The 57,671-nt window shown below is 45.7% G+C and carries 52 protein-coding genes and 1 tRNA gene (1 of these 53 running past the window's edge); 22 read left to right on the forward strand and 31 right to left on the reverse strand.

The features are described 5' to 3' along the window. Window positions 1-311 precede the first annotated feature (311 nt). Window positions 312-638: a hypothetical protein gene (locus QH73_RS05610; protein WP_052290039.1), complete on the forward strand. Its 327-nt coding sequence runs from the start codon at window positions 312-314 to the stop codon at window positions 636-638. Between the two features lie 88 nt (window positions 639-726). Here the strand turns inward: QH73_RS05610 and QH73_RS05615 are convergent, their stop codons facing one another. Then, a complete protein-coding gene (locus tag QH73_RS05615; RefSeq protein WP_039715551.1) occupies window positions 727-1,614 on the reverse strand; it encodes a metal ABC transporter permease in 888 nt (295 codons plus the stop codon). 47 nt (window positions 1,615-1,661) lie between these two features. Continuing rightward, entirely contained in the window at window positions 1,662-2,381 is a 720-nt protein-coding gene (locus QH73_RS05620; RefSeq protein ID WP_039715552.1) for a metal ABC transporter ATP-binding protein, read from the reverse strand. Window positions 2,382-2,433: 52 nt separating this feature from the next. Here QH73_RS05620 and QH73_RS05625 point away from each other — a divergent pair, with 52 nt between their 5' ends. Together QH73_RS05625 and QH73_RS05630 are read left to right on the forward strand one after the other, a co-directional pair. Further along, on the forward strand, window positions 2,434-3,396 hold the full coding sequence (locus tag QH73_RS05625; RefSeq protein WP_039715553.1) for a metal ABC transporter solute-binding protein, Zn/Mn family: 963 nt from the start codon (window positions 2,434-2,436) through the stop codon (window positions 3,394-3,396). A 249-nt stretch (window positions 3,397-3,645) separates the two neighbouring features. After that, window positions 3,646-4,245, forward strand: coding sequence for a hypothetical protein (locus tag QH73_RS05630; protein WP_132866675.1), 600 nt, complete (start codon window positions 3,646-3,648; stop codon window positions 4,243-4,245). A gap of 28 nt (window positions 4,246-4,273) precedes the next feature. On the opposite strand, the gene QH73_RS05635 is transcribed toward QH73_RS05630, so the two are convergent. The 3 genes from QH73_RS05635 to QH73_RS05645 all read right to left on the reverse strand — a co-directional run bounded on the left by QH73_RS05635 (window position 4,274) and on the right by QH73_RS05645 (window position 7,162). After that, window positions 4,274-4,873: an MBL fold metallo-hydrolase gene (locus QH73_RS05635; protein WP_039715554.1), complete on the reverse strand. Its 600-nt coding sequence runs from the start codon at window positions 4,871-4,873 to the stop codon at window positions 4,274-4,276. Between the two features lie 55 nt (window positions 4,874-4,928). Further along, window positions 4,929-6,446, reverse strand: a complete 1,518-nt coding sequence (locus QH73_RS05640; protein WP_039715555.1) for an alpha/beta fold hydrolase — start codon at window positions 6,444-6,446, stop codon at window positions 4,929-4,931. Window positions 6,447-6,568: 122 nt separating this feature from the next. After that, window positions 6,569-7,162: a Uma2 family endonuclease gene (locus QH73_RS05645; protein ID WP_039715556.1), complete on the reverse strand. Its 594-nt coding sequence runs from the start codon at window positions 7,160-7,162 to the stop codon at window positions 6,569-6,571. A 200-nt stretch (window positions 7,163-7,362) separates the two neighbouring features. Between QH73_RS05645 and petJ the strand changes: the two genes are divergently transcribed. Both petJ and QH73_RS05655 read left to right on the forward strand, forming a co-directional pair. Further along, entirely contained in the window at window positions 7,363-7,728 is a 366-nt protein-coding gene (petJ, locus tag QH73_RS05650; protein WP_039717446.1) for a cytochrome c6 PetJ, read from the forward strand. 222 nt (window positions 7,729-7,950) lie between these two features. Further along, complete coding sequence (locus QH73_RS05655; protein WP_039715557.1) at window positions 7,951-9,552, forward strand: Hsp70 family protein; 1,602 nt, start codon at window positions 7,951-7,953, stop codon at window positions 9,550-9,552. Window positions 9,553-9,582: 30 nt separating this feature from the next. Here the strand turns inward: QH73_RS05655 and QH73_RS05660 are convergent, their stop codons facing one another. The 6 genes from QH73_RS05660 to pdhA all read right to left on the reverse strand — a co-directional run bounded on the left by QH73_RS05660 (window position 9,583) and on the right by pdhA (window position 16,311). Beyond that, window positions 9,583-11,037 (reverse strand): hypothetical protein, encoded by a 1,455-nt coding sequence (locus QH73_RS05660; protein ID WP_039715558.1) that lies wholly within the window; start codon window positions 11,035-11,037, stop codon window positions 9,583-9,585. A gap of 1,008 nt (window positions 11,038-12,045) precedes the next feature. Continuing rightward, the gene (gene prmC / locus QH73_RS05665; protein WP_039715559.1) at window positions 12,046-12,939 is read right to left on the reverse strand and encodes a peptide chain release factor N(5)-glutamine methyltransferase; all 894 of its coding nucleotides are present in this window, start codon (window positions 12,937-12,939) and stop codon (window positions 12,046-12,048) included. A 16-nt stretch (window positions 12,940-12,955) separates the two neighbouring features. Continuing rightward, a complete protein-coding gene (locus QH73_RS05670) occupies window positions 12,956-13,738 on the reverse strand; it encodes a Tic22 family protein (RefSeq protein WP_201277952.1) in 783 nt (260 codons plus the stop codon). A gap of 436 nt (window positions 13,739-14,174) precedes the next feature. Beyond that, window positions 14,175-14,248 (reverse strand) — tRNA-Pro (locus QH73_RS05675). 90 nt (window positions 14,249-14,338) lie between these two features. Next, window positions 14,339-15,208 carry an aldose epimerase family protein gene (locus QH73_RS05680; RefSeq protein ID WP_039715560.1) on the reverse strand — a complete coding sequence of 290 codons (870 nt, stop codon included), beginning with the start codon at window positions 15,206-15,208 and terminating at the stop codon, window positions 14,339-14,341. A gap of 68 nt (window positions 15,209-15,276) precedes the next feature. After that, window positions 15,277-16,311, reverse strand: a complete 1,035-nt coding sequence (gene pdhA, locus QH73_RS05685; protein WP_039715561.1) for a pyruvate dehydrogenase (acetyl-transferring) E1 component subunit alpha — start codon at window positions 16,309-16,311, stop codon at window positions 15,277-15,279. A gap of 316 nt (window positions 16,312-16,627) precedes the next feature. Here pdhA and QH73_RS29115 point away from each other — a divergent pair, with 316 nt between their 5' ends. Next, the gene (locus QH73_RS29115; protein ID WP_039715562.1) at window positions 16,628-18,907 is read left to right on the forward strand and encodes an IMS domain-containing protein; all 2,280 of its coding nucleotides are present in this window, start codon (window positions 16,628-16,630) and stop codon (window positions 18,905-18,907) included. A gap of 138 nt (window positions 18,908-19,045) precedes the next feature. Beyond that, window positions 19,046-20,020 (forward strand): AEC family transporter, encoded by a 975-nt coding sequence (locus tag QH73_RS05695; protein WP_039715563.1) that lies wholly within the window; start codon window positions 19,046-19,048, stop codon window positions 20,018-20,020. A 45-nt stretch (window positions 20,021-20,065) separates the two neighbouring features. On the opposite strand, the gene QH73_RS05700 is transcribed toward QH73_RS05695, so the two are convergent. From QH73_RS05700 to QH73_RS05730, 7 genes are all read right to left on the reverse strand, one after another. Beyond that, window positions 20,066-20,341, reverse strand: a complete 276-nt coding sequence (locus QH73_RS05700) for a hypothetical protein (RefSeq protein ID WP_236146888.1) — start codon at window positions 20,339-20,341, stop codon at window positions 20,066-20,068. An 18-nt stretch (window positions 20,342-20,359) separates the two neighbouring features. Next, the gene (locus tag QH73_RS05705) at window positions 20,360-21,532 is read right to left on the reverse strand and encodes a class I SAM-dependent methyltransferase (RefSeq protein WP_236146889.1); all 1,173 of its coding nucleotides are present in this window, start codon (window positions 21,530-21,532) and stop codon (window positions 20,360-20,362) included. Between the two features lie 160 nt (window positions 21,533-21,692). Next, window positions 21,693-22,940, reverse strand: a complete 1,248-nt coding sequence (trpB, locus tag QH73_RS05710) for a tryptophan synthase subunit beta (RefSeq protein WP_039717449.1) — start codon at window positions 22,938-22,940, stop codon at window positions 21,693-21,695. A 66-nt stretch (window positions 22,941-23,006) separates the two neighbouring features. Further along, a complete protein-coding gene (locus QH73_RS05715; RefSeq protein ID WP_039715565.1) occupies window positions 23,007-23,771 on the reverse strand; it encodes a hypothetical protein in 765 nt (254 codons plus the stop codon). 264 nt (window positions 23,772-24,035) lie between these two features. Beyond that, a complete protein-coding gene (locus QH73_RS05720; RefSeq protein WP_039715566.1) occupies window positions 24,036-25,253 on the reverse strand; it encodes a helix-turn-helix domain-containing protein in 1,218 nt (405 codons plus the stop codon). Between the two features lie 232 nt (window positions 25,254-25,485). Continuing rightward, entirely contained in the window at window positions 25,486-25,629 is a 144-nt protein-coding gene (locus tag QH73_RS05725) for a hypothetical protein (protein ID WP_165587621.1), read from the reverse strand. After that, entirely contained in the window at window positions 25,580-28,084 is a 2,505-nt protein-coding gene (locus tag QH73_RS05730) for a glycoside hydrolase family 31 protein (protein ID WP_039715567.1), read from the reverse strand. The genes QH73_RS05725 and QH73_RS05730 overlap by 50 nt, the downstream gene beginning before the upstream one ends. On the opposite strand from QH73_RS05730, the gene QH73_RS05735 reads away from it, so the two are divergent. The 3 genes from QH73_RS05735 (at window position 28,057) to QH73_RS05745 (ending at window position 29,989) form a co-directional block, all read left to right on the forward strand. Beyond that, a complete protein-coding gene (locus tag QH73_RS05735; RefSeq protein ID WP_132866678.1) occupies window positions 28,057-28,239 on the forward strand; it encodes a hypothetical protein in 183 nt (60 codons plus the stop codon). The two genes, QH73_RS05730 and QH73_RS05735, sit on opposite strands and share 28 nt — an antisense overlap. 148 nt (window positions 28,240-28,387) lie before the next feature. Next, on the forward strand, window positions 28,388-29,194 hold the full coding sequence (locus tag QH73_RS05740) for a TPM domain-containing protein (RefSeq protein ID WP_039715568.1): 807 nt from the start codon (window positions 28,388-28,390) through the stop codon (window positions 29,192-29,194). A 174-nt stretch (window positions 29,195-29,368) separates the two neighbouring features. Beyond that, window positions 29,369-29,989 carry a precorrin-8X methylmutase gene (locus QH73_RS05745; RefSeq protein WP_039715569.1) on the forward strand — a complete coding sequence of 207 codons (621 nt, stop codon included), beginning with the start codon at window positions 29,369-29,371 and terminating at the stop codon, window positions 29,987-29,989. Between the two features lie 80 nt (window positions 29,990-30,069). Here QH73_RS05745 and QH73_RS05750 read toward each other — a convergent pair whose 3' ends face one another. Both QH73_RS05750 and dapB read right to left on the reverse strand, forming a co-directional pair. After that, a complete protein-coding gene (locus QH73_RS05750) occupies window positions 30,070-30,804 on the reverse strand; it encodes a DUF8619 family protein (protein WP_039715570.1) in 735 nt (244 codons plus the stop codon). A gap of 60 nt (window positions 30,805-30,864) precedes the next feature. After that, window positions 30,865-31,695 carry a 4-hydroxy-tetrahydrodipicolinate reductase gene (gene dapB / locus QH73_RS05755; protein WP_039715571.1) on the reverse strand — a complete coding sequence of 277 codons (831 nt, stop codon included), beginning with the start codon at window positions 31,693-31,695 and terminating at the stop codon, window positions 30,865-30,867. A 215-nt stretch (window positions 31,696-31,910) separates the two neighbouring features. Here dapB and QH73_RS05760 point away from each other — a divergent pair, with 215 nt between their 5' ends. Continuing rightward, window positions 31,911-33,473 (forward strand): glycosyltransferase family 39 protein, encoded by a 1,563-nt coding sequence (locus tag QH73_RS05760; protein ID WP_039715572.1) that lies wholly within the window; start codon window positions 31,911-31,913, stop codon window positions 33,471-33,473. A 529-nt stretch (window positions 33,474-34,002) separates the two neighbouring features. Continuing rightward, on the forward strand, window positions 34,003-34,371 hold the full coding sequence (locus QH73_RS05765; RefSeq protein ID WP_039715573.1) for a hypothetical protein: 369 nt from the start codon (window positions 34,003-34,005) through the stop codon (window positions 34,369-34,371). Window positions 34,372-34,395: 24 nt separating this feature from the next. Here QH73_RS05765 and QH73_RS05770 read toward each other — a convergent pair whose 3' ends face one another. Then, on the reverse strand, window positions 34,396-36,084 hold the full coding sequence (locus tag QH73_RS05770; protein WP_039715574.1) for an iron uptake porin: 1,689 nt from the start codon (window positions 36,082-36,084) through the stop codon (window positions 34,396-34,398). Between the two features lie 154 nt (window positions 36,085-36,238). Here QH73_RS05770 and QH73_RS05775 point away from each other — a divergent pair, with 154 nt between their 5' ends. From QH73_RS05775 to QH73_RS05790, 4 genes are all read left to right on the forward strand, one after another. Further along, the gene (locus QH73_RS05775) at window positions 36,239-36,673 is read left to right on the forward strand and encodes a GNAT family N-acetyltransferase (RefSeq protein ID WP_039715575.1); all 435 of its coding nucleotides are present in this window, start codon (window positions 36,239-36,241) and stop codon (window positions 36,671-36,673) included. Between the two features lie 17 nt (window positions 36,674-36,690). Next, the gene (locus QH73_RS05780) at window positions 36,691-38,202 is read left to right on the forward strand and encodes a thioredoxin-like domain-containing protein (RefSeq protein ID WP_039715576.1); all 1,512 of its coding nucleotides are present in this window, start codon (window positions 36,691-36,693) and stop codon (window positions 38,200-38,202) included. 78 nt (window positions 38,203-38,280) lie between these two features. After that, complete coding sequence (locus QH73_RS05785) at window positions 38,281-39,303, forward strand: permease (protein WP_039715577.1); 1,023 nt, start codon at window positions 38,281-38,283, stop codon at window positions 39,301-39,303. A gap of 59 nt (window positions 39,304-39,362) precedes the next feature. Continuing rightward, a complete protein-coding gene (locus QH73_RS05790; RefSeq protein WP_039715578.1) occupies window positions 39,363-40,106 on the forward strand; it encodes a TIGR03943 family putative permease subunit in 744 nt (247 codons plus the stop codon). Window positions 40,107-40,296: 190 nt separating this feature from the next. On the opposite strand, the gene ygfZ is transcribed toward QH73_RS05790, so the two are convergent. The 9 genes from ygfZ to QH73_RS05835 all read right to left on the reverse strand — a co-directional run bounded on the left by ygfZ (window position 40,297) and on the right by QH73_RS05835 (window position 50,291). Further along, window positions 40,297-41,352 carry a CAF17-like 4Fe-4S cluster assembly/insertion protein YgfZ gene (gene ygfZ, locus QH73_RS05795; RefSeq protein WP_132866679.1) on the reverse strand — a complete coding sequence of 352 codons (1,056 nt, stop codon included), beginning with the start codon at window positions 41,350-41,352 and terminating at the stop codon, window positions 40,297-40,299. Window positions 41,353-41,477: 125 nt separating this feature from the next. Continuing rightward, window positions 41,478-41,978, reverse strand: coding sequence for a hypothetical protein (locus QH73_RS05800; protein ID WP_039715579.1), 501 nt, complete (start codon window positions 41,976-41,978; stop codon window positions 41,478-41,480). An 87-nt stretch (window positions 41,979-42,065) separates the two neighbouring features. Continuing rightward, window positions 42,066-42,944, reverse strand: coding sequence for a tetratricopeptide repeat protein (locus QH73_RS05805; protein WP_039715580.1), 879 nt, complete (start codon window positions 42,942-42,944; stop codon window positions 42,066-42,068). Between the two features lie 146 nt (window positions 42,945-43,090). Beyond that, the gene (locus tag QH73_RS05810) at window positions 43,091-44,491 is read right to left on the reverse strand and encodes an ATP-binding protein (RefSeq protein ID WP_039715581.1); all 1,401 of its coding nucleotides are present in this window, start codon (window positions 44,489-44,491) and stop codon (window positions 43,091-43,093) included. Window positions 44,492-44,732: 241 nt separating this feature from the next. After that, window positions 44,733-46,142 carry an amidase gene (locus QH73_RS05815; protein WP_039715582.1) on the reverse strand — a complete coding sequence of 470 codons (1,410 nt, stop codon included), beginning with the start codon at window positions 46,140-46,142 and terminating at the stop codon, window positions 44,733-44,735. A gap of 89 nt (window positions 46,143-46,231) precedes the next feature. Next, window positions 46,232-47,470 (reverse strand): PQQ-dependent sugar dehydrogenase, encoded by a 1,239-nt coding sequence (locus tag QH73_RS05820; RefSeq protein ID WP_039715583.1) that lies wholly within the window; start codon window positions 47,468-47,470, stop codon window positions 46,232-46,234. A gap of 85 nt (window positions 47,471-47,555) precedes the next feature. Continuing rightward, complete coding sequence (locus QH73_RS05825) at window positions 47,556-48,716, reverse strand: beta-ketoacyl-ACP synthase (RefSeq protein WP_039715584.1); 1,161 nt, start codon at window positions 48,714-48,716, stop codon at window positions 47,556-47,558. A gap of 66 nt (window positions 48,717-48,782) precedes the next feature. Continuing rightward, window positions 48,783-49,562 carry a peptidylprolyl isomerase gene (locus QH73_RS05830; RefSeq protein WP_039715585.1) on the reverse strand — a complete coding sequence of 260 codons (780 nt, stop codon included), beginning with the start codon at window positions 49,560-49,562 and terminating at the stop codon, window positions 48,783-48,785. A gap of 126 nt (window positions 49,563-49,688) precedes the next feature. Further along, window positions 49,689-50,291, reverse strand: coding sequence for a photosystem I assembly protein Ycf4 (locus QH73_RS05835; protein ID WP_039715586.1), 603 nt, complete (start codon window positions 50,289-50,291; stop codon window positions 49,689-49,691). A gap of 410 nt (window positions 50,292-50,701) precedes the next feature. On the opposite strand from QH73_RS05835, the gene psbD reads away from it, so the two are divergent. The 3 genes from psbD (at window position 50,702) to QH73_RS05850 (ending at window position 53,518) form a co-directional block, all read left to right on the forward strand. Continuing rightward, complete coding sequence (psbD, locus tag QH73_RS05840; RefSeq protein WP_015153746.1) at window positions 50,702-51,760, forward strand: photosystem II D2 protein (photosystem q(a) protein); 1,059 nt, start codon at window positions 50,702-50,704, stop codon at window positions 51,758-51,760. Next, window positions 51,744-53,144: a photosystem II reaction center protein CP43 gene (psbC, locus tag QH73_RS05845; protein WP_015153287.1), complete on the forward strand. Its 1,401-nt coding sequence runs from the start codon at window positions 51,744-51,746 to the stop codon at window positions 53,142-53,144. The genes psbD and psbC overlap by 17 nt, the downstream gene beginning before the upstream one ends. Before the next feature lie 188 nt (window positions 53,145-53,332). Beyond that, on the forward strand, window positions 53,333-53,518 hold the full coding sequence (locus QH73_RS05850; protein ID WP_039717452.1) for a PCP reductase family protein: 186 nt from the start codon (window positions 53,333-53,335) through the stop codon (window positions 53,516-53,518). A gap of 17 nt (window positions 53,519-53,535) precedes the next feature. On the opposite strand, the gene QH73_RS05855 is transcribed toward QH73_RS05850, so the two are convergent. Next, entirely contained in the window at window positions 53,536-53,682 is a 147-nt protein-coding gene (locus tag QH73_RS05855; RefSeq protein WP_165587622.1) for a hypothetical protein, read from the reverse strand. Window positions 53,683-54,341: 659 nt separating this feature from the next. On the opposite strand from QH73_RS05855, the gene QH73_RS05860 reads away from it, so the two are divergent. The 3 genes from QH73_RS05860 to QH73_RS05870 all read left to right on the forward strand — a co-directional run. Further along, on the forward strand, window positions 54,342-55,826 hold the full coding sequence (locus tag QH73_RS05860; RefSeq protein WP_039715587.1) for a DUF4832 domain-containing protein: 1,485 nt from the start codon (window positions 54,342-54,344) through the stop codon (window positions 55,824-55,826). A 182-nt stretch (window positions 55,827-56,008) separates the two neighbouring features. Continuing rightward, entirely contained in the window at window positions 56,009-57,328 is a 1,320-nt protein-coding gene (locus tag QH73_RS05865; RefSeq protein ID WP_039715588.1) for an oligosaccharide flippase family protein, read from the forward strand. Between the two features lie 26 nt (window positions 57,329-57,354). Further along, a protein-coding gene (locus QH73_RS05870; RefSeq protein ID WP_039715589.1) for a glycosyltransferase crosses the window boundary here: on the forward strand, window positions 57,355-57,671 show its beginning. Its footprint extends 775 nt past the window's final position; 317 of the gene's 1,092 nt are visible here — the first part of the coding sequence; its start codon is at window positions 57,355-57,357; its stop codon lies beyond the right edge, outside the window.

A 57,671-nucleotide genomic window follows, 5' to 3' on the forward strand; every position in this document is an offset into this window, starting at 1 on the left:
ATGTTTGCAGCTAGAAGTTGCAGTTATTTAGCGATTTAGTTATGGTTTTCTCAAATGCAAATGTTAAATATTTAACAATAAAAAATGTAAATTATGCAACACTGAGAAAAAGTAGATATTTCACGCTCAAATAGCACTCGTCGATCGCATCTTTAAATCTTGACAAGAGGTATTGCGATCGCTATTTCAATCTTTATTTTTTTAACACCAGAAAAATTAATACACCTAGATTAAACAAAAATTATTATACAAAATACCTTACTGTAGTTATAATGTGCGCCAACCACGTAACTTAATTTACGGTGTGAGTTATGAAGTTATCTAAATTAGCCTTGCTTGCCTATCCTGCGATCGTGGCATTAATACTTATAGCACCCGATCCAGCTCAGGCTAGAGAAATTGTGACTCAAGCTAACGATACCTCAAAATCGGTATCTCCTCCTCCCTTAGTAGACATTGTATTCGATCGCCCAACTCCTAAACCTTCGACCAATATCACAGAAACTCCCTCCAAAGATGAAGTTCCGACTTTAGATTTCACTGATGAAGAGTCGCAGACTGCAATTCAAAGATATGGTTGTGACTGTTCTAGTTGTATCGTTGCAGTTCAGCAATTACAGGGTAAGCTACCGCTTTGACAGTTATCAGTGACTAGTGGCTAGCGGCTAGTGGCTAAGTAGGATCAGTTGTTAGTGTAGAGATGTTACATGTAACGTCTCTATATTTTTAAATTCGTTTTTTCGATTGTTTGAATTGACGTAAGATTGAAAGAGAACGATTTGCTACTGCTGGCTGGGTTAAAATACCTTGGGATGGGCTGAATAATAGCGCTAATACAAATAATCCTGAAACTACTAAGACAATCGCCGCACCAGAAGGAATATTGAAATAGTAGCTAAAATACATTCCAGTGACGCTACTAAAAATCCCAATAATTGCTCCAAAAATCATCATTTGATACAATTCTTTTACGAGTAAGTAAGCTGTAGCTCCAGGTCCAATTAAGAGCGAAACAACTAACACTATACCTACTGCTTGCATACTTACAATAATTGTCAAGGTAATAGCAGCCGTTAAGCCTAAGTGAATTAAAGTGACTGGTAGACCGACAGCTTGAGCGCCCAAAGGATCGAAAGTATAAAATAATAGTTCCTTGTAAAATAGCTTCACTAACAGTAATATAATAACGGCGATCGCTAAGGTTCTCCAGACATCAGTTGTTGTGACTCCTAAAATATCGCCAAAAAGAAACTGATGTAGGTCTAGTTTACTTTTGAGTACGGTAATTAGGGTAATTCCTAATGCTAAAAAGCCCGAAAAAACTAACGCCATTGCTACATCAACTTTGATTCGAGACTGAGACTGAATCCAAGAGATGACAAACGTACTGAGCGTACCGGAAATAAATGCACCGACAAATATATCAATTCCTAGAAAAAAGGCGATCGCTAGTCCTGGTAAGACTGCATGGGCGATAACATCTCCTAATAACCCCATGCGTTGCACGATTAAATAAGTACCGACAATCGAGCAAAGCACGCCTAGTAAAATTGCTGTTACTAGCGCTAAACGCATAAATTCAAAACTTAGTGGTTCGATTAATAAATTGGACATTAGTAGTTGGTAATTAGTAATTAGTAGGGGCGCACAGCTGTGCGCCCCTAATGACGTAACAATAATACGCTATCTCCGTAGGCGCGTTGAATGTTGGCTGTTGTCGCGACTTCTTTGAGTGAACCGTTGGCGATTAACTGACGATTTAATAATAAGAGTCGATCGCATTTGATTAATGTTGTGGCGAGATCGTGAGTAATGACTAATAGCGTTTTACCTTGCGATTTTAATTCGGAAAATACATCAAACATAATTGTTTCGGTTTTCTTGTCGATGCCAACAAATGGCTCGTCAAAAAAGAATAATTCTGCTTCCTGTGCTAGCGATCGCGCTAAGAATACTCGCTGCTGTTGTCCGCCGGATAACTCGCCAATTTGTCTGTGACGCAGTTCCCACATCCCAACTCGATCTATAGCGGTGGCGACAATTTGTTTGGATTGACGATTGGGTTCGCGCCACCATCCCGTCTGTCTCGTCCGCGCCATCATGACAACGTTCCATACGGTCACGGGATAATCCCAGTCAATTTGCGTGCGTTGGGGAACATATGCTACTGCATCTAATTGCTGTTTCAAAGCGCGATCGCAATACTTTACCACTCCACTTGCAGCTGGTACTAAACCCAACATTGCCTTAACCATCGTGCTTTTCCCCGCACCATTAGGACCGATCGCGCCAACGAGTTGTCCTGGTTGCAGCCGAAAACTGACATCTTCAACAGCAGATACACCTCGATAGCTGACGGTTAAATGTTGGACTTCTAACATATGCCCTCTTATAGCACAATGATAATCATTATCACTCAAGCTCGAAAAGAAAATGTTAAAGTTGTCTGTCAAATCCATAACTACCGTTGCGATGGCACTTGGTATAGCTGGATTGAATTTCAAAGGGGATGAGGCGATCGCGCAGAAAAATAACTTACCACTTGTCGTTGCAACTAACAGCGTTACCTGCGGATTAACTCAAGAAATCGCGGCAAACACCATAGACTTAAAATGTTTAATCGAGCCTGGTGCTGACCCTCACTTATATCAACCAAAACCAGAAGATAGCAAAGCGATCGAGCAAGCGCAATTAATTTTGTATGGTGGTTACAACTTTGAGTCTGGTTTAATTAAACTGATCGAAGCCACCTCTAACCTCGCGCCTAAAGTAGCAGTGCATGAGATTGGCGTTCCCAAACCCCAACAACTTGAGGAAGACGGACAAACCGTTACCGATCCGCACGTCTGGCATAATGCCCAAAACGGTATTCGCATCGCTAATGCGATCGCTGACTCCTTGTCAAAAGCATTTCCGAATCACGCCGCAAAGTATACCAGCAATACCAAACAACTGACGGGCGAACTCAAACAGATCGATACTTGGATTAAATCTCAGATTCAGACAATTCCACCTGGACAGCGTAAATTAGTCACCACCCACGATGCAATGGGTTACTATGCAAATGCTTATAAAATTCCAATTGAAGGAGCCTTACAAGGAATTAGCACGGAAGAAAGACCTACAGCCGCTAGGGTAGCAGAACTCGTCAAAGATATTAGAAAGTCTGGCGTTCCGACAATATTTGCTGAAAAGACAGTCAACCCGCAACTGATTGAAGCTGTAGCAAGGGAAGCAAACGTCAAAGTTGCAGACAGAGAACTCTATGCTGATAGTTTAGGAGAACCAGGCACAGACGGCGATACTTACCCAAAAATGCTAGTAGCCAATACCCGCACAATTGTCGAGGGGTTGGGAGGGAATTATGCTGCATTTGAGTCTAAGTCTATGCCGTAAAGGAGGCGGGAGTCGGAAAGAAAGTGGTTAGTGGCTAGTGTGACCAGTTATCAGTGACCAGTTACCAGTGACCAGTTACCAGTAACTTTTCTCCCTCAGCTCCCTCAGCTTCCTCCGCTTCCTCAGCTCTCTTCTTCCCCTCGCTCCTCACTCCTCGCTCCTTATCAAATAAACTTTCTTGACATTTCCCAAAAAATATGATTATCTCTAGTAGACTTTTGGCGAAAAAGCTCAGAAGGAGGTTGGGGCGTGTTTTATCGTTGTGCTGTGTTGGGAATTTTAGGGTTATTGGCTAGTGGTGTACCCGCTTACGGTCAAAGCTGTCAGTCATTAAATGCGATCGGGGGTGATGGGACGCAGGTGAGGAAAATTGTTTCCGCACCAGGAATGTTGATCTCTCGGAATAACTACAATACCGATTTTGGCGTACCAGGCGGTGCTATGTTCGATCGCTTTGTCGTCGATCTAATGCCAGAGCAAACTGCTAAGTACAATATCTCGGTGTACCTGAAATATAGCGATGGCACGAAAGACCAGTTCTATCGCAATTCTTCTGTGAGGCTGTTAGAAGGTCAACCGCTAAAAATTGCGGCTATTCCCCGTCGCGACAATCAACCCTATCAGGTCAATGTGAGAGTTGGAGATATTAGCTCTACAGGTCATCAATACTCGGTTTCTGTAGCTGGTTGTTTAGCAGAAGAGGAATTTGGGGATGCAGGCACTTCCGAAAGGGTAAATGACCTCAACACAGCGGAAAATGCCGAACTTCCCCCAACTTTGGAAGATCCTAACCGAATCGAGAATACCGAACTGCCAGTAACTCTAGAAGATCCCAACCAACTGCATTAGGGTGTAGTATCCTACACCCCACACCCTCTCATAGCGTTGCTGCTAGTTCCTTGAGGCGATCGCTACCATTGCGGAAGATAGACCAACCATCACCGACAAGTACGGTTTCAATACTATCGATCGCGGCAATGCGGCGGACTGAAGCTACAGCATCCGCTTTGTGACTGAGCTTGTCGTCTGGCAAAATTGTCAGGCTACCAGCTTTGGGGGCGCGGATTAAGTCGCCTGTAATTAAAGTCTTACCTTCAATTAAGAGTGTCAATTCCCCAAGAGTTTTGGAACCAGATAAAGCAAAAACTTGCAACCCTGGGACTAACTCATCCCCATCCATCAGCCAGCGATCGCACGCAATGGGAAAGGTTTCTTTCTCACCTAATGGGGCAGCAATTTTCGCTCCGGTGACATGAGCGATACCTTTAGCTGCCCTGATATGGTCTGAATTCGTGATAATAATCCAAGCTGCACCACCAAACGAATTAAGGCGATCGAAATCGTAGTGTGATAATGCCAAAGGATCGATGAGGATGTTACCTTCAGGGCAAATCCAAACATAGCTATTGAAATCCATGTTTCGATCGCGGTCGAAAATCGACCATGTATACATATCTGGGCGATGCAACGATTTCATAAGCCATTCTCGATTGCTAACACTGATATTATTGGCAACTGAATTTAAGCTTAGGTTATCCTACCAGGGGAAAAGCAGCCGCGATCGCCCAACTAAAAAATAGAGAACATCCAATTGCATAAGCCCAAATATCTTTAACCGAGGCAGAGGCGATCGCGAACATTGCTAAAAATAAGGGAAATAGAGGCAATAAGAGGAAGATAAAACTAATCTGCGGCAAAATTTGGATTGTTGCTAACAGTCCCATAACTAACACTAAACTTTGTCCCAACCACCAAATCAAGCGCGATTTAATGCTACTTTGTCTTTGAGCGATACCGGAAGCAAGCAGCCAGGGAAAACACAACAGCGATAACCACAGCCACAGTTGCAAGCGAACGGGAACCAACCACCACTGCAACCAGACTACCTGCGCCATCGCCCCAAAAGCAACCCAAAGCAGAAGAAACAGCCCCAAACCCAAACTCAATCCTGCTAGAGTTAGGCGTGGTAAACGCAAGTTAGCCAACAACCAGACGATACCAGCCGCATAAAACCAAATTCCCAACGCACCACCTACCAACACGCCACCTAAACTGGAAATGTCCGTGCTGCGGTTGAGTAAGGCGAGTGCGCCAATTGCTCCTGAAGGACTCAAGATGAGACCGAGCCAACTTTTGAGGCGATCGCTTTTACTCACTATGTCACAATTGCGAGTTTGAATGGCTGCTTGAAACAGCAGATCTGACGCTCCTCTTGCAGGAAAGCGCTGCCAGATTCTCGGTGGCTGAAGTAATATCTCGTCTGAGATCGTAGGAGCAACAGCACCTAGTATTAAAAGCCATGCAAATAGATGTACGCCATACCAAGTCATGCGATTATCTACATAAGTACTGGAGTTTTGGATGCCAAAACTGCGATCGAGCCAGGTTTTAGCAGCTTGGTGGCTAACTTGGCGAAAGAGAATAGTAATATGTTCGGCATTGGGGATGATAACGAGCGATCGCCCTTGACTTTCTCCCCCTGCTTGCTGTAGTAACTGCTGGGCATTGACAATAAAACGCGGCTCCCAACTTCCTGCTTGAAGTTGTAAATTTACTGGAAATTGCGGCGTGACTGCGGCTTTAGTAGGAGAGATCGCCACAGTTGCAGTAAAGCGATCGCTTTGTTGAATTGCTGCTGTCATCGCTGCACCGCTACCCATTGAATGTCCCAACACGGCTAGCCGTTGCGGATCGACTCCCGGTTGAGTGAGTAAGTATTTATATGCAGTATCGAGATCGGTTTGGAGCGATCGTGTCAAAGGCTTGTTATTAGCTCCATGTCCGCTAAAGTCCCACAACATCACCGCATAGCCAGCATGAGCCAGCGTATAGGCATAACCTAACATTAACTGCTTAGAGCCTGCAAAACCATGAGCTATCAGCACTCCTGGCATTGGCTGCGATCGGGCTGGTGCGACATAAAGCATCGGGATGCCATTTCTAGAAAGGGACTGTACGATTAGTCCAGTTCTTGCAGCGGCGATCTGCCACCAAGAAAGCACGATGAGGAGTAGTGCAATAACAAATAGAAATATGCGTTGGCGAGTCACGATGAGCGGGAGTCAGGAGTCGGGAGTTGTAGGGGCGGGTTTAGTGAAAGATCCGCAGATGAGGCAATAAATCTTGGCTTCATACCCGCCCTACGGGAGTAGGGATACGATCTTTGCCCCAACTAGGTTTGAGCAAATGCGAAAATCCGTTCTGCTGTTAGCTCAAACGTTGGAATCACAGTCGATTCAATTCGATTTTCACCTGCAAATACTTTGTCCTCGTACTGCCCGTCTACCCACTGACATACCGTAATCCGCCGTTCTTGGGGATCGATAATCCAATACTCGGCAACACCCCGCGCTGCATACTCCGTGCGCTTATATCGATAATCGCGGCTACGATTGATGGAGCCAGGAGAAACAATTTCGACAATCAAAGCAGGTGGTGGCATATCTCGCGTTAACGTTGCACGAGTTGCGCCTGCCAAAGCTGCTTTCGATTCTTCCGTGTGAACCAGTAAGTCGGGTAGCCGACATCTTGCCCCGCGTCCCATCACTTCAATTTCAGTGTCCTTATGGGCAATCAGAGTAAACGGAACGTATTTAGCTAACTCAAAAAATAATCCTGCGGCAATATCAGTGTTTATCTGACTCTCTGGGGGCATCTCTACTAATTCTCCATCCACCAATTCATAGCGCGTATCCGTACCATCGTCGTAGGCAAGAAATTCCTCAAACGTCAACCGTTTTGAAGTCGTAGAAATGCTCTGACTCATGGCTGCAACCCAAACTTGCTTTTCTCCATCATGCTCTCAAATTAGCGGTTTTGCCCATAAAGTCTGGCTGGGATGATGTCATTTCACTCGAAGGAAAGGCAAAGTGTCTGAGATGGTATTACCTTCACCGACTTTACCTTTCACACTTTAATATTGGCTTATAGCAATGTTGCTACCGACAATTTCTTTACCATATGAAAATGTTATTAAAGCAGATACTTAGTTTAGTGTTAGTGATACCAATCGCAGTCGCGATCGCCTCCTCTGTCCCAGCCTTAGCCGCAGATACACTAGACGGAGCCAAAATCTTTGAAACTCAATGTGCTGGATGTCACATTAACGGTGGCAACATTGTCAGACGCGGTAAGAATTTGAAGCAAAAAGCCTTGAAAAAATATGGTATGGATTCAATAGAGGCGATCGCCAACATTGTCACCAACGGTCAAGGAAATATGTCAGCTTATAAAGATCGCTTGACATCTGAGGAAATTCAAGCAGTATCCGCATATGTCTTAAACCAAGCAGAAACAGGCTGGCGTAAACAGCGAACAGTTATCAGTGACTAGTGGCTGGTGGCTAGTAGCTATACGCTTGCGAATGCGCGAATGCGCGACTTATCTCCTGACTTACAACTTATGAGTTGTGAGTGGAGACTATGGACTAGGAAAAGAATGCAGCATGTAGCTTGGATCGCTGACAGGGTAGGATGAAATGAGAATTCCAAATTCGGAATTAACTGGTTACTAGTTACTGATAACTGACAACTGATAACTGATAACTGATTAAGCATGGCGATCGCAATCGATTTTGGTACGAGTAACACTTGTATAGCCCGTTGGAATCCTGTGACGCAGCAAGCGGAAACTTTGAGTTTACCAGGCTTATCTCAGCAGTTGGGGCAAAATCCACCTTTGATTCCTAGTTTGGTCTACATAGAAGATGCGGCAAGCGATCGCGTGTTAATTGGACAAACAGTACGCGATCGCGGTTTAGATTTAACGACTGACCCGCGATTTTTTCGTAGCTTTAAGCGCGGTATTGGTACGGAAATTCAGGGATTTTTGCCGCAACTGGATGGCGAGACGGTCTCGTTTGAACGAGTTGGCAAGTGGTTTTTGAGCCAAATCATTGAGAAATTAGCCACTCAAGCCCCTGAAGACGAGCAGTCCTTAGTCTTGACAGTCCCAGTCGATAGTTTTGAAGCTTATCGCTTGTGGCTGGGCGAAATTTGCCGTGCTTTACCTGTGGAACAAGTGCGAATTCTGGACGAACCTACAGCCGCCGCTTTGGGTTATGGCATGGCAGAACAGGATAACTTATTAGTCATTGATTTTGGCGGTGGCACTTTAGATTTATCTTTAGTCCGCTTGGATGGTGGCGGAAATGCTGTCAAACAGCAGACAGGTTTTTTACTGCAATGGGGTAAGAAATCTTTTGCCAAAAAATCTGGGCAGAAGCTAAAAACCGCCCGTGTCTTAGCAAAAGCAGGGCAAAATTTGGGTGGAACTGATATCGATAACTGGATTGTCGATTATTTCGCCCAGGAGCGGGGATTAGCCGTTTCTCCTTTAACAACTCGCTTGGCAGAAAGGGTAAAAATTCAACTTTCCAGCCAGGTGCAAGCTAGCGAAGTTTATTTTAATGATGAGACGTTTGAGAGTTACGAATTAGAATTAGACCGCGATCGCCTCACGCAGATTTTGACAGATCGTCAATTTTTCGAGCAATTAGACGAGTCGATGCAGCAGCTGCTCCAGCAGACGCGGCGACAAGGTATAGAAGTAACAGATATCAATGCCGTATTGTTGGTAGGTGGAACAGCACAAATGCCTGCCGTGCAGACTTGGGTACAGCAGTATTTTCCCTCGGAAAAAATTCATTGCGATCGCCCGTTTGAAGCGATCGCCCAAGGTGCGTTGCAGATCTGTCAAGGTGTGGAAGTCAAAGATTTTCTCTATCACAGTTACGGTATCCGTTATTGGGATAGACGGAATCAGTGTCACAACTGGCATCCAATTATCAATCCAGGGCAACCTTACCCGATGACAAATCCCGTAGAATTGGTTTTGGGCGCATCGTTAGATAATCAGCCCAGTATCGAACTGATAGTCGGAGAACTGGGGGCGGAGACTGGCGGGACGGAAGTTTATTTTGATGGCGATCGCCTGATTACCCGCCGTTTAGATAGTGGTAAAAAACAAGTACAACCCCTCAACGACCGGGATGGAGCAAGGCAAATTGCCCAATTAACCCCACCTGGGTATCCTGGGAGCGATCGGATTAAAGTCCTGTTTCAAGTAGACGCACAGCGTTGCTTGCGAATGACTGTAGAGGACTTGCTCACTAATCAAACTTTACTCGAAGATCGAGTCGTAGCAGAGTTGAGCTAGAGTTATAGAGGAGCAAAGCGCCTCTACAAATTAATCGATTGAGACATCATCCCACTTGACATAGTCTCCCGAATTGCCAGTTCCCGAAGTTCCTAGTTCGATGACCGTCCAGTATCTCGAAATGGGGACTTCGATCTCTAAGTATTCCCACCCATTTTTCTTGGTTGAGGTGGCTGAGATTTCGGCATCGCCATTGCGATAGTCGTAGCCTAATGCTTTCAGGGTTGCTGATGCCTTGCCGTTGACATACACCCAAGCACCAATCTTGACCTTTTGTCCCTTTGGTAACTGACCAACAATGCGACGAACGCTTACTGGGGTATCTGGGGAGGCATCACCGTTGTTGAGTTTGACATATCCGCCTCCTCCATGCGCTCCACTATTATCGTTGCGGACAAAACTCACATAGGGCGAAGCACCTTCAAGAATCCAGACATCGTTGCTATCAAATGGTATCCAGCCTGTTTCAACGTTGTTGTCTGACTCAAAATCGGCATTACTGAGAGCTTCATTTAAGCTCAAATCTTTGATTTGCTGATAAGTTTTCGTGGGGTTAAAACCTGGAGCAACAGCCCAGCTATCGTGACCGTCAAGATCGAATAGTAGTGCGTGGTCGTAACCAAATCGTTTGAGTTGTTGTCCGAAATAAGCAAACCAGCGACGGCGACAGTCTTCGGTTTCAAACTGCGAACCATTGCAATACTCGTTAATCGATCCCGATTCGCTAATTGCTAGAGGCTTGCGGATGCCACGCGATTCTAGGACTCGCCAAGGATGCCCGAGGCGATTCTCAGAAATTTGTCCGCCATAGGCGTGCAAGCCGATATAGTCGCTCACCTCAGCAATCCCAGCGTCTAACATTTCGTCTAACAGACCGGATTCAATTCCCATTACGGGCGGCGATTCAATTTTGATATTTGGATCGATGGATTTGGCTGTTTCGTAAGCGATCCGCGTCATATCGACGCATTCTTGAGCTGACATCTTACCGTTGCCGTAGTCGAGGTCGGGTTCGTTATCGATAATGTAGTAAGAAATCTTGCCCTTGTAACGCATCATGACATTGCGAGCAAAATAACGGAAATTTGCCTTCCACTGCTCGTAGTTGCCGTCTCGATTGACGTGCATCCGTGCCGATAGTACCAAATGAATTTTGAGTCCGGCGTTGAGGTAGCGATCGATTGCTGCATCTCTGGCTGACCAATTGAAACCAGCGCCCTCTGTAAAACCGCCAACACCATCCATACCCATACGGGCGACTTCTAAATTTAAGTCCTTTGTGTGCTGGATGGAGCGATCGACATATTCTGGCTCGGTGTTGTAACCAGTGCCGTTATTAATCCCTAAGTAACTCGTTAGCGCCCGTGCTGGTAGAGTGTAGAGGAGAGCCGAGGCAACAAAAATAGAGGCAATTGTTTTAGGCTTTAGCGATCGCAATAGCGATTTGTTTTGAGCTAGGTGTTGGATCTTTTGGTGTAAATTCATCTTGTACCCTGATAAGTTGACAAGCGACTGCCAGCCCCATGTATCACTCAACGCGACTAGAATTGTGCGAGTGTGGGACAAGTTACGCAGATTTGTACTTGCTTTTGCCCTCAGCAGTTTTGATTAGAAAAATTGTGGTTAGGGGCAGAGCGTTTAATTCAAGTAGCTTTTTAAGTAGATGAAAAACACTCTATTTCAGTGCAGTTATGCAATAGAGAAGTGTAATGAGTTGGATAAGTTGTGGATCGTTACACCTCATACAAATCTAAGTTTTGGCAGATACAGATCGGTTACTTTACAGTAGCTTTAAAAAGCTAAGCTAAACCTAAAGTATTCTCGCTCTAGTATGCATTCAAGCGAAAATTTACTGATTTATTGAGTAGGTAATTTCTCAGAGCAGATTGCAGTTATAGACTTGGAAGAACATAAAGCATAAAATCAGCCGAAATTCAAGCTAGACAAGCAGAAAACATTAATAAAACACCTGTATTAGCTCGCCTAAAATAAATTGCATATATGCTTGAAAGCCTATGAAGCAGAGGATTTTATTCAAAGTGACACTTATCGAGTTGCGATCGCAGACTTACCAGTAGTAGAATTACGGTACTTTTGGCGAGTAATTATATTTTTTTTGATATATTAAAATATTACAGTCATCTGTAAGCCTTTTTTAGACTGCTCTTCACAAATTTCTAATAAAATGATGGGGGACAATTTGACATTTGCTTATTTAGCTAGATGGGTCATTATTTGAATAAAAATTTTTCTTAGTTAAATTTCGGTAATTGCACTGACTGATTTGTCTTAGTGCCAAATGCAACAGAAAACTTATTCGATGTGTGTTTCTTAGTTGACTTTTATAATCAAACTTAAGCACTCCTGTCTCAGCGATTTCTAATCGCCCCTATACTCAAATTGCACTTTGCGTCTTTGCGCCTAACGCTTCGCTAACGCCTTCGCCTTCGCTATCGCTAACGCCTTCGGCTAATGCGTGACCCACAAAATCCATCACCGCCTATAAGCCAGAGCAAAACGCTCAATCCCTGCTAAATCTGCATAAATTTGAATATTAATATAACTTCCCTGCTGCTGTAACAACTCGCTTACAGTTGTAGCCTGTCCCGCCATCATTTCAATTAACCAAACACCACCCGATCGCAAATAATTTGGCGCAGTTGCAACCAAATGACGAATGCAATCCAAACCATCTGCACCACCATCCAAAGCTGAATGCGGTTCGTGATTGGCAACTTCTGGTTGTAGTTGTGGAACTAAATCGCTAGGAATATAAGGCGGATTTGACACCATTCCACAAACTTGACCTTGGAGAAATTCTAACGGCTCCCACCAATTTCCTAAATAGAACTTCAGCCGATCGCTATACCCTAAATTTTGAGCGTTACTTTGGGCAATTACCAAAGCCGAAGAACTGCGATCGACAGCATGAACTTCAGCTCCCGGAAAAACAGCAGCTAACCCAATTGCGATCGCGCCGCTGCCCGTACCCAAATCGACCCAATCTCCCCGTTCTAATCCAGTCACAGAACTTTTGTGAACCGCTTCAACTGCCAGATCGATTAAAATTTCTGTTTCCGGTCGCGGAATTAAAACAGCGGGAGAAACTGCTAGCTTAAAATCCCGCCAGGGTGTAGTCCGGGCAATATATTGTACTGGTAAGCGTTCTTGCAACCGCTTCTGCCACAAGCGATTCAACTCAGCTAAAGGTAACTTCAACTGAATTTGCGGTTGGTGCTTATATAACTCCAATCGCAGGGAAAGAGGATCTAACCCTGCGATTTCTTGCAGCAACCAGTCTAGTTCTGTAGGCGAGACATCAGCCGCGATCGCATCTATTGCAGCCTGCTGTCGCCATTGCCACAGTTCTAGACCAGATGTATTCATTTCGAGTGGTTCGGAATTAAGGCTTTTTAGCTGGTTGGTTGGGTGCTGCTGGTTGAAGCGATCGCACGAAGTCAATTGATTCTTTAGGAGGAACCAAAACAATTTGACTTAAACCCTGGTCGTTGCGAGTTTGCATTGCTTGCAAAACTCCCTCCAAATTGACAACTTGGATTTCAATCGTCGAAGCTAGATCGGGCTTCTGTTTCTTGAAGCGTTCCAGCATTGCTTGTAATTCAGTTTTATTGAAAAAGAAAGGAATGACTTGCTGATCTGCTTGCTTGATTGTCAGATATCCCTTTTCTTTTCCAGCTTTAGCGACAAATAACGGCGTTCCCTTAAATTGCTCCGGCTTTTGACCGCTTTGCTGTAGTAATGTTTTTGCAGCGTCAACCTGCTGCTGTCCTGGGACAAAGGCAAAGTTGGGAGAATTAGGCTTTTTCTTATTTGTTTGCTCTAGCTTATAGACTTCTGCTAGAGAGACAGGAACAACTCTGACATTTTTCGCTAATTCTGGATTTTTCTGCTTCAGGCGATCGATAAATGCCTGTGCGTCTTGGCGATTGATAAAGACTCCGGCGACTCCCGACTTATCTTTTTGGTCTGGTACGGAAGCTACCAGTGGTGCGCCCTTATTATCCGTGATTGTAAACATTGGCACAGGTCCAAGCTTTTGCAAGATTTGCTGTTCTGGCAAAGCCAAGACTTCTAAAGCGCCCATTGTCGTCGTACCAATAATGGTACTTCCCACCACTCCTAACGTTGCACTCCAGCGAATCACCGATTTTATAACTGATTTCATGAGTATTCCTGACATCAATGACCAGATTGTGTTTCTTCCAGTGGTGGTAAAAATACCCACCCAACTAGTTGTAGTTATGGTAGCAGTGTCTTGGCAAGAGGGTTGACTCAACCAATGCGATCGCCACCAACTCTTGCTGACGGTACAAACCCACTCGTTGTTCGCCTTCTTGGAATATTTTAAGAATTAAATAGATTTGTTAATAGAAGGGAGCAGTTATCAGTGAACAGTTATCAGTTATCAGTTATCAGTTATCAGGAAGCCGTGACCAGGGAGCCGTGTCTAGTGTCCAGTGACGACCAGTGACCAGCGATCTCTTCTCACGCGCCACGCACCACTCTCTTACCAACTACCAATGACCAATGACCAATGACCAATGACCAATGACCAATGACGACCTTGCGAAAGATCGCACCACTATACCTGCAAATCTAAATCGGGATGACAGGATTTGAACCTGCGACATCCTGCTCCCAAAGCAGGCGCGCTACCAAGCTGCGCTACATCCCGTAGCTGACACTCTTTCTAGAGTAACACAAGTACCCCAAAAATTAACTCAGAAGTTTCAATAAGATATTAAAAACTTTGTATAGAGCAAGCTTAAGTAGAAGTTATATCTAGATTGACCCAAGTTTGAGCTTCACCACCAGGTTCGATGTAAATTAGATCGGTTCCCGTATTTAAAGCATTGCGGGGAGCCGTCCAAGGCTCCAAACAATAGTAGTCCTTGCCCTTAATTGTCCAGAAAACTAGCGTACCGTAATAATTACTGCTCCATGTTAGTTGTAAACGCTGAGCATTGTCGCTGACAGTCGCTTTTTGGTTTGAGAGGGGTCGGAAGGCTAAATCGAGTTCTTCTAGCTCGAAATCAAAATTGCCGCTGAAAGCGTGCATCTCCTTCGTAATTTGATTTTGAAACTGAGTTGCTGGGATTTCAAATTTCAAATCTGTTTTGTCAGAAACTTGGAAATAAGGGTGTAACCCGGTCGAAAATGGCATGGGAGCAGACGAGCGATTGACAAACCGCTGCCAGATGCCCAGCCAGTTACCTTTAAACTCATAGGTAAACTCTACTTGGAAGTCGAACGGGTAAACCGTGCGAGTTTGCTCGTTGCTATTCAGAACGAGCGTGAGACTAGCACTGTCATTGTTAGTTTGAGAGTTTGTCACTTCCCAAGGTAAATCGCGAGCAAAACCATGCTGTTTCAGGGTATATTGCTGCCCTTGATACGTATAGGTGTTATCCGGTAAGTTACCGCAGATCGGAAACAAAATCGGAATTCCCCCTCTTATGCTCATTTCAGGACGAGCAAACCGTTCTGCGTCCAAGTAGAGAATTTCTCGTCCCTGGACGCGCCAGCGAGTAATAATTCCACCTCGTTCTGGCACGACTTCCAACAGCGAATCAGTAGATGCATCCGTCAGAACGTAGGTTTGGTATTGTTTTTGATGTTGGGTAATTTCAAACACGGCTATCCAAAGCGTAGTTGACTTTTGACTGTTAACTGTTAACGGTGAACTGTCAACAGTCAACTTTTTTATTCGTCTTCCGCAAAAATGAAGCGATACAGTTCGCTGGGATCGGGTTCGGGACTGCTTTCAGCAAATTGTACGGCTTCGTCAATCGTCTGCTGAATTTTGCGATCGATCGCCTTAAGTTCTTCCTGCTGGACGAGGTTTTGCTCGACCAAATAAGCTGCTAATCTCGTAATTGGATCGCGGGCAAACCAAAACTCTTTTTCTGTCTTGGTACGCAGCTCGTCAGGATCGGCAAGAGAGTGACCTCGGAACCGATAGGTGAGGGCTTCAATGAGAGTAGGTCCTTCTCCGGCACGGGCGCGGGCTACTGCCTCTCTAGCTACGGCGTGGACTGCTAGCACATCCATTCCGTCTACTTCGACTCCCTCCATGCCAAACACACTGGCTTTTTTATAAATTTCTGGCTGGGAAGTTGCCCGTTCGTGCGCCATCCCGATCGCCCACTTATTATTTTCGACAACAAATAAAATCGGTAATTTCCACAAAGCCGCCATATTTAGCGTTTCGTAGAACTGACCGTTGTTGCAGGCTCCATCGCCAAAAAAGCAAGCCGTCACCTGGTCGGCGGTTGCATCTCCTAGCGCTTCGCGACGATACTTAGACTGAAATGCTGCACCAGCAGCGACGGGAATGCCTTCAGCGACAAAAGCATAGCCACCAAGCAAGCGATGCTCGGCAGAAAACATATGCATCGAACCGCCACGCCCTTTACTACAGCCTGTAGCCTTACCGAATAACTCTGCCAACACTTCTTTAGCAGGAACTCCCGCACTTAGAGCATGGACGTGATCGCGGTAAGTGCTGCAAACATAATCTTCTCCCGGTCGCATTGCTTGGATTACGCCAGAAGAGACGGCTTCTTGACCGTTATATAGGTGAACGAAGCCAAACATCTTACCGCGATAATACATTTCGGCGCATTTGTCTTCAAACATGCGCCCCAAAACCATATCCTCGTAAAGCACTAGCCCTTGTTCTCTGGTGATTTGGGCTGTAGCAGCGTGAAAAACGGGTAAAGTCCGCTCCTGAACCATTACTATGTAATACCTTTGCGATCGCTAATATGAAATTATTTTTTAAGATAACCTGTTATCAGTTATCAGTGATTAGTGACTGGTGGCTAGTGGCTAGTAAGAATCTAGTCACTAGCCACTAGCCACTATTAAGTAAAATTTCAGTTCGCAACGACTCAACGATCCATGCTTCAAGCTGGTAGATAAAATAACTTTGAGGTTAAAATCCACAAGTTATCATATAGGCACGTTTTGCCAAGCTACGGACAAACGCTGTCGCTTGACATCTCGATATAAATAAACTGTTTATTTTCTCACGGTGCAGGGGAGCTTAACTGTGCGCGTTCCATTAGATTACTATCGCATCTTGGGACTACCACCCAATTTTTTTCAGCCGATGAGTGCGGAACAGTTGCAACAAGCTTACCGCGATCGCACCGCGCAGCTGCCGCAACGCGAGTATTCTTTGACAGCGATCGAGATTCGCAATCAACTCATATCTCTCGCCTATCGAGTCCTGTCCGATCCCCAACAGCGACAGCGCTACGATGCTGAATATCGTGCCTCTGCCGATGAATTAGCAAATAGTGGGGTGATGAATGGTGCTGCGGATGGCGAATTTGATGAAGAATTGAACGCGCCGTCTGAGGGTTTCGAGCGTAATTTTGAACTGGAACCTGAAACCGATCGCCTCAGCATTGAAATTATCGACGAGCTGCTGATCGGAGCGCTGATAATTCTGCAAGATGCGGGGGAATGCGAACTGGTACTGAACTTAGGTCAGTCTTTCCTCAGCAATAGCGATCTCGAAGCAGATAGCGACGCTCAAAGCGATCGCCCTGATATTGTCCTAGCTGTGGCTCTTGCCTATCTACAACAAGGACGAGAGCAATGGCAGAACGATCGGTATGAAAATGCAGCTGTTTCTCTCCAAGCAGGGTATAGCTTGTTAGAACAAGAAAGGCTATTTCCCGATACTGCTGCCGAAATTGCTGCCGATCTAGAAAAACTGCGCCCCTATCGCATTTTAGAATTGGTGTCGCAACCCGAATCTCACATTGCCGAAAGGCAGCGAGGGTTGCAGCTGTTACAGGATATTTTGCGCGATCGCCAAGGGATTGAAGGTACTGGCAATGATGGTTCGGGTCTGAGTATTGAGGATTTTCTCGGCTTTATTCAACAACTACGAGACTACCTCACAGCGGCAGAACAACAAAGTCTATTTGAAGCAGAAAGCCAACGTCCTTCAGCAGTAGCAACGTATTTAGCTGTCTACGCCTCCATTGCCAAGGGGTTTGCGGCACGAATGCCCGCATTGATTCACCAAGCCAAAATCCTGCTGCTGCGGTTGGGAAAACGCCAAGATTTATATCTAGAACAAGCAATCTGCTCTCTGCTGCTAGGTCAAACAGTAGAAGCAACTGAAGCCCTTCAACACAGTCAAGAACAAGAACCTCTAGCCGTTATCCGCAAAAATTCTCAAGGTGCGCCCGATCTTTTACCTGGTTTGTGTCTGTACAGCGAAACGTGGTTACAAACAGAAGTCTTTCCTCACTTTCGCGATTTAGCGACTCGAACGGCTTCGCTCAAAGACTATTTTGCCGATCCTGGCGTACAGGAATACTTAGAAGCTTTACCAAGCCAGCCTGACTATGCGATCGCAGAATACCAGTTTGTCGCTCCAGCAGACCGCGCTACGGACAGCAACGAGCAGGTAGCAGCCAGAAATGGGCAACGACAGATCGCAGCTAGTGCCGTAACCAGCAGAGGAGCAGGGGAGCTAGGGGGCAGAGGAGATGAAAACTCCTCTCCAGGAACTGTGGCTGTGTTGTCCAATCCCGAGCCAGTGACGGCAAGCTCAAGTGTTACGCAGGCAACTTCTGGGGTGGAAAAAGCTACACCACCTCGCCAGCGCCGCAATTCAAAAAATCGTCCGCCACAGCGAGGGAGTTATGGTAATGGCAAGGATCGCCGTAGTGGAGCGCTCGGTTTTGGTTCTCTCAAGATCGGTCGTTTGGCAATACTGTTAGGTGGCGGGACTCTCGGTCTAGCTATCTTGTGGTTTCTCAGCAGTCAAATCTTCGCCTTATTCCACAGAACCGCGACTCCACCCGCCGCAACTCCACCTATAGTTCAACAGCCGCCTGTTGTCTCAGAACGATTAGTCGTAGAGTTGAACCAACCGCCTGTAGCAATTCCTCGACCGCAGCCAAAGCCAGCAGCACCAAAACCATTGAATCGGGATACAGCTGCTCCAGTCGTTCAAGCTTGGCTAGCGGCGAAAGCTGCCGCTTTTGGCTCGGAACACGCGACGGATAAATTAAAGCAAATTCTGGTCGAACCAGCTTTATCTCAGTGGCAAAAGCGCGTTCAAGACGATCTGCTCAATCGTCGCGTCCGGCAATACAAGCACAGTCTTCAGGTCAATGGCGTGAGAAATGACCCAAAAAACAGCGATCGCGCCCAAATAGAAGCGACTGTTGTGGAAGTCGCCCAGATCTACGAGCGAAACCGCCTGAATCGAGCCGCTTCTTATAATGAAAAGCTGCGCGTGCAGTACAACTTAGTGCGTCAAAATGGTGAATGGCGAATTCAAACTATGAAGGTGCTGAAATAGCAATTCTAGCGATTAGCAATTGGCATTTAGCGATTAGGATTGTAACTTGTGGGGTTAGGGTTTAGCTTCACTTCTCTGTTTACACTCGCACATCGCTCAAATAGCTAGCGGCTAACAGCTAATAGCTAATAGCTCTATATGACAGAAACTTTATTTCATGCTTACCTGCCCCTGATTGTGTGGACTAGTTTGGGGCTAATAGTGCTTCGCCTAGTACCGGAGACTTTACCCCACTGGTTGGGTCGCGGTCTCTACTGGGTGGGAATTCCTTTGGAAATCCTGGCTTTGGCGCGTCAAACCAATTTTTCAGAGCCAGCGGGATTGGCTCCAGGGATTACCTTAGCGGCGATTGGCAGTGGGGTGGCGATCGCTTATTTGTGTTTAGTTGGCTTGCAGCAGTTTGCCGCGCGATCGACAAATGCCAACATCTCTGGATTTTTATCTCAGCCGTGGAACAAGCCATCTTACCAAGGCAGTTTTATTCTAGCTGCGGCGCTAGGAAATACGGGTTTTGTCGGATTGAGCATCGTCCCTACCTTTATCGATCCAGAGTACTTGAGCTGGATTGTGTTTTTCAGCATCACTCATAACATTGTTGGTGCTTATGGGTTTGGGGTACTGATTGCTAGTTATTTCGGTCGCTCCGAACAATCTCATCACTGGTGGATTCATCTGAGAGATGTTTTAACCGTACCGATTCTTTGGGCGTTTGCGATCGGTTATTTCACTCAAGATGTGGCGCTTCCACGTATCGTTGAGTCAGGCTTGCAGGGATCGATTGATGTTGTGATTTCCTGCGCTTTTCTATTAATTGGGATGCGGCTGTCTCAATTACCAGGCTGGAAAAGCTTTCAACAAGGGATCGTTCCAGCTGTAGTGCGAGTCATCGTTATCCCCGGGTTGGTGGGTGTGGCAACAACTTTTGTATTGGGGTTATCGGGCGATCGCCGTTTGGCAATGGTGTTGATGTCTGGCGTTCCAACTGCTTTTGCCGGACTGATTTTTGCTGAAGAGTACGAACTCGACCGGACGACGATCGCCAGCAGTATTATTCTTTCTACTATTCTCTATCTTCTCGTTCTGCCTTTGTGGTTGTATGTGTTTGGGAATTAGGAACTCGATTGCGTACATGACGTTTGTAGGGTCACGCGCTCTAAATTATTCTGAAACAGTTTCTTCCTGCAATACTCCTAGCACTCGCGCAATATACTCGCTCCGCCATTGTTCCCGCGCCTGCACTACTGGTTCCTCTGGCTGATATGCTTCAATCTCTGCCAGTGATATAACTTCTTTCGTCGCCAGTAAACGTTCTACAGTATCGAGACGTTCCCGCAAGACAGACACCTCACCTGTTAACGCGACGATCGCGGACAGTAATTTATCGAGTTGCGGCTCGTCAAAGTAAACGGGGCGTTTGCCCTTGGCTTTTTTCATCCCCATGACTTCCTCCACTTACTTAGTAGCAGCAACAATAAACCAGCTACCTCGACTACCTCCTCCTTGTTGGGAATTGTCAGCCGCAGTTTTCCAAGCACCATTGGGAACGAAGGTTTGGATGACTCGATCTGCTGCAAATCCAGCTTCAGTCATAACGGCTGTCAAGTCTAACTCCCGCATGGCACTCCAAAAAGGTTCGTTGTTGTTAGCTGTTTCCCAGTCGTACATGAAAGCGCTAAAGGCATCCATGTGGCTGTATAAGGGTGCTTCTACGTGGATCGTCATTCCCCCAGGAGCTAACAGGCGATCGCATTCTCGCATCACGTTACGGATGGCTGGAAGGGGAATTTCATGCAGCAGGATATGAGAAACAATCAGGTCAAAGGAAGCAGCTTCAAAGTGAGTCCGTTCGGCATTTTGTTGAGAAAAATGGACTCGTTTGCCTAAAGCTTCTGCCCTAGCGTGAGCGTAGCGTAGCATTGGTGCGCCAATATCGATCGCGTAGACTTCGGCTTCTGGATAAGCATCGACATAGGGTAAAGTACTGTGACCGACAGAACAACCCAAATCGAGAATTTTTGTGGGTCGAAAGTCGGGATATTTTGGTTTCAGGTAGTTGTTGACAATTGACAAGCCCATATCATCGTTGAGCGGACCTAACCATCCTGCACCGTAAATATAAACACCGCGATCGTAGGTCGCCCCAGCCGCCAAATCGTCTGCTGTGTATTCGCTGTGATAGCTACCAGGCATACAGTGGATATCGACAGCAGTTTGGTAAACAGGAATTTTGAAATCGGGGTCGAGGGTCAGCGTACCTAATTGGCGATCGCTCTGTTTTGCCCGTTCGATCAGTTCTGGTAGTTGTCGTTCTACACTGGTATTGACCGCATCCCACAACATTTCCTGGTTGATGCGCCGCAAGGCACTCCACCAACGATAATGAGGGTGTCGTTGCATAGCGGTGCGGATTTCGTGGCGGTTTTGAGGCGATCGCTGGTGTTCTCGTTCAAATTGGGGTTTGACAACTTGCTCGTATACTCTTTTATTGCCAGGGCTGAGATTTTTAACGATGTGCAGTTTCAGGCTTTTTACAAAGTTTTGTCGTGCCAACTCATCATGAGTGGCTTGCGGTAGCATCGAGTGTTGGAATTGCCGATCCATGTTTCCACCTCTTGAATAAGTCAAAAGTCAGAAGTCAAAAGTCAATAGTTCTGCGATTCTCCGATCTGCTTGCAAAGGGGGCAATTTGGATTGACGTATAGCGATTTTACAGGCATATCATAAAGATCTACCTGCTCGATGGCAGTGTTTTCGGAAAGTATTGCTAATTGCTAATTGTTAGTTGCTAATCGCCAATCATTTTTAGGTACTTAGCAACGGTTTGTACGTCTTTGTCACCGCGTCCCGAGCAGTTAATGACAATGCGGGGGCTACCTTCTAGTTGCGGACAAAGGATGTCGAGATAGGCGATCGCGTGGGCGGTTTCTAGAGCGGGAATAATCCCTTCTAACTGCGAGAGACGCTGCAATCCTGCGATCGCTTCCTCATCGGTAATGCTGTAATATTCTGCCCTACCAATCTCTTTTAAAAAAGAATGCTCTGGACCCACACCAGGATAATCTAGTCCCGCACTGATCGAGTGTGCCTCAATCACCTGTCCGTCTTCGTCTTGCAACAAGTAACTCATGGCTCCATGCAGTACGCCAACTCTACCTTTGGTTAAAGTCGCGGCATGTTTTTCCGTAGTGACTCCTTCTCCTGCGGCTTCAACACCAATGAGCCTGACGGTTGGCTCGTTGACAAATTCGTGGAACAGTCCCATAGCGTTAGAACCGCCACCTACACAAGCTAGCAAAATATCTGGTAAGCCACCCCATTTTTCCATTGCTTGGACGCGGGTTTCTTGACCGATCGCGGCTTGAAAGTCTCGGACAATTGTTGGGTAAGGATGGGGACCAGCTACAGAACCGAGAATGTAATGGGTCGTTTCTACGTTTGTCACCCAGTCGCGAATTGCTTCCGAAGTGGCATCCTTAAGCGTCCCCGTGCCAGCTGCTACGGGTTGTACTTCTGCCCCCATCAAGCGCATCCGAAACACGTTGAGGCTTTGGCGTTCCATGTCTTGTACGCCCATGTAGATGACGCATTTTAGCCCAAACCGAGCGCAGACGGTAGCTGTAGCAACGCCGTGCTGTCCTGCTCCTGTCTCGGCAATGATGCGTTGTTTGCCCATCCGCTTCGCCAGCAAAACTTGTGCTAAGGCGTTGTTAATCTTGTGAGCGCCCGTATGATTTAAATCTTCTCGTTTGAGGTAGATTTGCGCCCCCGTGCCATCTGGACGGGCGTAGTGTGCTGTGAGGCGTTCGGCAAAGTAGAGGGGGGTAGGTCGTCCTACGTAGTCACGGAGGAGATTTTGTAGTTCTTGTTGAAAGTCTGAGTCGTGTCGATATTTTTGATATGCTGCTTCTAACTCGCTGAGGGCAGGCATCAGCGTTTCCGGTACGTATTTTCCGCCAAAACGTCCAAATCGTCCGAAAGAGTCAGGACGTTGTGTAGATGGTTGGGAGTTGGGGGAGATCGGTGTAAGGGTCACGATACCTGCGGAGAATGACGATACTCCCATCATTATATAAGTTTGAGGAAATAGGTTTAAGGATCGCTAAGAAGAAGAGGGCAATAACGTCAACAATAAAGTATAAGCTCCCGCACCGAGGGCAAATGCCCAAAAACGGCTTTCTCTTTCGACTGGTAGTTCTTCCTTCAAGACATTGAGAATAATTCCACCAGCAAGGAAAGCAAACATAACTGCGATCGCCGTGCGGTCAACTCCCATACCGCTACTACCAAGCGTCCACCCAACAATCACCGCTGTTGCTAATACCCAGCGACCAATACCGTTATAAATATACTTATGATGTTCTCGCAAGCCGTAATCGTTGACTGCAAAATGCAATGCCATTGCTAGAGCAAATTGCAGCATCCCAATCGCATCATTATCATCGCGATTGAGCAGTAAGTAGCCAATGAGGGTATTGTAAAAACCGTAAACAATGATGTGCAACCAGAAGACGCTTGTTGCCGTTACATCTCCTCTGCTCTCTTTGCGGTTGTCACGACGTGATGCGATCGCTGCCCGATCCAAACCATAAAATACCGCTAAACCCAAAAGCGCGACTACGTAAATATGGTATCTCCAAAAAGCCAGCCATCCACCTACAACTTCTCGAATGACTGCTTGTGCTTCGCCTAATTCTGGCAAAATATGAACGAATACATAAGCCATCGAAGCCCCACTGCTGGCAGACAACCAGATGCTACGCGGAGTCGCGCTCAGAAATCGCAGCCTACCAGCAAATAATTGCACTAATGCTAGTGCAACTGCCACAATCAGGGAAAGCTCGAACAGAAATCCAGGTAAGAGCATTATTCACGATTGATGATTGGCGAGCGGTAGCGATGCCTGATGAGCGTACCTCCCCGTTTGCAAACTAATCTTATCTGGCTATAACGATTTACTCTATACCTTAGAACATATCTGCAACTAAATATATAGCAATGTGTATCAATTCGGGCTGAGCCAGTGACTTATCGTTGTAGCGGTTAACTGTTAACTGTTAAGCGTCACAAACTCTATGGGCGATCGCGCCGACTGGCGCACCGCGTAAGGGTCTCTTACCGAGCGCTCAGTTCAAGCACTAATCTGCGGTCGCTGTTCGTGACACACAATAAAATGATTCTTGCTATCAATCTCAATTGTTCCTTCCGCCTGTAATTTGCCTAACATGCGCGTGATCGTAACTCTGGTGGTCGAGCAAGCAGCAGCAAGATCGCTATGAGTTAGACGAATGCCCAAACGAATACCTCGCTCCGTAGGTTGACCGATTTGCTTGGCTAACAATAATAACAAGTGATGCAAGCGGCTCTTGGCATGGCGCTTGCCAGAAATCGCTAAAAGAGCCGTTGTTTGCTGTAGCCGTTGGTTAACTTTGGGTAATAATTTTTGCGAGAGATCGGGATCTGCGGCTAACTCTGACCAAGAAAAACAAGTTAATTCAACTTCAGTTAATGCTGTGGCTTCACAAAGTCCGAAAGCTTCTATATCTAATGCACTAAACGGCGAACCTGCTCCTGCCAAACCCAGTAACACCTCTTCGCCAGTCTCGCAGGCTATTGCCAGCTTGACAATCCCGCGACACACCAGCCAAACGGTCTCCGGTCTGAGTCGGATCGTTTCCCCTTTCAAATAAATCTGTTTTTGACTCAGATCTAGCTCGTCGATGGATACATCTACGTTTTGGTTGTGTGGGTCAATCTTGTCAGATAGATACAAATGTCGATTGGGATCGCCAATCTCGCGCAGCGATAGCAGGATAGTCTTTGGCTGACCTGTTTGCTCGCAGTTAGACAGACTTGCCACAACTGCAACTTTTACAGGCTGGCGATCGCGGGGACAAAGGTGCATCGTCCATTCCTGCGATTCTGCCATGCCTTGTAATTCATTAAATTTGTACCAAAAGATTTCCCGGTTTTCGGCATTGAGAAAAGTAGTCAGCGGTTTTCCACTTAAAAAACGCTGCGATACATTTAAAAGCTTAGCAGTCGCCTGGTTTGCCTCTCGAATCGTACCTGAGAGATCGACGATCGCATAGCTATCCGGTGCCAGCTCAAATAAATCTTTGTAGCGCCTGCGTTCTTCCTCTAAGGTTCTACGCATAGCTAAAAGTTCTGCGTTCTGCCGATGTAATTCTTCTAAGGTGACTTGAATCTCTTCCGAAGCAACACCAAGTTCTTTAAGTGCTGTAGGTAAAAGTCCTGGTTGAAGCTGCGGACAATCTATATCATGAAGCAGTAGATCCAACCGTCCTTGCATGGACTGGATTTGCTGGACGAAATTATCTGTCAACATGCACTCTACCTCTACACGAAATTGTTAGCGAGCGACGATTGGCGGTCAATGAGTCAGTGTGTCATTGCTTTGCTTCAGAGTGACAGATCCCCAAGATAACGACATCTATCAAAAGGTAAGTACATCTATTCAGATCGAGTCATCTATAAAAAGGTAGAATTATTTTCCCTTTACTCTCCATTTCCTTACTTTTCGTGGCTCTCTTAGCTTCCGACTCCCGTACGGGCGGGTTTTAAGCGAAGATTTCTTGCCGCAACTCTCGCTCTTTCGCCAAACCCGCCCCTACGACTCCCGACTCCCGTACGGGCGGGTTTCCAAACCCGCCCCTACGACTCCCTGCTCCCTCTAAACTGCAAACGGCGAGCCGTTCCATCATCGCTAAAACATTGCTGACCGACTCCCACCACCTCGATCGCGACTTCTCGCGCTGGTGGTGTCCATTCTCCCTGTCTCGCGCCAATCTCAACGATTGTTTCTTCTCCTGTTGTATTGACACGATAGGTAGTGGTTGACCAGACACCTTGACGATAATCAAAGCTAAGTCCGTCATCTTCGTACATTGTCCATTCTCCTTGTCCTGCCCAAACGCGCAGTGTGAGAGGATTGCACGTTTTTTCATCAACAAACTGTACTACGGGCTGCATGGGGATGACTGTGCCAGAGCGCACATAAAGAGGCATTTTTTCCAATGGTGCGTGTGCCAGAATATGAGTTGGTCCCGTGAAAGCTTCCCCCGTCCACCAGTCGTACCAAGTCCCGGCGGGGATGTATACCGCACGATGTTCTATCCCAGGACGATAAATTGGTGCAGCCATCAGACCAGCACCCAGCAAGACTTGGTCGTAGAGGTTGTAGGTCGTGGGGTCTTGAGGAAAATGGTAGAGTAGAGGGCGAAGAATTGGCGCTCCGGTGGTAGCAGCTTCCCAGAACAACGTGTAAATGTATGGTAAAAGCTGGTAGCGCAAGTTAATATACTCGCGACAGATTTGTTCGACGCGATCGCCAAATACCCAAGGTTCGTGACGAGCAGTTGTCATTGCCGAATGACCGCGCATAAGGGGGTAGAGCATTCCGACTTGCATCCACCGGGCGAACAGTTCTGCTGTAGCATTGCCAGCAAAACCACCAATATCGCAACCGGCAAAGGCTACACCCGACAACCCCATATTGCACAGCATTGGGAGGGACATTTCCAAATGCTCCCACAACGACTGGTTATCGCCCATCCATACCGACGACCACTGTTGTACGCCAGCGTAACCCGAACGAGTCAAGACGAACGATCGCTCGTTAGGGCGCAACTTTTCCAGCGCCTCAGCACTCGCTCGTGCCATCATCAATCCGTAAAGGTTGTGGACTTCGGCGTGAGTTGTAACTGGGTAATTGGTAGTTGTAGGGGCGGGTTTAGCAAAAGATTCACCGCCTACGGCAATAGATTCTCGTTCAAAACCAGCCCTTACAGAGGAGTCGGGAGTCGTAGGGGTTAATTCCGAATTCCGAATTCCGAATTCCGAATTCCCCTGGGGTGCATCCAACGGAAACCAGATATGCTTACCATCGTCACCAAAGGGGCGATCGGCGATCGCGGGTTCGTTCATATCGTTCCAAATTCCGGCTACACCAATACTGGTAAGGCTTTCGTGTAAGTCTCCCCACCACTGACGGACTTCAGGACGCAAGAAATCGGGAAATAAGGCTTTATCGGGCCAGACGTAGCCATGAAATAGTTGTCCGTCTGCTTTGCGGACGAAATAATCTTTGTCTATCCCTTGGTCAAAAACGTGGTAATTTGCTTCCGGTTCGTACTTTACCCCAGGGTCAATAATTGTTATCGTCTTAAATCCATCCTCGGCTAGTTCCCGCAGTAGCTTCTCTGGATGGGGGAACCGTTGGGGACTCCAAGTAAAGACGCGATATCCCCGCATGTAGTCGATATCTAAATGAATCACGTCACAAGGAATGCGGCGGCGGCGAAATTCTTGGGCAAGTTCGCGTACTACTGTTTCCGAATCGTAACTCCAGCGACACTGATGGTATCCTAAAGCCCAACGAGGTGGTAGGGGCATTCTGCCTGTTAACTGCGTGTAGCTACCTAAAATTGTGGCTGGATCGGGACCGTAAATGATGTAGTAGTCTAGGGGTGGTGTCTGCATTCCCGCTAAGCTGCGGGTTTCCATGCTCCAAGTGCCAGGTTGAGCTGTGCCAATGTCAAACTGACTCCAAAAAGTCGTGTTGAAAAAGATACCATAACCGACTTCTGGACGCAAAGCCATAAAAAATGGAATTGCCTGATACATCTCATCCGTCAGCGAGTTGTAGTCTAAAGCATCTAGCGTCCAATTTGTTTTAACTTCGCTTAATTTATCTAAAAAGCCCGTGCGTTCGCCAAAACCATAAAAATGCTCGTCAGCCTCAATTTGTTTCCAGGCGGCGGTTGCACCCATGCGCCACCCCATACCCATTTCGGCATCTTTGGCAAAGGGGCGATCGCAATTGTCAAAGCAAGTGAGGCGACAAGGTTGGCGTTGAACGACAATTCGCAGCCGATCTGTTTTAATTTCTACCGTGTCAGGTGTTTCTGCAACTTCAAAGGGAACGGGCGATCGCTCTATCTCTTCATCTCCTACGACTGCCCAAGGGCGCTGGGGAAAGAATTCGCCGTGAGGGGCTAAACGCACGCGAATCAGATTCGCATCGATAACGCTAATTAATACAGAAGACTCACCGCAATCCAACTGGACAGCGCGATCGCTTTGCGATACTGCCTCCACTGCGCCTACAGTTACCCACGGTTGGTCAGTCGTTGGCAGTTGTCCAAAATATTGCGGCATACACCTTTCCCCAAATCGCGCATTTACAGCAGGAATTCTATCTCCACAGTCAATTTTTCCGTATCTATACAAACGTAGATTTCTTTCTGAGGGAGCAGGGAGCAGGGAGCAGGAGAGACAAGGGGGACAAGGAAGTAGAAAGCAAGCTGATTTAGAGCATTTTGACTTTTAACTTTTGATTGATTTGCCTGGGGTCGCTAAATTAGAGTAAAGTAAACAAATGTAAAAAAACGCGACTTAATTATAATAATTCTTACGACAGTAGCGATTTTGAGACTCCGATCCACAACTTATTAATTGCCCATGCAGCGTTCATTTTGGCGAAAAATCCCGGTTTTAGTAACAACATTTTTTCTGGCTGGGTTGGTTTGGATGATGCAACCATCAGCAGCCCTAGCTTATGACAATCCAGAACTGCTACCCGATCGCCCTACCCCCGTCATTGACCTAGCAAAGACTTTTACCGATATTCAGGAAGAACAACTCGTAGCAGATTTAAATAAATTTACCGCTGACACTGGTTGGAAACTGCGAGTTTTAACTCAGTACGATCGCACTCCCGGTAGAGCAGTAATTAACTTTTGGGGTTTAGATGACAAAAGTATTCTTCTAGTTGCCGACTCTCGCGGTGGTAACATCCTCAGTTTTAGCGTTGGCGACGCAGTTTACGAACTTCTTCCCCGCACGTTTTGGATCGAACTACAAACCCGCTTTGGTAATTTGTACTACGTGCGAGAACATGGGGAAGACCGCGCCATTCTCGGAGCTTTAGAATCTGTTGAAAGCTGTTTAGTCAAAGGCGGTTGTAACGTCGTTCCTGGTCTACCAAGAGAACAATGGATTCTCACCCTAATTACATCAACACTAGGAGGCGTAATTTGTGGTTTTGCCGCTCAACCCCGTCGTCCAGGACAAGCTCTAGCTTGGCAGTGGGCTTTGATTTTCTCGCCGTTGTGGGGCATATTATTCATTGCTTTCGGCATTGGACCAGTTGTCACGCGCACTACGGAATGGCTACCTCTGATCCGCAATATCTCAGGCTTTCTGATTGGAGCGCTCGTAGCATATCTCACGCCAATATTTGGTCGTTCATCTGCTTCTGAGACGTGAATTTTGATAATCGGTAATGGGTAATGGGTAGTTGCTGGTTGACGGTTGACGGTTAACTGGTTACTGGTCACCAGCCACTAGCCACTAGTCACTAGTCACTAGCCACTAGTCACTGACAACTGATAACTGATAACTGATAAACTGGTCACTGTCCCTAGCTCCCAGCCTTTCTCTATGGAATGGCACATGATTGATGCCCAAAATCTGGCGATCGTCGATCGCGAGGTTGGCGATTATGACTTTTCTCCCGCAGAATATGAGATCGTCCGTCGTGTTATTTATACAACTGCTGATTTTGAGTATAAGAATTTAATTCATTTCTCAGAAACGGCAATGCAAACAGGAGCGGCGGCGATCGCGGCTCGCTGTACGATTGTGGTGGATGTACCGACAATCCAAGTTGGCATTCTACCCCAGATTCAAAACACCTTTGCCAATCCCCTTTATTGCAGCTTAGACGCGATCGCTCGTCCGCAAAAAGATAAGACTGCTACAGCTTGGGGAATCGAAAACCTCGCTCAGCGCTATCCCGAAGCAATTTTTGCGATCGGTCAAGACCACAGTGCATTAGCAATTTTGATAGATTTAATTGCTACTGGCGCAGTTAAGCCAGCTTTGGTCATTGCCACACCTGGGGGATTTGTCGATGTGGATGCGACCAAAAAACGCTTGCAGGAATTTTCCGTACCCCAAGTTTGGACGGAGGGTTCCAAGGGTGGTGCAACGGTAGCTACAGCAATTTTGAACGGATTGCTAGAACTAGCTTGGCTGGCTTACACCCCTGAAGAGAGCTGAGAGAATTCGGAATTCGGAATTCGGAATTAAATTGCACCCCACTTTCTGCCAATAACTGGTTACTGGTCACTGATAACTGTCTACCATTCCCGATCTTGTCTCGGTAGCTGAGGCGGTTCTTTTCTTTGAGGGGGACGGCGAGGAGAGCGAGGTTCTTCTTCGGATTCTAAGCGATCGCGACGGATGCGGTTGCTGACTTCCACAAAGACATCTCGTTGCAAGAATGGATAGTCACTCACCCAAATATCGCGGCTGGGGATGTAGATATCGGTGACTTTGGTAATATTGCTCAAATCGGCGCGATTTGACAGTACGATCATTTCCGCCACTTGACGGCGGGCAATCCCTTTGTGACTGCGGCGCAATGGTACTTGTACCTGGATGGAAAAACCAGTTTCATCTCCAACTTCGACATTTAGACGGCGTTCTAGGTTGTCTACATAGACTAGTTCGCCTTTATTGTTAACTGTTTCTTCTCTACCAATTAGCTCTTCTGAAATATAAACGTCTAAGATTCGACCGCGAAAGAAACCGCTGTATTTGTATTTGCGGTACTGTGCGTTACGCAAACTCGCCCACAGTACGGGACCCCACAGCCAATAAAAACCGCCAACCACCCCAAAGGGAAGTAGCAAACCCCCAAATCCCTCACCCAACAGCCATCGCAACAACAACACAACGACAACAGCGACAACCGAAGCTAGCAATCGGCGCAGAAAGTCAGAAAATTTTCCCCAAACGTAGCGATATTGATCGCCCGTAGCAATACGAGGAATGAGTTGTTCAAACTTCTGGCGCGTGAGTGGGACGAGCATGAGGGACTGGGGAGTAGAGTTTTGTTGACGGTTAACCGTTAACAGTTAACTGTCAACTCTTTACAATATTTTTTCTAACCCATAAACGAGGGTTTTGAGTTGGATGACTTTACGGATCGCTAGCAGCACTCCTGGCATGTAGCAGGCGCGATCGCTCGTGTCGTGACGCAAGGTATAAATTTGACCTGCTGAGCCAAAAATCACTTCTTGATGGGCAATTAACCCTGGTAGGCGGACGCTATGTATACGAATACCTTCTGCTGCGACGCTACCTCTCGCACCTGGTAATTTTTCCGTTTCTTCTACCTGGGGTGGATTAAAAATTTTCCCCAACCCAGCTAGCATCTGTGCGGTTTGCAATGCCGTACCGCTAGGTGCATCAGCTTTTTGGTTGTGGTGCAGTTCGATAATTTCGACGTGATCGAAATATTGGGAAGCTTGAACTGCTGCTTGTTGCAACAAAACCATCCCAATTGAGAAGTTGGGAATCATCAAACATCCAGTACTGGCTTTGTCAGCAAATTCCGCTAAGTCTTGAATCTGTGCTGGACTTAAGCCTGTCGTACCGACGACTGGACGCACTCCATAGGCGATCGCCGAGCGGATATTGTCATACACTGTACTCGGATGGGTAAAGTCTACCATCACCCCAATTTGCCTTTCTTGCCCCGCCATCGCCAGCATTGGTTCTAATTGGTCGGTAATTGGGACTTCCAATGGTTCTGGTAAACCCGCTAGTTCTCCTGCATCTTTACCTTGGTGTTCTGGGTTGCGATCGATTGCCCCTAGTAAGGTCAGATCGGCAGCTTGGGAAACTGCTTTGACAACTTCGCGTCCCATTTTGCCCGCAGCACCATTGATGACTACTGGGATTGGATATTGGCTATTCATTGCTTTGACGATCTCAGTCTTATCAAGGGCATTTTGGACTAATTAAGGATAGCAACTTAAGGATGGCAATGGCTGACGTAGATTGGAGTGCTTACCGTTTGACACTGCTTCTCTTTTAAAAAAACTATATATTTATTGTAACCTAAATAAGCTTTGAGGATTTTATTTAATTAATTTACCTCTATAGCAAGCTCAATTCTAAATTTCAACTGTTTATGCCAACTCTTCGTCACGTCAATTTTAAATGGCTGCGCTTACTATTTATAATTATTTTGTGTGTAGGAATAGCTTTTCGAGTTACGAATATCGATAAAAAAGTTTATTGGCACGACGAAGCTTATACTTCTTTAAGAATTGCTGGCTACACGATGAAAGACTTTTCTCAAGGAGCATACGCTCATCGAGACAGCAGTATCAAATACTTGCAAACGTTTCAACGTTTCAAACCTGGAAGTCAGTTAAAAGATACAATTCATTCTCTTGCGGTAGAAGACTCTCAACATCCACCTTTGTATTATGTTTTGTTGAGATTTTGGGTAAAATTATTTGGTAATAGTGTTACTGCAATTAGAAGTTTAAGTATATTCTTTAGCTTCTTAGTATTTCCTTGTTTATATTGGTTGTGTCTGGAATTGTTTCAATCGTATCTCATCGCCTGGATGGCGATCGCACTTTTAGCAGTCTCTCCGGTGCATGTTTTATTTGCCCAAGAAGCAAGGCAATACGCTCTCTGGACGGTGACAATTTTAGGATCGAGTGCCGCTTTGCTCAGGGCAATTCGACTGAATAAAACCCAGATTTGGATTGTCTATGCTTTCGCTTTAGCAACTAGTTTTTATACTTTTTTCTTGTCTGGATTAGTAGCCGTTGCTCATGGAATTTACGTTTTCATCATTGAAAAATTTAAGTTGAGCAAAAGAGCGATCGCTTATCTTCTCTCCTCGGGTTTGAGCTTATTACTTTTTACCCCTTGGATATTGAGCTTAATTCAGAACTATTCCATGTTTCAGATGACGACTGGATGGACGAATAATGCTTTACCCGCAGACATTTTTAGTCGTCGCTGGCTACTCAATATCGGTCATGTATTTTTCGATCTGGGTTTGGAAAAAGATCCGGAATTTCTGATTGTCTACTTTCTTTTATTATTTCTGATAGTTTACGCAGTGTATTTCACAATACGTCACGCACCTTTAAGGGTTTGGCTGTTTATTATTACCTTAATGGCTGCAACTACTTTACCGTTACTAATACCAGATATCATTAAAGGCGGACAAAGATCGATCGTACCTCGTTATTTGTTTCCTGGTTATTTAAGCATTCAGCTAGTTGTTGCTTATTTACTGAGCAAAAAAATCAGTCAATCGAGGCTATTAGCTCGTAGAATTTGGCAAGCGATCGCAACTTTACTCATTTTGGCTGGAATCATATCTTGTACGCTTAGTTCCCAAGCTAATACCTGGTGGATTAAAGAAATTAGTTATAGTAATCCTCAAGTAGCCAGCTTTCTCAATAGAGCAAATAATCCTCTCATAGTTTCTACTAATGGTTGCATCAACAATGGTAATTTACTTTCCCTTAGCTACTTATTAGAGCCAAAAGTTCGATTAAGATTAGTTGATATCGCTCCCTTAAAAGAGATACCAAAAAATTCTGGCGATATCTTTATTTATGGAGATTGTACAGAACCGGTGCGCGATAGTCTTATTAAGAAAAAACACAAACTAGAGCTAATCTTACCTTATTTATGGCAACTAAAATCAGGAAAAGAGAATTAAATTTAGAGATGTAAGGATAAAGATCCCCTTAAAAAGGGGGAGACAAGATTGTACTTAACTTAATTCCCCTTAAAAAGGAGGAGACAGAATCATTCTTAGCCTCTCTTTTCCAAAGAAAAAGACAAAACCATTCTTAGCCCCCCTTTTCAAGGCGGGTTGGGGGATCTCATTGAGTGGATAAATCAATAGAATCATTCTTAACCCCTCTTTTCCAAAGAAAAAGACAAAACCATTCTTAGCCCCCCTTTTCAAGGGGGGTTGAGGGGATCGAATCAAAACCTACGAAGTATTTTAACGCTCTACAAGTCTAACTAAAGTTAAATTCACTCATTTATGGCATTCGCTCAAAACTCCTACTCAAGAGAGAAGATATGCGATCGCCTCCTACGGCAAGATCGATCCGAAAACTAAAATTAAAACAAAGCAATTAAGGAGCGCTTATTGTTAGCAACCTTAGCAATTGTGTTTCTAAAAGTTTTTACTCTAAAGAAACGCTAATTTTAGTAATCAAAATCATTGGAGGATTCAAATGAAGCAAGTAGTTGATAAATTGAAGAACATGGGCTTGCGTCGAATCGTTACCCTATTTTTAGCAACGATCTTATTTGTCGCGCTGCCAGCATTCCAAGCAAACGCTGTAGAATCTCCAGCAGGAGAATACAACCCTGTCACTCCTGATACTGTCAAGCGCATTCAAGAAAAAGCTGAAGATTTGGGAGACGCGCCAGGTAGAAGAATAGGTAATACTGGGCTAGAAAATATCAAGACGCTACCCAAAAAGATTCCTGAAGTCCTCGACCTCAAAGCCAAGCAAACTAAAGTAACATTTGACACTAAAGAGCCGAACAAAAAAGCAGCTATGGATGAGGCTCAAGCAGAAGTTGAGAACAAACGCTAGAGATTGCTATCTTGGGTTGCGTTTTTAAAAAGAGAATACGGTGCGGAGAGTACCAGTAATAATTGTGCCATTATCTGCTTGATTGCTAGGGTTGGCGATCGCTTGAACTAAAGGGGCGATCGCTAGATTTTCATTTAGGGGAAAGCTATAGTAGGCTTCAAAGTTTGTTTGAGTCGCATCCCCTACAGCATTTTCCACAAAAGGCTGACCTGCCGCAATTCCTGCTACAGCACCAGGTAGTAATAAATTGCGTAAAGATATCCCCACCATCCAGTAAGACGGTTCGAGATCTCCAAAAATTGTATCGTCATAGTTACCGTAGCCGTAGCGCCCGAAAAGCCCAAGTTGGCGCGATAAATCGAGTTCGACATTCGCTCCAAACACATCGAAATGGCGATCGAATGTATTTCCACCACTGTACTGTAAGCGTACAGTAAAAGCTGGGTTGGGAGAGTATTCTAACTCAACCGTTCCCTGATAAGGATTGCCAAATAAACCGCGATCTCCACCCTCATCTGGGTAGAGTAGAGTTGTTAAAGCCGATATGCCTTCAACCTCATCGCGACTGCCAGAATTTTCAGCGTCTGCCGCAAGATACATTGCCCGTAACGTGAAAAACTCGTTCGCTTGCCAGTTAACAACCGCCCCAGCGCCTTGTTCGTGAATCGGAAAGAGAAGGTAGTTGTTAACCAGCGCTTGAGTCGAAAAATCAACAAAACTGCGGTTAGCATAACGATTGCGATCGAGATAATCTGTAGGTGCGATCGCAGTCCCTAAAACGACTTGGAGATTTTTGGCGGCGCTAAAGCTGTAGTAAAGCCGACCCAGCCCCAAGTTTCCATTCCTAGACGGTCTGACCGAGAAATCAAGTCCGCTGCCGAAATTAGGTTCTAATACTCCGGCTGCATTATCGCGGTTGCCGTTACTGCCAGTATCTAAGCGAATTTTGAGTAAGTCAGTACCAGAAAAACTCGTATCAAAATCTAACTGAGTCCTGTAAAATAACGTAGTAATAGGATTATTATCGGCAATTTCCGTACCTGTAGGGTCGCGAAGGGAATCGCCGCCAAAGCCACCCCCATTAATTGCAAAGATAACTTGACCTGCAAGTTTAGTCGTTGTGGAAAACTCATGTGCCTGGAGTACGGCGCTTCGAGCTTCCAGCGAGTCTAAACGGCTTTGTAAAGCTTTTAATTCCGCAGTATACTCTTGCAGAAGTTTTTCGAGAGTCGCTAAATCATCTTGAGTTGCTTGTACTGGCTTGCCATTAGCGATCGCTCCCTCCAATTGCCGTACCACCGCACTCAAAGCCGCCGCAAATTCGTAGCGACTCAAAGCACGATTGCCGAGAAAATTTCCATTCGGATAGCCTGTAACTATTCCATAGCGCGAGATTAAAGATTGCAACGCTCGACTTGCCCAGTCGTCGGGTTGCACGTCAGAGAGTTGGGAAACTTGGGAAGTCGGGAGTTGGGAGTGGGAGGGTGGGAGTTGGGAGTGAGAGAGTGGGAGTTGGGAGTTGGGAGTGGGAGAGTGGGAGTCGGGAGTGGGAGAGTGGGAGTTGGGAGTTGGGAGTTGGGAGTCAGTATGACTTTTAACTTTTGACTTTTGACCTTTGACTTTTATTGACGTTTGGGCTTGTAGTGGAGTTATCTGAGCTAAAAAGCACAGAATGCTAATACCACTGACTAGGAGGGAATAATATTTGCCCATTTTTTAGCGAAAGTGTTTGAAAGTGCCTGCTGGGATGAATTTGCGATCGCGCCAGATAACAAATCTTTCGATGAGCCACAGGTGTGTTAAATCCTATATGCGATGATACAGTCTATTTGTACGGATACTAAATTTTTCTGTATTGGGTTGAATCGTGAACCAACCGCTCAGGTTTGACGTAACCGAGAAGCCGCATCCTGAAGACATAGAATTTATTTTGCAACAACTGCTGGCATTTAATCGCGATCGCGCGGGTGAAGGGAATTTCCAGCAGTTAGCTATCTTTTTGCGAGATGCAGGCGATCGTTTGGCTGGCGGATTGATTGGTTCGACTTATTGGCAGTGGTTGTATGTCGATATTTTATGGATAGATGAAACTTGGCGCGGACAAGGCTACGGTCATGCTTTACTGGAGGCTGGGGAGCAAGAAGCTGTCAGACGCGGCTGTAAATATGCTTGTTTAGATACATTTAGTTTCCAAGCACCAGAATTTTACCAGCAACAGGGATACGTCATTTTTGGTGAATTACCAAATTTCCCGCCAGGTTACAGCAGATTCTTTCTTAAAAAAGAGTTGTCACCAAATTAAGTTCGGGAGGACATGACATGAAGACTGTACGGGTGAGAGCGCCGGAACTACCTCAAAATCAGCCTTGGCTGAATACTGACAAGCCGCTATCGCTTCAACAACTCAGAGGTAGAATTGTCATTCTCGATTTTTGGACTTATTGCTGCATTAACTGCTTGCACGTTCTGCCAGATTTGAAATATTTAGAACAGAAGTATAAGGACAGCCTCACGGTTATTGGCGTTCACTCGGCTAAATTCGACAATGAAAAAGATGTCGATAATATTCGTCAAGCCATCCTGCGGTATGACATCGAGCATCCAGTCGTAGTTGACAGTGGCTTTCAGGTGTGGCAACAATATGCAGTACGTGCGTGGCCCACTCTAACGGTAATCGATCCAGAAGGGTACGTCATTGGCTCTGCTGCTGGAGAAGGAAATCGAGATGTTTTAGACGAATTAATTGCCAAGCTAATTCAAGAGTATCGAGTCAAAGGTGCAATCGCATCTCCAGAAATTAGCTTCATTTTAGAAAAACAACGGCAACCATTAATTAAACCTCTAGCATTTCCTGGTAAAGTATTGGCGACTGCCACTGGATTATTTATTGCTGATTCAGGACATCACCGCATTATTTGGAGTACCCTCGACGGAGAAATTCTACACGTCATAGGTACGGGAAAATCTGGATTAATCGATGGAGACTTTACCCAAGCGCAATTTTTTGCCCCCCAAGGCATGGTACTGGACGAAGAGAACCAATTACTCTACGTAGCAGATACCGAAAATCATGCGATTCGCCGCATCAACTTACCGTTACAGCGTGTAGAAACCATCGCCGGAACCGGAGAACAAAGCCGTAATATCCGTCCTTATGGTGGTATTGGTCAAAAAACAGCCTTAAATTCCCCTTGGGATTTGGTGATGGTGAAGAGTTATCTCTTCATTGCAATGGCAGGAAATCATCAAATCTGGCAAATGGATTTAGAAAAAGGCATCTTGCAAACTTACGCGGGTACGGGTGCTGAAGCGTGTTTAGATGGTTTAGTCGCAGATTCGGCTTTCGCACAACCGAGTGGCATTACCACCGATGGTAGAGAATTATACGTTGCTGATAGTGAAGGTAGTTCGATTCGTCGTATTGGCTTAATGCTCGATCCTCAAGTACGGACAATCTGCGGGAGTGGCGAGTTGTTTGGCTTTGGCGATGTTGATGGTACTGGTGCTGACGTGCGACTCCAGCATTGTTTAGGGATAGAATACGCTCAAAATTTCTTGTGGATAGCCGATACTTATAACCACAAAATTAAATTAGCGAACCCCCATAGCGGTAATTGTCAACATGTTCTGGGGGATGGAGTCGCTAGTTTACAGGACGGACAAGGTAAAAATAGCTGCTTTAACGAACCATCGGGACTAAGTGTTTTTGGTTCTAACTTGTACGTCGCCGATACGAATAACCATGCAATTAGGCGAGTAAAATTAGATACATTGACTGTAAACACAATGGAATTTCCAGGTTTATGTGCGCCTAATGTTTGTATTCCGTAGCGTCAATAAATCTAGCAATCTAGCTACAATGGCTTGGCAGATGTTTGCTAATCGACAACGCTTTCTGCTACGCAACGCATGAACCAACAGCTCAACAATGCTTTTACCCTGTTCCTCAGCTTGCTTGTCGAAGCAATGCCGTTTTTGCTGCTGGGGGTGTTATTCTCTGGGTTACTGTTGCTATTTGTGGACGAACGCAAGTTAATTGCTAAATTACCCAAAAATCCACTGTTAGGTGCTTTGGTTGGCAGCATGGTAGGATTTTTATTTCCCGTGTGCGAGTGCGGTAATGTCCCCGTGGCGAGACGGATGTTAATGCAGGGAGTGCCTACACCCGTAGCAATTGGCTTTTTATTAGCAGCACCAACGATTAATCCAATTGTCATTTGGGCAACATGGACGGCATTTCGCGATCAACCAGAAATTGTCGTTTTACGAATCGTATTTTCCTTAGCGATCGCCACTATTATAGGTTGGGTATTCAGCGCCCAAAAAGATTTGCGTCCCCTATTACAACCAGCTTTAGCAGCAGCTTGGCAACCAAAACAGCAGCCGCAAAAAGATAAGAAAAAAACCTCATCTAACTTATTACAATCGGGTACGTTTTGGCTATCAGGATCGGGAGATCCGATTAGGATAGATGCCTCAGTATTACAGGCAAGTCTGGCAGCATCCACGCCAGTTAAACCAATACCAGAACGCTTACAGTTGTTATTAGACAATACCATACAAGAACTGCGCGAACTCGGTTCTGTGTTAGTCATTGGGAGCGCGATCGCAGCATTGATTCAAGTTTTTGTTCCCCGCGAGGTCATTTTAAATCTTGGTGGTGGCGAAATTACCTCTATCCTTACCATGATGCTCTTAGCGGCAGTCGTATCAATTTGTTCTACTGTAGATTCATTCTTTGCCCTATCCTTTGCCTCCACTTTTACTAGCGGCTCGTTACTAGCCTTTTTAATCTTTGGACCCATGATTGACCTCAAAGGCATTGGTCTAATGCTATCAATATTCAAACCCCGAGCAATTATTTATCTATTTGCTTTAGCTGCTCAATTGACATTTTTATTTACATTATTTGTTAATTTATACGTTATTTAATGGTTGACAGTTGACAGCTAACGGTTAACTGTCAACTGTCAACCGTCAACCATCACCCCATGAATCAAAACTCGAAAATTTACAATTGGCTAGAAGTATTTGCGATCGCTGCTTGGGGCAGTTTGATGCTGAAATACTGGCTGACTGGTAAGCTAAATTTATTAATTCACCCCGATTACTTTTGGTTAGTAATTTCTGGGGGAATTGGGTTCTTAAGTGTAGCAGGTTTAAAGGCTTGGCAACTCCTGCGTCAACGCCGTATATTGCCAGTGCGTCATATCAGTTTACTTCCACCTGGGTTTAGCAGTACTTTGCTCATAGTCACTGCGATCGCAGGGTTGATTTTCACTCCTCGCGTTTTTGCCAGCCAAACCGCTATGCAAAGAGGGGTAACAGACTTTCTCGCCGCTACCCGTTCACAACCCCAAGCCTTTCACGGTTCTGTCAAACCAGAGGAGCGATCGCTTTTAGATTGGGTGCGCACGCTGAATGTTTATCCCGAACCTGACGCATATACAGGTCAAAAAGTCAAGGTACAAGGGTTTGCGATCCATCCACCTGAATTTCCACCGAATTACTTGCTCCTTTCGCGGTTTGTCATTACCTGCTGCGCCGCTGATGCCTATCCGGTAGGGTTGCCAGTCAAATTGACGGAAGATCGTCAAGCTTATCCTCCCGATACTTGGTTGGAGGTAGAAGGACAAATGATCACCGAAACTTTAAAAGATAAACGTCAATTAACTATTCAAGCTAATGCTGCCCCCAAGAAGATTCCCGAACCCCAAAATCCTTACGAGTATTAAGAGAAAACTAGTTTACTCTTATTCCCCCCTTTCATAAGGGGGGTTAGGGGGGATCTTTGAAGATCTATCGCTTTTAACTGAACCGTCTTGGGTTAGGAGGAATCTTTGGGTCAGTGGCGTAGTTTTTCGATCCCCCAACCCCCGATGAATTGGGGGCAATAGATCGATCGCACATGGTGTGAGTCGCACATTAATCGGCACTACGGGTTAAGAAAGGGACATCCACCACTTCGCCTGTAACTTCTCCGACTTTAACTTGTAAACCAACACCACCAGCTTTAGTACGGATGTAACCTAGTCCAAAACTACCCTCATCCGTATCGGTATAGCTGGTGAGAATACCCACTTTCTCTTCACCTACAGTAATAATACTACCTGGTGCAGCGGGAGCGTTGAGGCGAATTCCCCATAGGTGTTGCTTGACTCCCTTGTAAGTATTCAGACGTGCAATTGTCTCTTGACCGATATAGCAGCCTTTATTAAAAGAAATAGTTTGCCACAAGCCTGCTTCTAAAGGATTGTAATCTTCAGTCAGTTCCTTATCGGGGACGGGACGACCTTGTTCGATCCGCAATTGTTCCCAAACGCGATCGCCTAGAGGGACTGCACCAGTTTCTACGAGGTGATTCCAAACGATCGCCGCTTTGTCTGCTGGCACAATTAGGGTGTAACCAGGTGTGGCTAAACCACTCCCAACCGCTACCCGAATTTCTATATCTTTGAGCTGAACTAACTGGTGGCTGGCGTAGGGATGACTAATAATTGAACTCACGCCAAGTTTTGCCAAAATTTCATCGCTTTTAGTGCCGAGAAGACTGAAAATAGTAGTTTCACCAGTTATATCTTCTAGTTGGACGCGATCGGCAAAAAAGATATAGCGATCGAGCCAATCTATCAGATACTGACGGCGATTAGGAGAAACGATCAGTAGTACTGCGTCTTCAGTCACATAAGCAGTTGCTAGATCGATCGTGCGGGCAGTAGAAGAGACAAAAACCGTGTCGCAGCCCTGCCCTGGTTTTAGAATTTGAAAATCGTTAGTACTTTGGTTGTGTAAAAAGCGAATGCGATCGTCATCGGTAACGCGAATGACACCCCAGTGGGAGCGATCGCATATTGCTACCCCTTCCCGTACCGCTTGCACGGCTACTGCATCGTTGTCAAAACTCATCGGAATCTTATTTCCGGCAATTTCCTCAAAAATTGCCCCCACTGCCGCTTGAACTGTCTGTAACTGCTCTCTCATAATATTTTTATGTAATGGGTAATGGGGAAGTCAAAAGTTAAAAGTTAAAAGTCAAAATTCACTACTCATTACTCACTACTTAATACTCACTTGACCACTCCTCACTCCTCACTCCTCGCTCCTCACTAAATCTTCGGCAAACTACTAAATACTTGTTCGACTGCTGCACCTGCTTTAGTATCTAAACGCTGCCAGTCTATTTCTCCGGTATCGTCGATCAAACTAGTGTCAATTTCTACCGAGCTATTAGTGGATGTCGAGTCTGTATTATATTGCTGAAAGCAAACCTGATAGCACAGTTCCCACAGATCGAAATTATACTGTTGGTCTTGGTTTTGTAGAGATAACTGATATCCTGGTTGGGGAGTCGGAAGGTTGGCGATCGCCTGTTCTATTTCTGCCGTGCGTTCTGGAGATGCACCATCCAATTCTTGCAACAGCAAGATCACCCTAGTTTTCATTTCCTCTGTCGTGTCTGGAGACCAGATTAATACGTTCTCGTAGGTTCCCTGCCACGCTGATTCGTCTAAATGCTTGCGAATGTGGTCGATGATGCGAATAAAAGCAGGTTGCATTAAGAGTTCTGCCTGTTGCCATGCAACTGGATCGGTAATTCTCGGTGGCATGGGTATTCTCCCGCGATGTGGAACAGAGATCGACGCGATTGCGATCGCGCTGCCGATTCCTTCATGCTACCGTACGCGCCAGCAGAATTAATGGGTGGGGACGTGGAGCGATCGCCATTGGGTATCAAATCTGAGCAGTAGGTTAAACAAAGCTTGAGTTATTTCTATTAGTAACATTGAGAATGGTATGAGTAAAAAGAGCCAATTCAATAAACTCAGAACCATAAAAATACCAATAAATACTATCCGTAGATAAATATGAATTTGACTCGAAAAACTCTTATAGTTAAATACAAAATTATAGAGCGAGTATTTTAACTTCAAAGCTTCTACTATTCCCGTGCGTGCCTGTTCTTGTTCTGGATCGAGTCGCAACGATTCGCGAAAACATCGTTCAGCCAAATCTCTATTCCCACAATATAAATATACCCAACCTTTAATCGCATAAGCGGCTGTATTTTCCGGGTCTTGAAAGATTGCTGCATCCACCGTGGTTTGTGCTTCTTGGTAGCGGCGTAGGCGTAATAAAGCCATAGCGCGAAGATTGAGACACAACACATGCTCGGCATCTAAATTCAATCCCTGTTCTGCACTGGACAATGCGCGATCTCGATCTCCTTGTGCTAATTGAATGACTGACAACAAGGCGAAATAATCGGCGATTTCTGGTTCTAAGCGAATCGCTTCTTGAGCTGCTTTTTTGGCTGACTTGAGTTGCTTTTGAATATAGAGAATTTTAGCTAAATTATAATGAGTATCAGATAAGTCAGGTGCTAAATACACTGCTCGCTTCGCTGCTTGAGTTGCTTCTCGATCTCGTTCCATTTCTATTAAGCATATACTTAAGAGAGCATGGGCAAAAGAACTATTTGGATCGATGGCTAATTGTCGTTCAATTTCTGTTGCTGCCAACTTATAGCGCGATTGCTCGATTAAAATTAATGCTTTGTCTAAATTTATAAACATAGAAAATTATGACTAATCCGTATATGCCAATTTTTTATTTACTTTGTTTTATGGTCTATGACTGGCAGGGGGCATTAATTAACGCACTCTACGAGCCTTATGTCTTTTATTTTTTATTATTTCAATTTTTTAAAAAGCTTTTAAATTTAAAATAGCCTGTTTTTGTCTTTTGTTACTTGTAAGTAATTTAAAATCTCATCATAAATTCCATTCTCATTGGCATAAGTCGCATAATTACGTGCAGTGGCGAACCACTCGGTAACGGAAGGATGAATGACTTCAACTGCGGCTAGAAAATCTTTGGTTGTGAGAGGTTTAGGGATGCCTTGCTTTATCGCTGCCTGGAGTTTTCTGTCTACGGCTAAATCTACAACTGCCTTTAAATCTGCCCCAGAAAAGTTAGCAGTTTTTTTACTTAAATAATCGTAGTCGATAGCTTCAATTGGCTTATGACGGCAGAGGATGCGCAAAATGTTGACCCGCGCATGACGATCGGGTGGTGGAACAAACATAATGCGATCGAAGCGCCCTGGTCTACGAAAGGCTGAATCCAAATGCCAAGGAGCGTTAGTAGCAGCTAAAATCAGAATGCCATCGTTAGGGCTTTCTACACCATCTAATTCGGCAAGAAACTGATTGACAATCTGGCGACCGCTACTATATCGCATATCAGTGCGTTTAGCAGCGAGAGCATCGACTTCATCAAAAAAAAGCACGCAAGGCTTAGATCGTCGTGCCTGCTCAAACAGTTCGTGTAAGTTCTTTTCACTACTACCCAACCACATATCTAAGACATCATTGATGCCTATAGATAAAAATCTCGCTTTAATTTCTCCAGCTGTAGCTCTGGCTAAATAAGTTTTACCGCAACCAGGGGGACCATACATTAAAACTCCTCCCCCAATTCGTTGACCGTAAGCTTGATAAATTTCTGGATGCGCTAATGGGTGAACAATTTTCAGCCGAATTTCTTCCTTAATAGCATCCATTCCACCAACATCTTGAAAAGTAATTGATGGTTGCTCCAAGGGTGCTTCAACCGCAGTACTAACATCTAATTCGTACTCCGGTATTTTGTACTCTAGCGATTGAGATTCTGGGGTTCTGTACTCTGAAACAGAAGCTTTATGAGTAGTGACATCAGCGATGCCAAGCCGCTCTGCCAACATAGGATCGTTTATTTCTGGATCGAGTGCGACAGCTATGTGAAAATGTGTAGATGCATTTGTCGCATCACCTGCATGGAGCAGCAGACGAGCGTAGAGTAAGTGAGCAAAAGCTGGAGGCTCAGAGCTTTTGAGCAGATTTTCAACCAGCACTATTGCCTGAGAATTTTTGCCTTGGTGATAAAAAGCAGAAGCCAAATTGAGCTGTAGAAAATGGTTTTCAGGCATCAATGACAGAGCAAGGCGATACTCTTGTTCTGCCTCCTCAAATTGCCCTAATTCCATCAGAGTATTTGCCAAATGTTGGCGGAGCGGTAGATTATCGGGCGAAACAAGCAAGGCTGCACGCAAAGCCCGCAGAGTATCTTCACTACTAGTCATAAATGCTTCTGATTCATCTCTAATATAAGATGCCCAGATCGAATCAGAAATTTTACATTAGTGAGGAGTGAGGAGTGAGGAGTGAGGAGTGAGGGGGACAAGGGGGACAAGGGGGACAAGGGGGACAAGGGGGACAAGGGGGACAAGGGGGACAAGGGGGACAAGGGGGTAATTCCAAGCCACTAGCCACTAGCCACTAGCCACTCTCCCGACTTTTGACTTTTGACTTTTGACTTTTGACTTACTCATTACCAATAGCTGGTCGATGCTGGCTCCAAAATTTATCGACTTCGAGTTGGGCGGCGATCGCAATAATGGTAGCTTCGGCTGTAGGACGACCGACGATTTGAATGCCGATGGGTAAACCGTTAGGCGCAAAACCAGTGGGAATAGCGATCGCGGGTAGTCCGCTAGCATTAAAAGGCGGACAGGGAGCAACCCAATGAATGATTTTTTGTAGCGTCTCTTCCGGGCTTAATGCTGCCCACTCGCCCACTCGAATTGGTGGATGCATGTATGTGGGTAAGATCAGCGCATCTACTGAGTCGAAAAATGCCACAATCCGTCTGGCAATAACTTGTACCTGCGCGACAGCACGGAGATAATCTCCCGCAGAACCCGATTGTTCGAGCAACCACTGATTCATCGGTTGCAAGATTTCTTTTGGTAGTCCAGCATAAGCTACGCCTGCTTGCCACACAGTTGTAAATGGCTCGATTAATCCCGTGAAATCGGGACAGCTTTCTTCTATTTGATGCCCCATTGCTTCTAATAGCCTCACCGTACCCAAAACCGCTTGCTGGCAGACTGGATCTGCCGTCCCGATTTGAGGTAGCGAGTTGGTAAAGGCGATGCGCAGGCGTTCGGGCGATCGCGTCGTAGCAGCCAGGAATGAGGGATTTGGTGCGGGTAACCAATACGGATCGCCCGTCACATATCCTGACATCACGTCTAGTAAGGCAGCAGCATCGGAGACAGTACGGGCAATAGGACCGTTTGCTGCGACACCACTTAATTGATCGCCCAATGGGGCATAGGATACCCGTCCTCGGGCTGGTTTGATGCCTACTAAACCACAACAGAAGGCGGGACCGCGAATTGAGCCGCCTGCATCGGAGCCTTGGGCGATCGCGCACAATCCTGCGGCTACAGCCGCCGCCGATCCCCCACTAGAACCCCCTGGTGTATACTCTGGATTCCAAGGATTGCGGGCAGGAGGAAATCCCGGCGGTTCGGTGTAGGGAAAAGAGCCTAATTCAGAAGTGGCGGTTTTACCCAAGACAATGAATCCAGCTTGTTTCACCTGCGCCACCACAGCATCATCGTAAGTCGCCACGCGATCGCGCAGTGCTGGACTGCCATAACTACAAGGGACATCAGCCACGGGATTCATGTCTTTAATCGCGATCGGCACGCCAAAAAAAGGTGGTAACTCAGTCGGGTCTTGAGTTCCAGCTAGCATTTCTGTCTGAGTTTGTGCCTGGGCGATCGCCATTTCTGCCATCACCGTAAAATAGCAACCTAACTGCGGATTGAATTGTTCAATTCGTTCTAGATAAAGCTGCACCACCTCTAGTGGCGAAACTTCTTTATGGCGAATTAGCCGCGCTTGTTCTAGAGCTGGAGCAAATGCTAGATCGATTGAATTCATAATTCCACAGTTTTGATTTTTGTGTTTCGGTTGCTCAGTTGTTCCTAGATTGTCCCCTTTTAACTTTTAACTTTTGACTTTTGACTTGCCTATCCTCCAGCTGGTTCGAGACGAATCAACTGTCCATTATTATCATCTGTCAAGACATACAGCAGTCCATCAGGACTTTGGCGCACGTCGCGCACGCGCTGACCGATCTCGATCGCCTGCTGGTTGACCACATTACCCTGAGCATCTAAGTCAATGTGCCGCACATCCTGGGAGACAAGTCCACCTGCAAATAAATCGCCTTGCCATTGCGGGAATTTGTCCCCACTATAGAATGCTAGACCCGAAGGTGCTATTGCTGGTGTCCATACCAGTTTGGGATCTACCATACCAGGGCGCGATCGCTCTTTAGTTATTTCTTCTCCGCTATATTCACGGCTGTATGTGACGATGGGCCAACCATAGTTTTCGCCTGCTTGCACGAGATTGAGTTCATCACCACCCTGCGAACCGTGTTCTGTTGCCCATATCCGGTTATTCACTGAGTCGAAGGTCAAGCCTTGAATGTTGCGATGTCCGTAGCTCCAGATCGCAGGCTCAGCATCAGTAGATTTCACAAAGGGGTTATCTTGTGGTATCGAACCATCATCGTTGAGCCGCACAATTTTACCAAGACGACTGCGGCGGTTTTGCGCCTGTTGACGGATTAACTCGCCATTGAGTTGAATCGGTGGGTTGCCACCATCACCGATCGCCAATAGCATAGTACTGTCAGGCAACCAAAAGATGCGCGAACCAAAGTGTTGCAAGCCAGACTTAGTTGGGGAAACCTCAAAAATAACTTGCAGATTGCTCAAGCTTTTCCCGTCAAATGTAGCGCGGGCGAGGCGGGTGCGGTTTGCCTGCTCTGTACCGTGGGAATATGTTAGATAGACTAAGCGATTTTCAGCGAAGCGCGGGTGAACTGAAACATCCATCAAACCGGCTTGACCACCCGTAAGGACTTCGGGAACTCCTGCAATCGGTGTTGGATCGAGTTGCCCATTCCGCAGAATGCGCAATTGTCCCGATCGCTCGGTGATTAACATCGATCCATCTGGTAGCCATGCAAGGCTCCACGGATGGTCTAAGCCTTCTACTACAGTCGTTTTTTGAATGCCTTGAGCAGCAGCAACATTCCCGCTTTCAGAGACGCTAGGATTGCTCGATGATGAATTGGGCGCTGTCGTTTGTGCAGTTGTAGAGGCGTTAGGTTGTTGTGTCACAGAACAACTTGCAATAGCTAATAGGGCGATCGCACTCCCTACTCCTTTCATCCAACCGTAAGTTTTTACTTTCATATTTGTTCGGCTGTAATCGTTTTTTATCTCTAGAGTGATAGATGAATGTGACAGAAAAATGTCGATCGCGGCGAACCTATTTATCCTATTTGCCCAAGGCTAAAACAGCATTCTGCCCGCCAAAGCCAAAACTCAAACAGAGCGAGTGTCTGACTGTTGCTCTTCGCGGCGTGACGATCGCATCGAGATCGAATTGAGGCGATCGCAGTCCCGTACATGGCGGTAATATGTGATGACGTAATGCCATCAGGCAGAATGCCGCACCAATGGCTCCAGAAGCTCCCAGAGTATGCCCCGTGGCTCCTTTTGTGGAACTTACGGGAACCCCATGAGGAAACAAATATTGAATTATTTGTGCTTCGCGCTTGTCGTTGAGCTGGGTCGCCGTACCGTGGGCATGGATGTAATCAATATCTTGCGGTGTTAAATTGCCGCGCTCCAGACATTGTTTGATTGCCGCGATCGCACTCCTACCCGTTGGCTCTGGCTGAGCTGCATGAAAAGCATCGTTTGTCAAGCCATAACCTAACACGCGACCGTAAATTTTTGCCGAACGCTGCTGGGCTATTTTTGCTGATTCCAACACCAGTACAGCCGCTGCCTCCCCCAGCACCAATCCTTCTCTATGGCGATCGAATGGATAAGCGCCAGTAGTTGCCAGTGCGCCCATCTGCCTAAATCCAGCCAAAGTTAAGGGGGTAATCGGCGCTTCAACTGCACCAACAATTGCCCGTTGGCATTGCCCAGTTTCAATTAATAAACTCCCTTGAGCGATCGCCCAAATCCCCGTCGCACATGCTGCCATTGGAGACGATACTATACCTATTGCTCCAATTTGTCTTGCTGCTATTGTAGCGATCGCATTTGGTAAAGTTTCTGAGAATTCGGGAGTGGGAGAGTGGGAGTCGGCAGTTGAAGCAACTTTTGACTTTTGACTTTCAACTTTTGACTTTATCAGCTCTTCCCAAACTGCTTGCTGGCTGCGACTAGAACCGATGACTACGCCGCAGTCTGGTAAAGGTGGTTCCAACCCTGCATCTACTAAAGCATCTGCTACAGCTAATTGAGTTAACTGTTTTACGTCTGCTGGTTGTTTGTAAATGAATGCTAAAGGTAGAGCAGCTAGTTCTGGAAAAGGCTGCTCTAACTCAATGCCAATACAACCGAGTGTTAAGTTTTTCCAGCTGGTTTCTAAGCTTTCTCCCAAGCTGGAAATCAGAGCGATACCTGTGACGACAACTTCCACGCTTTGGGGTGAGAGGTTAAGAGGAGAGGCGCACGGCGTGCGCCCAAATTCCCAAATTAAAATTAACTATTTACCACCGTTCTTTAGCTTGTCACTGCCTTCAGTCACTTTAGCAGAGTCAATGCGATCGCCCTGTTGAATTTTGTCTACTACGTCCATACCGCTAGTCACTTTACCAAATACGGCGTAATCTCCGTCGAGAAAACTCAAATCGGCAAGGGCGAAATAAAACTGAGAAGAGGCGGAATCTGGCTGTTGCGATCGCGCCATAGCTACAGCCCCTCTAAGATGCTGTAAAACTGGTTGTTTTCTAACTCCCGCACTTTTCAGCGTCCGACTGTAGATCGGATCTGTTGCTCCTGTTGGCTTAATTTCTAAAGGAATCTGACGTTCTGTTCCTGTATCTGGATCGATAAAACCGCCAGTTCCTAGACGCTGAGGTGAAAAATTGGGGTTTTTGCTTTGCGGATCTCCTCCTTGCACCACAAAAGGTTGTTCTGGTGGTCTGCTCTGGGGACCGATCACTCGATGGAATACGAGTCCATCATAGACACCCCGTTGTACCAAATCGACAAAATTGCCAGCAGTCAGAGGTGCATTCTTGCCATCTACCTCGATAGTAATTGGCTGCCCCTTCACCGTCATCACAACTGTTGCCGTTCCCTCTAGAGTTGGTAAATTCTTCATTTGAACGCTACTTGTTTGAATTGCAGGTACAGGTGTGGTTTCAGCCACCGCATTGTCGGGGGAAGCAGAATTAGCCACTGGGTTAGGCGTACATCCTGCCAAATATAACCCACCAATCATTAATACTAAAACCAACCACTGCCGGACTTTTAACTGCATTTGCCTCTTCGATCGCGCTTAGGTAAAAAGTTTCAGAAGGCAAAATCTTGCTTCCGAATGCTCTACCAGGGTACATCTGCTTCCCCAAAGCAAATTCTGCATTTTTAATTAAATTACTTGATGAAATTACAGTCCTTCTAGCGGCACAGCTAAAAATCGAGCCAATTCTGCTCCATCGTTCTCCAGCTTAGTAATAGATAGAGGTTGACCTACTCGCGTCAATGGAATATTGCGTCGTCCCTTGACTCGTATATAAAGTTCTCGACGCGGGTTCAAGCCTTCTTTAATCTCTAAACGCACAGCTTGAATGTCTTGTAAGGGAGCTTTAATTTCGATGCGGCGGTTTTTCCCCGGAAATCCCCACCGAAAAATGTGAAATTCACCCTTCTCCTTGTCAAACTCATTGTAGCCACCGCCTACATCCAGCAAAATCATGCCCCACAGATACAGCGCTAGCAGCAGACCCGCGACTCCATAAAATCCAATCGCTATACCTTGGGGAATGAAAACGAGCTGGGTCGGCTCGGCAAAAGGAATTAAATTAATTTGCAAGTAACTAGAAAGTCCAGCCAAGAAAAAGCCTATCCCACCGATGGAGACGACTGTAGCCCACCAGTAATTGCTGAATCGTCGCGAACCTAAAACTTTCTGATTCAAGCAGCTGGAAGTACTATTCTTGTTTGCCTTAGCTTCCGAATCACCGGAATTGGTGGTTGTTGATGCCGTCATGTCACTACCCTGCTCAGTTAAACTACTGAAGGCGGTTTTCCACTCTTATTATTCACATAGTAGGTTTCCTGATTCAACCTGTGAACAATCTGAGAGAACTGAGAAAACTTGTGTCAAATTGTAAAAATTCTCATATTTGATTAGACTATAATCTAACACTAAACACCCAATCCGCTTTTGTGGATTGGGCTTGAGGTGCGGTCACTGCGATCGATTAAGAAACATTAATCAGCCGTGCTGTCAAGTTACTGCTTTTCGCGGCAACACTGACATGGCATTCTAGTGAGAAAGGCGTTAATTACTACAACGATTTTCTTGCCTGCGGAGTTGGATCTAAACCATCTCCTAGTCAACAAAAAGTTAATTCCTCAAAAAGCGTTGCAATTTTTAGTAAACCCAGAGGATTTTAAATGACAATTGCAGTAGGACGCGCACCGAGTCAAAGAGGATGGTTTGACGTTCTCGACGACTGGCTCAAGCGCGATAGATTTGTATTCGTCGGTTGGTCGGGGCTATTACTATTCCCCTGCGCCTACCTAGCACTAGGAGGATGGCTGACCGGAACCACATTCGTCACCTCGTGGTACACGCACGGGATTGCCAGCAGCTACTTGGAAGGAGCCAACTTCTTAACCGTAGCCGTATCGACCCCAGCCAACAGCATGGGACACTCGTTGCTGTTCTTGTGGGGACCAGAAGCGAACTGGGACTTCACGCGCTGGTGTCAGTTGGGTGGCTTGTGGGCATTTGTCGCCTTACACGGGGCATTTGCACTGATTGGATTCTGCCTGCGGCAGTTAGAGATTGCCCGCTTGGTGGGGATCAGACCATACAACGCATTAGCATTCACAGGTCCAATTGCGGTGTTTGTGAGCGTCTTCTTGCTCTACCCCTTGGGACAGTCCGGCTGGTTCTTTGCGCCATCATTTGGAGTCGCGGCAATCTTCCGGTTCTTGCTGTTCTTCCAAGGGTTCCATAACTGGACGCTCAACCCCTTCCACATGATGGGAGTCGCCGGGGTATTAGGAGGAGCGCTGTTGTGCGCGATTCACGGGGCGACGGTGGAAAACACGCTGTTTGAAGACGGCGATAGCTCCAACACCTTCCCTGCCTTCAACCCGACTCAATCGGAAGAGACCTATTCGATGGTGACGGCAAACCGCTTCTGGTCGCAGATTTTCGGGATTGCCTTTTCCAACAAGCGCTGGTTGCACTTCTTCATGCTGTTCGTGCCAGTGACTGGTTTGTGGATGAGTGCAGTGGGAGTCGTCGGCTTGGCGGTGAACCTGCGGGCATATGACTTCGTCTCTCAAGAGCTGCGGGCAGCGGAAGACCCCGAGTTCGAGACTTTCTACACCAAGAACATTCTGCTCAACGAGGGCATCCGTGCCTGGATGGCACCTCAAGACCAACCCCACGAAAACTTCGAGTTCCCTGAGGAGGTTCTACCACGTGGAAACGCCCTATAATTCATCGTTTAATCGCGGCTTGACCTTAGGTGGCGGTCGCGACCAAGAATCTTCAGGATTTGCCTGGTGGGCTGGTAACGCCCGATTGATCAACTTATCCGGTAAACTGTTGGGCGCTCACGTTGCCCACTCAGGTTTGATTGTTTTCTGGGCAGGAGCAATGACTTTATTTGAAGTCGCTCACTTCATCCCAGAAAAACCAATGTACGAGCAAGGTTTAATCTTGCTACCTCACCTGGCATCTCTCGGTTGGGGTGTAGGTCCTGGTGGAGAAGTCATCGATACTTTCCCTTACTTCGTCGTTGGCGTATTACACCTGATCTCTTCCGCAGTGTTGGGATTTGGTGGAATTTACCACGCGATTCGCGGTCCAGAAACTTTAGAAGAGTACTCCTCTTTCTTTGGTTACGACTGGAAAGATAAGAACAAGATGACCAGCATCATTGGTTTCCACCTGATTATTTTGGGATGTGGGGCATTGTTGCTGGTGCTGAAAGCCATGTTCTTTGGCGGTTTGTACGACACCTGGGCTCCTGGCGGTGGTGACGTTCGCGTCATCTCTAACCCCACCCTCAACCCCGCAGTTATCTTTGGTTATTTACTGAAGTCGCCGTTTGGCGGCGAAGGCTGGATTGTCAGCGTCAATAACTTAGAAGATGTCGTTGGCGGTCACATTTGGGTTGGTTTGACTTGTATCGCTGGCGGAATCTGGCACATTGTAACCAAGCCTTTTGCTTGGGCGCGTCGTGCTTTCATCTGGTCTGGTGAAGCATATCTATCCTACAGCTTGGGCGCTCTGTCCTTAATGGGCTTCATTGCCTCCTGTATGGTTTGGTACAACAACACCGTTTATCCCAGCGAATTCTACGGTCCTACAGGTCCAGAAGCTTCTCAAGCTCAAGCTTTGACTTTCTTGATCCGCGACCAACGCTTGGGTGCTAACGTCGGTTCCGCTCAAGGTCCTACAGGTCTGGGTAAATACTTGATGCGCTCTCCTACAGGGGAAATCATCTTTGGTGGTGAGACAATGCGTTTCTGGGATTTCAAAGGTCCTTGGTTGGAGCCACTACGCGGTCCCAACGGTCTTGACTTAGAAAAAATCAAGAATGACATTCAGCCTTGGCAAGCACGTCGTGCTTCTGAGTACATGACCCACGCACCTCTGGGTTCTCTAAACTCTGTGGGTGGTGTGGCTACGGAGATTAACTCCTTTAACTATGTATCTCCTCGTGCTTGGTTGGCTACTTCTCACTTCGTACTAGGCTTTTTCTTCCTAGTCGGTCACTTATGGCACGCCGGTCGCGCTCGCGCTGCGGCTGCTGGTTTCGAGAAAGGTATCAACCGTGAATCCGAGCCAGTAATGGCTATGGGCGAATTAGACTAACACAATTTTGGGGTTGGAGTTAAGCTCCACCCTAAATTGATAAGGCTCCTGCGTTAGAGCGGGAGCCTTTCGCATGGCACGGGTTTTATGACAGAATCTTTATATGTGGTGCAAAGGAGATACCTGAGCGAAGTGCGATCGCAGTTATTGCTTCTTGCTCACTCCAATCTCAGTTGATGGTGACGACTATGCCAGATTCAAACTTAACCGATCGCCTACAATGGACGACTGAAGCCCAAATTAAATTAAAAAAGATTCCCTTTTTCGTTCGTTCTCAGGCAATCTCGCGCATAGAACAGTTGACGCGATCGCGGGGTCAAGATATTGTAACGGCAGAGATTGTCGAACAAGCCAGGTTAGAGTTCGGACAATAATGAATTTAAGCTTGATTTTAAAGATTGAGAGTGCGATCGCGCTGTTTCTTCAAGCTCTCGCTATTTTGCTGCCAATTGCATTTTTGTACGTGCATTATCTTCGGTGTTTCTGTACGTGCCAGCACAACATGGGCAACACAAGCAGCACAACCAACAGTCATCATTTTTATTTTCCTCTCATTATTCACTGCTACCTAGATAAATACTGATAGTAGTTGCGGTTTAGAAGCTTATATATGTACTTAATCTTTAAAGATAACATAAGTATTTGTATTGATTTGCGCTCTATGAAGTCTCTGTAACCACTGTTCTAATTACTTGGATTACGAGTTTTCAGCGATCGCAGTATGGTTTGTAGTTATCAACTCAATAGACTCATCTTAAAAAATATCTCATCTACTATACAGTTATCCTGCTGTGAGCTGAGATGAGTAGCATTGAAAATCTTCAAAATTATTAGAATTTACTACAGAAAATAAATAGAACTCTACTATTAAGCAAATTTAGTTATTAATATCGTTAATTTCTGCCAAAATACAAGTTAGTAATTATAGGCAAACTTTAGCTTCGAGAGTAAACAATTCGAGTAATTGCTCTTTCCGTATAATTTCGCGGTGCTATAAATCAGTGTAATTTCTATTGGGTACTGATTCAATATGAAGTTAATTTTAATTTGTCATTGATGTATGTAAATAAAACTTGAACCGTGCAAGGCAAATTCATGATTTGCTTTGGACAAACTTGACTGTGGTTATTTTTCTGACAAGAAGTAGATATTCAGACAAATAACTAGAAGCAAAGTATTACTTTCCAGAGGGATGATATGAAAATTAAGAATACAGTTCGATCCTTGAAACTGTCTGTAGCTTTACTAGCAAGTATGGCGATCGCGGGTTCTTGTACTGCTGCTCAAGCTCCTTCTATAGTCACAACAACGTATCAAAGTAGTTCCGAAAATTTTTCCAATCCTGAAAGAGGATTTTATAAGTCAATCGATCCCCCTTATAAAAAGCCCGATACTCCTTCTCCTCCACTACAAATTTCCGAGCTACAAAAAGTGAGAAACGAGAACATGTCTATGATTCGACGGTATTATCTACTTTCAGAATTCAAAGATAAACCAATTTCTCAATCTTATCTTGACATGATATCAAAGGATTTTGAAACAGCCAGACAAGCTGGAATTAAAATGATTATCCGGTTTACATACAATTGGTTGGGAGGAGGTGATGATGCGCCACGGGATATAATACTCTCTCATCTCGATCAGTTACAGCCGATATTAAGATCTAACTCTGATGCGATCGCTTACATGGAAGCAGGTTTTATTGGCAACTGGGGAGAATGGCACCATTCAAGTAATAAACTCATAGATTCTCATGGAAATGCTACTGAAGATGCCAGAAAAGTTCTTTTGAAGATTTTGTCTGTACTCCCACGTAAGCGAATGGTTGCAGTCCGGTACTTTTTTCACAAAAAGCAAGTACTTAATAATATCAACCCTCTTACACTTGCAGAAGCATTTAATGGTTCCGAGCGGGCTAGAATAGGGCATCATAATGATGCTTTTCGGCATGACGCACTAGATTGGGGAACCTACACGGGGGCAACTCCAATTGATATAGAGCGAGAAAAAACATGGCTAAACCTCGATACCCAGTATGTAGTACAGGGTGGTGAACCTGCTGTTGCAGATAGCGATCCACCCGAATATAACAACTGCTCTAACTCTTTAGTTGACCTTGCCCGTATGCATTGGAGTGGCATGACAGTCAACGCTAACGGAACCTCTACAGAACCTGTATATCAGAAGTGGAGAGAGCAAGGCTGTATGGGGGAAATCCAACGCCGTTTAGGATATCGCTTCCGCCTGATAGATTCAGCCATTCCAGATAAGGTAAAACCTGCTGGAACTTTTTCAATGAAATTTAAGATTACCAATGATGGGTGGGCAAGCCCCTACAACTCTCGCAACTTAGAAGCAATCCTACGTCATCGTCAAACAGGCAAGGAATACTACTTGCCTATTCCTGAAGCTATACGTATGTGGATGCCAGGTACTACCAAAGAAGTAAATATTGTATCTGGGATCCCAGCGAATATCCCAGCTGGAGAATATCAGGTGTTATTAAATCTACCCGATCCTGCTCCTAAATTATATAAGCGCCCAGAGTATTCAATCAGGTTTGCTAATCAAAATGTTTGGGAAGCGTCTACAGGATATAATTCGTTATTAAGAAGTATCGTTGTCGATCCAAATGTAGGAGGAGACACTTATTCCAGCAATCAATTCTTTAAGTCACGTTAGCTAGTTATCCTAACAGCATTTGGCAAAGTTCTAAGTTGTATCAAGGCGGCACATTATTCACTTAATGTGCCGCTTCTATGTAGCTTGGAATAAAGTCTAGCGATCCTTCTACTATTAGAAAGAGATTGATGAGGCGAGAAATGGTATATTGTTACAGCTACAAATTTAAATGACGATCTGCTATGGCAGCTAAAGAGCAGAAGCCACTGACGCTACGCCGCAATTTTTCTTGGACTTTTATTGGTAATATTGTTTACGCGGCTTGCCAGTGGCTGTTGCTGGTGGTGCTTGCTAAACTTGGTAGTCCAGAGATGGTAGGAGAGTTCACTCTAGGGCTTGCGGTTACTGCACCCGTAATCATGCTGACAAATCTCCAACTACGAACTATTCAAGCAACAGATGTTAAACAGCAGTATATTTTTGCTGACTATTTAGCTTTGAGGCTGATCGCAACAGGGCTGGGGCTTTTAATTATCGGAGGAATTATTCTTGTCGCAAAATATAGCTGGGAAATGTCACTGGTAATAATTGTCATAGGCTTAGCTAGGGCAGCAGACTCGATTAGTGATGTGTTTTACGGACTATTCCAGCAGCAAGAAAGAATGGATCGCATCGCTGTTTCGATGATGATTAAAGGATTATTATCGCCTCTATTCTTAGGTTTGGGGGTGTACTTAACACGTACTGTTTTATGGGGAGCAGTAGGTTTAGCAATCGCCTGGACTGTGGTATTGCTTTGTTATGATATCCGCAGTGGTGCTTTGTTACTGAATACCCACTCTAGAGAACCACAGAACGAGGTATTTGAAAAGCGGAATTTGGCGACAAGATTACGACCGCATTGGCATCTGAAAACACTTAGAACGCTAGCATTGTTCTCCTTGCCACTGGGCTTTGTCATGATGCTGATTACCCTCAGCACTAATATCCCTCGGTACTTTATTGAGTATTATTTGGGGGAGAGAGAATTGGGCATATTTGCCGCTATATCTTACCTAATGGTAGCTACAGCTATGGTTGTGAATGCTCTGGGGCAGTCAGCTAGTCCAAGGCTAGCGAAATACTACGCAGCAGAAAATGGTACTGCTTTTCGCAGCCTTTTACTCAAGCTAGTAGGAATCGGTATATTACTTGGTGGAACGGGTGTTTTGGTAGCTAGTGTCGCTGGACGGGAGCTAATAACCCTAATGTACCGTCCCGAATATGCCGAGCAGTCCGAGCTATTAGTATGGCTAATGGTAGCTACAGCGATCGCCGATACTGCTTCATTTTTAGGCTATGGCATGTCAGCAGCTAGGTATTTCAACATTCAATTGCCTTTGTTTACTCTTGTTACAGGTACTTCCGCAATAGCTTGCTTCTGGTTAATTCCTGCCTATGGACTGCTAGGAGCAGCGATCGCGGCTATAATCAGCGCGATCGTACAAATGGGTTTCAGTTTAGGAGTAATCTTTCACGCACTGCATAGGCTCAAAAGTTATGCCGAACAGACTGATGTGTAAAACCACCGTAATTTTAAGAGGCTAATATGAGGCGAATTGCTTTCTTTGTGGCTAACCTACATGGTGGTGGCGCAGAACGGGTAGCAGTCAATTTGCTTAAAGGCATGTCTTTAAGAGGCATTCCCTTAGATTTGGTTATGGCTAGCGCCGAAGGTCCATACTTGAATCAAGTACCTCAGCAAGTACGTATAGTAGATTTGGCAGCAGGGCGAACTGTCAAGGCTATTCTGCCGTTATCGCGTTACTTACGACAAGAGAAACCTTTGGCATTGCTGTCACATATGAATCATGTCAATGTAGCAGCTGTAGTAGCGAGGGAACTTGCTTCTACGCAAACTCGATT

The organism is Scytonema millei VB511283, assembly GCF_000817735.3.
Classification (GTDB): Bacteria; Cyanobacteriota; Cyanobacteriia; order Cyanobacteriales; family Chroococcidiopsidaceae; genus Chroococcidiopsis; species Chroococcidiopsis millei_B.

Bases quoted from the DNA above. Each gene is read 5' to 3' on its own strand.
- prmC (WP_039715559.1), bottom strand. From the start codon at position 12,939: ATGAATACATCTGGTCTAGAACTGTGGCAATGGCGACAGCAGGCTGCA.
- QH73_RS05860 (WP_039715587.1), top strand. From the start codon at position 54,342: ATGAAAATTAAGAATACAGTTCGATCCTTGAAACTGTCTGTAGCTTTA.
- QH73_RS05745 (WP_039715569.1), top strand. From the start codon at position 29,369: ATGGAATGGCACATGATTGATGCCCAAAATCTGGCGATCGTCGATCGC.
- QH73_RS05820 (WP_039715583.1), bottom strand. From the start codon at position 47,470: ATGAAAGTAAAAACTTACGGTTGGATGAAAGGAGTAGGGAGTGCGATC.
- QH73_RS05855 (WP_165587622.1), bottom strand. From the start codon at position 53,682: ATGATGACTGTTGGTTGTGCTGCTTGTGTTGCCCATGTTGTGCTGGCA.
- psbD (WP_015153746.1), top strand. From the start codon at position 50,702: ATGACAATTGCAGTAGGACGCGCACCGAGTCAAAGAGGATGGTTTGAC.
- QH73_RS05720 (WP_039715566.1), bottom strand. From the start codon at position 25,253: ATGTTGACAGATAATTTCGTCCAGCAAATCCAGTCCATGCAAGGACGG.
- QH73_RS05715 (WP_039715565.1), bottom strand. From the start codon at position 23,771: ATGCTCTTACCTGGATTTCTGTTCGAGCTTTCCCTGATTGTGGCAGTT.
- QH73_RS05770 (WP_039715574.1), bottom strand. From the start codon at position 36,084: ATGGGCAAATATTATTCCCTCCTAGTCAGTGGTATTAGCATTCTGTGC.
- QH73_RS05765 (WP_039715573.1), top strand. From the start codon at position 34,003: ATGAAGCAAGTAGTTGATAAATTGAAGAACATGGGCTTGCGTCGAATC.
- QH73_RS05730 (WP_039715567.1), bottom strand. From the start codon at position 28,084: ATGCCGCAATATTTTGGACAACTGCCAACGACTGACCAACCGTGGGTA.
- QH73_RS05670 (WP_201277952.1), bottom strand. From the start codon at position 13,738: ATGAAATCAGTTATAAAATCGGTGATTCGCTGGAGTGCAACGTTAGGA.
- QH73_RS05695 (WP_039715563.1), top strand. From the start codon at position 19,046: ATGACAGAAACTTTATTTCATGCTTACCTGCCCCTGATTGTGTGGACT.
- QH73_RS05790 (WP_039715578.1), top strand. From the start codon at position 39,363: ATGAATCAAAACTCGAAAATTTACAATTGGCTAGAAGTATTTGCGATC.
- QH73_RS05850 (WP_039717452.1), top strand. From the start codon at position 53,333: ATGCCAGATTCAAACTTAACCGATCGCCTACAATGGACGACTGAAGCC.
- petJ (WP_039717446.1), top strand. From the start codon at position 7,363: ATGTTATTAAAGCAGATACTTAGTTTAGTGTTAGTGATACCAATCGCA.
- QH73_RS05620 (WP_039715552.1), bottom strand. From the start codon at position 2,381: ATGTTAGAAGTCCAACATTTAACCGTCAGCTATCGAGGTGTATCTGCT.
- QH73_RS05815 (WP_039715582.1), bottom strand. From the start codon at position 46,142: ATGAATTCAATCGATCTAGCATTTGCTCCAGCTCTAGAACAAGCGCGG.
- QH73_RS05780 (WP_039715576.1), top strand. From the start codon at position 36,691: ATGAAGACTGTACGGGTGAGAGCGCCGGAACTACCTCAAAATCAGCCT.
- QH73_RS05655 (WP_039715557.1), top strand. From the start codon at position 7,951: ATGGCGATCGCAATCGATTTTGGTACGAGTAACACTTGTATAGCCCGT.
- QH73_RS05700 (WP_236146888.1), bottom strand. From the start codon at position 20,341: ATGAAAAAAGCCAAGGGCAAACGCCCCGTTTACTTTGACGAGCCGCAA.
- QH73_RS05725 (WP_165587621.1), bottom strand. From the start codon at position 25,629: ATGATGGAACGGCTCGCCGTTTGCAGTTTAGAGGGAGCAGGGAGTCGT.
- QH73_RS05645 (WP_039715556.1), bottom strand. From the start codon at position 7,162: ATGAGTCAGAGCATTTCTACGACTTCAAAACGGTTGACGTTTGAGGAA.
- pdhA (WP_039715561.1), bottom strand. From the start codon at position 16,311: ATGGTTCAGGAGCGGACTTTACCCGTTTTTCACGCTGCTACAGCCCAA.
- QH73_RS05660 (WP_039715558.1), bottom strand. From the start codon at position 11,037: ATGAATTTACACCAAAAGATCCAACACCTAGCTCAAAACAAATCGCTA.
- QH73_RS05615 (WP_039715551.1), bottom strand. From the start codon at position 1,614: ATGTCCAATTTATTAATCGAACCACTAAGTTTTGAATTTATGCGTTTA.
- ygfZ (WP_132866679.1), bottom strand. From the start codon at position 41,352: ATGAGAGAGCAGTTACAGACAGTTCAAGCGGCAGTGGGGGCAATTTTT.
- QH73_RS05805 (WP_039715580.1), bottom strand. From the start codon at position 42,944: ATGTTTATAAATTTAGACAAAGCATTAATTTTAATCGAGCAATCGCGC.
- QH73_RS05635 (WP_039715554.1), bottom strand. From the start codon at position 4,873: ATGAAATCGTTGCATCGCCCAGATATGTATACATGGTCGATTTTCGAC.
- QH73_RS05760 (WP_039715572.1), top strand. From the start codon at position 31,911: ATGCCAACTCTTCGTCACGTCAATTTTAAATGGCTGCGCTTACTATTT.
- QH73_RS05750 (WP_039715570.1), bottom strand. From the start codon at position 30,804: ATGCTCGTCCCACTCACGCGCCAGAAGTTTGAACAACTCATTCCTCGT.
- QH73_RS05610 (WP_052290039.1), top strand. From the start codon at position 312: ATGAAGTTATCTAAATTAGCCTTGCTTGCCTATCCTGCGATCGTGGCA.
- QH73_RS05625 (WP_039715553.1), top strand. From the start codon at position 2,434: ATGTTAAAGTTGTCTGTCAAATCCATAACTACCGTTGCGATGGCACTT.
- QH73_RS05865 (WP_039715588.1), top strand. From the start codon at position 56,009: ATGGCAGCTAAAGAGCAGAAGCCACTGACGCTACGCCGCAATTTTTCT.
- QH73_RS05740 (WP_039715568.1), top strand. From the start codon at position 28,388: ATGCAGCGTTCATTTTGGCGAAAAATCCCGGTTTTAGTAACAACATTT.
- QH73_RS05800 (WP_039715579.1), bottom strand. From the start codon at position 41,978: ATGCCACCGAGAATTACCGATCCAGTTGCATGGCAACAGGCAGAACTC.
- QH73_RS05810 (WP_039715581.1), bottom strand. From the start codon at position 44,491: ATGACTAGTAGTGAAGATACTCTGCGGGCTTTGCGTGCAGCCTTGCTT.
- QH73_RS05835 (WP_039715586.1), bottom strand. From the start codon at position 50,291: ATGACGGCATCAACAACCACCAATTCCGGTGATTCGGAAGCTAAGGCA.
- dapB (WP_039715571.1), bottom strand. From the start codon at position 31,695: ATGAATAGCCAATATCCAATCCCAGTAGTCATCAATGGTGCTGCGGGC.
- QH73_RS05830 (WP_039715585.1), bottom strand. From the start codon at position 49,562: ATGCAGTTAAAAGTCCGGCAGTGGTTGGTTTTAGTATTAATGATTGGT.
- QH73_RS05785 (WP_039715577.1), top strand. From the start codon at position 38,281: ATGAACCAACAGCTCAACAATGCTTTTACCCTGTTCCTCAGCTTGCTT.